This is a genomic window from Paenibacillus sp. VTT E-133280, assembly GCF_002264385.1.
In the GTDB taxonomy this organism is placed as follows: Bacteria; Bacillota; Bacilli; order Paenibacillales; family Paenibacillaceae; genus Paenibacillus_AQ; species Paenibacillus_AQ nitricinens.
Genome location: NZ_NFUX01000060.1, coordinates 1 through 46,993 on the forward strand (window position 1 = coordinate 1; position 46,993 = coordinate 46,993).

At 38.8% G+C, this 46,993-nt stretch carries 46 protein-coding genes and 5 pseudogenes; 11 read left to right on the plus strand and 40 right to left on the minus strand.

The features are described from left to right. Positions 1 to 365 precede the first annotated feature (365 nt). The 7 genes from CA600_RS22605 to CA600_RS22635 form a co-directional block, all read right to left on the minus strand. Positions 366 to 2,054, minus strand: coding sequence for a UvrD-helicase domain-containing protein (locus CA600_RS22605; protein ID WP_094873091.1), 1,689 nt, complete (start codon positions 2,052 to 2,054; stop codon positions 366 to 368). Beyond that, positions 2,039 to 4,126 (minus strand): ATP-dependent nuclease, encoded by a 2,088-nt coding sequence (locus CA600_RS22610; protein ID WP_094873092.1) that lies wholly within the window; start codon positions 4,124 to 4,126, stop codon positions 2,039 to 2,041. Before CA600_RS22610 ends, CA600_RS22605 begins: the two co-directional genes overlap by 16 nt. Positions 4,127 to 5,218: 1,092 nt before the next feature. Then, positions 5,219 to 6,370 (minus strand): tyrosine-type recombinase/integrase, encoded by a 1,152-nt coding sequence (locus tag CA600_RS22615; protein ID WP_179281707.1) that lies wholly within the window; start codon positions 6,368 to 6,370, stop codon positions 5,219 to 5,221. 342 nt (positions 6,371 to 6,712) lie between these two features. Beyond that, the gene (locus tag CA600_RS22620; protein ID WP_094873095.1) at positions 6,713 to 8,191 is read right to left on the minus strand and encodes a TniQ family protein; all 1,479 of its coding nucleotides are present in this window, start codon (positions 8,189 to 8,191) and stop codon (positions 6,713 to 6,715) included. Between the two features lie 14 nt (positions 8,192 to 8,205). Beyond that, positions 8,206 to 9,168, minus strand: coding sequence for an AAA family ATPase (locus CA600_RS22625; protein WP_094873097.1), 963 nt, complete (start codon positions 9,166 to 9,168; stop codon positions 8,206 to 8,208). Between the two features lie 34 nt (positions 9,169 to 9,202). Further along, on the minus strand, positions 9,203 to 11,182 hold the full coding sequence (locus tag CA600_RS22630; RefSeq protein WP_094873098.1) for a hypothetical protein: 1,980 nt from the start codon (positions 11,180 to 11,182) through the stop codon (positions 9,203 to 9,205). Further along, positions 11,169 to 11,843, minus strand: coding sequence for a TnsA endonuclease N-terminal domain-containing protein (locus tag CA600_RS22635; RefSeq protein WP_094873100.1), 675 nt, complete (start codon positions 11,841 to 11,843; stop codon positions 11,169 to 11,171). The genes CA600_RS22630 and CA600_RS22635 overlap by 14 nt, the downstream gene beginning before the upstream one ends. A 147-nt stretch (positions 11,844 to 11,990) precedes the next feature. Here CA600_RS22635 and CA600_RS22640 point away from each other — a divergent pair, with 147 nt between their 5' ends. Then, positions 11,991 to 12,209, plus strand: a complete 219-nt coding sequence (locus CA600_RS22640) for a helix-turn-helix domain-containing protein (protein ID WP_094873101.1) — start codon at positions 11,991 to 11,993, stop codon at positions 12,207 to 12,209. Here CA600_RS22640 and CA600_RS22645 read toward each other — a convergent pair. Then, the gene (locus tag CA600_RS22645) at positions 12,204 to 12,527 is read right to left on the minus strand and encodes a hypothetical protein (protein WP_094873103.1); all 324 of its coding nucleotides are present in this window, start codon (positions 12,525 to 12,527) and stop codon (positions 12,204 to 12,206) included. The genes CA600_RS22640 and CA600_RS22645 overlap by 6 nt on opposite strands. A gap of 215 nt (positions 12,528 to 12,742) precedes the next feature. Between CA600_RS22645 and CA600_RS22650 the strand changes: the two genes are divergently transcribed. Both CA600_RS22650 and ku read left to right on the plus strand, forming a co-directional pair. Then, a complete protein-coding gene (locus tag CA600_RS22650; protein WP_094873104.1) occupies positions 12,743 to 13,084 on the plus strand; it encodes a helix-turn-helix domain-containing protein in 342 nt (113 codons plus the stop codon). A gap of 106 nt (positions 13,085 to 13,190) precedes the next feature. Next, positions 13,191 to 14,024, plus strand: coding sequence for a non-homologous end joining protein Ku (gene ku / locus CA600_RS22655; RefSeq protein ID WP_179281708.1), 834 nt, complete (start codon positions 13,191 to 13,193; stop codon positions 14,022 to 14,024). 212 nt (positions 14,025 to 14,236) lie between these two features. On the opposite strand, the gene CA600_RS32265 is transcribed toward ku, so the two are convergent. The 3 genes and pseudogenes from CA600_RS32265 to CA600_RS32215 form a co-directional block, all read right to left on the minus strand. Beyond that, complete coding sequence (locus CA600_RS32265) at positions 14,237 to 14,539, minus strand: hypothetical protein (RefSeq protein ID WP_280788238.1); 303 nt, start codon at positions 14,537 to 14,539, stop codon at positions 14,237 to 14,239. A 236-nt stretch (positions 14,540 to 14,775) separates the two neighbouring features. Continuing rightward, a complete protein-coding gene (locus CA600_RS22665) occupies positions 14,776 to 15,228 on the minus strand; it encodes a putative iron-sulfur cluster-binding metallochaperone (protein ID WP_094873107.1) in 453 nt (150 codons plus the stop codon). Between the two features lie 226 nt (positions 15,229 to 15,454). Continuing rightward, positions 15,455 to 15,675 (minus strand): annotated as a pseudogene (locus tag CA600_RS32215) (transposase); the annotation flags it as partial. A gap of 4 nt (positions 15,676 to 15,679) precedes the next feature. Between CA600_RS32215 and CA600_RS22675 the strand changes: the two are divergent. Further along, positions 15,680 to 16,186 carry a hypothetical protein gene (locus tag CA600_RS22675; RefSeq protein ID WP_256989973.1) on the plus strand — a complete coding sequence of 169 codons (507 nt, stop codon included), beginning with the start codon at positions 15,680 to 15,682 and terminating at the stop codon, positions 16,184 to 16,186. Positions 16,187 to 16,267: 81 nt separating this feature from the next. On the opposite strand, the gene CA600_RS22680 is transcribed toward CA600_RS22675, so the two are convergent. Next, entirely contained in the window at positions 16,268 to 16,462 is a 195-nt protein-coding gene (locus CA600_RS22680) for a DUF2933 domain-containing protein (protein ID WP_094873110.1), read from the minus strand. Between the two features lie 340 nt (positions 16,463 to 16,802). Further along, positions 16,803 to 17,078: pseudogene (locus CA600_RS22685) on the minus strand (DUF2935 domain-containing protein); the annotation flags it as partial. Positions 17,079 to 17,372: 294 nt separating this feature from the next. On the opposite strand from CA600_RS22685, the pseudogene CA600_RS22690 reads away from it, so the two are divergent. Further along, positions 17,373 to 17,869 (plus strand): annotated as a pseudogene (locus tag CA600_RS22690) (acetylglutamate kinase); the annotation flags it as partial. 589 nt (positions 17,870 to 18,458) lie between these two features. On the opposite strand, the gene CA600_RS22695 reads toward CA600_RS22690, so the two are convergent. Then, positions 18,459 to 18,758: a hypothetical protein gene (locus CA600_RS22695; protein WP_094873112.1), complete on the minus strand. Its 300-nt coding sequence runs from the start codon at positions 18,756 to 18,758 to the stop codon at positions 18,459 to 18,461. A gap of 575 nt (positions 18,759 to 19,333) precedes the next feature. On the opposite strand from CA600_RS22695, the gene CA600_RS22700 reads away from it, so the two are divergent. The 3 genes from CA600_RS22700 to CA600_RS22710 are packed head-to-tail and all read left to right on the plus strand — an operon-like array spanning position 19,334 to position 22,761. Further along, a complete protein-coding gene (locus CA600_RS22700) occupies positions 19,334 to 20,431 on the plus strand; it encodes a Fe(3+) ABC transporter substrate-binding protein (protein ID WP_094873149.1) in 1,098 nt (365 codons plus the stop codon). A gap of 3 nt (positions 20,432 to 20,434) precedes the next feature. Next, a complete protein-coding gene (locus tag CA600_RS22705) occupies positions 20,435 to 22,084 on the plus strand; it encodes an ABC transporter permease (RefSeq protein WP_094873114.1) in 1,650 nt (549 codons plus the stop codon). Next, a complete protein-coding gene (locus CA600_RS22710) occupies positions 22,081 to 22,761 on the plus strand; it encodes an ABC transporter ATP-binding protein (RefSeq protein ID WP_038592528.1) in 681 nt (226 codons plus the stop codon). The genes CA600_RS22705 and CA600_RS22710 overlap by 4 nt, the downstream gene beginning before the upstream one ends. A 313-nt stretch (positions 22,762 to 23,074) precedes the next feature. On the opposite strand, the pseudogene tnpA reads toward CA600_RS22710, so the two are convergent. From tnpA to arsA (CA600_RS22730), 4 genes and pseudogenes are all read right to left on the minus strand, one after another. Next, a pseudogene (gene tnpA / locus CA600_RS22715) lies at positions 23,075 to 23,552 on the minus strand (IS200/IS605 family transposase). A 375-nt stretch (positions 23,553 to 23,927) separates the two neighbouring features. Beyond that, positions 23,928 to 24,368 (minus strand): MarR family winged helix-turn-helix transcriptional regulator, encoded by a 441-nt coding sequence (locus tag CA600_RS22720; RefSeq protein WP_094873115.1) that lies wholly within the window; start codon positions 24,366 to 24,368, stop codon positions 23,928 to 23,930. Between the two features lie 73 nt (positions 24,369 to 24,441). After that, positions 24,442 to 24,714, minus strand: coding sequence for a hypothetical protein (locus CA600_RS22725; protein WP_094873117.1), 273 nt, complete (start codon positions 24,712 to 24,714; stop codon positions 24,442 to 24,444). A 22-nt stretch (positions 24,715 to 24,736) separates the two neighbouring features. Continuing rightward, positions 24,737 to 26,503, minus strand: coding sequence for an arsenical pump-driving ATPase (gene arsA / locus CA600_RS22730; RefSeq protein ID WP_094873119.1), 1,767 nt, complete (start codon positions 26,501 to 26,503; stop codon positions 24,737 to 24,739). Between the two features lie 276 nt (positions 26,504 to 26,779). Here arsA (CA600_RS22730) and CA600_RS22735 point away from each other — a divergent pair, with 276 nt between their 5' ends. Beyond that, complete coding sequence (locus CA600_RS22735; protein WP_094873120.1) at positions 26,780 to 27,232, plus strand: putative iron-sulfur cluster-binding metallochaperone; 453 nt, start codon at positions 26,780 to 26,782, stop codon at positions 27,230 to 27,232. Here CA600_RS22735 and CA600_RS22740 read toward each other — a convergent pair. From CA600_RS22740 to CA600_RS22770, 8 genes are all read right to left on the minus strand, one after another. After that, complete coding sequence (locus CA600_RS22740) at positions 27,207 to 27,572, minus strand: arsenic metallochaperone ArsD family protein (protein ID WP_094873122.1); 366 nt, start codon at positions 27,570 to 27,572, stop codon at positions 27,207 to 27,209. The two genes, CA600_RS22735 and CA600_RS22740, sit on opposite strands and share 26 nt — an antisense overlap. 57 nt (positions 27,573 to 27,629) lie before the next feature. After that, positions 27,630 to 27,770 (minus strand): hypothetical protein, encoded by a 141-nt coding sequence (locus CA600_RS31355; protein WP_179281709.1) that lies wholly within the window; start codon positions 27,768 to 27,770, stop codon positions 27,630 to 27,632. 246 nt (positions 27,771 to 28,016) lie between these two features. Then, positions 28,017 to 29,078 (minus strand): FAD-dependent oxidoreductase, encoded by a 1,062-nt coding sequence (locus tag CA600_RS22745; RefSeq protein WP_094873123.1) that lies wholly within the window; start codon positions 29,076 to 29,078, stop codon positions 28,017 to 28,019. A 35-nt stretch (positions 29,079 to 29,113) separates the two neighbouring features. Beyond that, on the minus strand, positions 29,114 to 29,548 hold the full coding sequence (locus tag CA600_RS22750) for a MarR family winged helix-turn-helix transcriptional regulator (RefSeq protein WP_094873125.1): 435 nt from the start codon (positions 29,546 to 29,548) through the stop codon (positions 29,114 to 29,116). A gap of 30 nt (positions 29,549 to 29,578) precedes the next feature. After that, the gene (locus tag CA600_RS22755) at positions 29,579 to 30,385 is read right to left on the minus strand and encodes a class I SAM-dependent methyltransferase (protein WP_179281710.1); all 807 of its coding nucleotides are present in this window, start codon (positions 30,383 to 30,385) and stop codon (positions 29,579 to 29,581) included. 631 nt (positions 30,386 to 31,016) lie between these two features. Then, positions 31,017 to 32,288 carry an IS110 family transposase gene (locus CA600_RS22760; protein ID WP_094873128.1) on the minus strand — a complete coding sequence of 424 codons (1,272 nt, stop codon included), beginning with the start codon at positions 32,286 to 32,288 and terminating at the stop codon, positions 31,017 to 31,019. A 167-nt stretch (positions 32,289 to 32,455) separates the two neighbouring features. Beyond that, the gene (locus tag CA600_RS22765; RefSeq protein WP_094873129.1) at positions 32,456 to 34,588 is read right to left on the minus strand and encodes a heavy metal translocating P-type ATPase; all 2,133 of its coding nucleotides are present in this window, start codon (positions 34,586 to 34,588) and stop codon (positions 32,456 to 32,458) included. Further along, a complete protein-coding gene (locus tag CA600_RS22770; RefSeq protein ID WP_094873130.1) occupies positions 34,581 to 34,949 on the minus strand; it encodes an ArsR/SmtB family transcription factor in 369 nt (122 codons plus the stop codon). The genes CA600_RS22765 and CA600_RS22770 overlap by 8 nt, the downstream gene beginning before the upstream one ends. Before the next feature lie 278 nt (positions 34,950 to 35,227). On the opposite strand from CA600_RS22770, the pseudogene CA600_RS22775 reads away from it, so the two are divergent. Continuing rightward, positions 35,228 to 36,208 (plus strand): annotated as a pseudogene (locus tag CA600_RS22775) (arsenic resistance protein). A 532-nt stretch (positions 36,209 to 36,740) separates the two neighbouring features. Here CA600_RS22775 and CA600_RS22780 read toward each other — a convergent pair. The 9 genes from CA600_RS22780 to CA600_RS22820 all read right to left on the minus strand — a co-directional run bounded on the left by CA600_RS22780 (position 36,741) and on the right by CA600_RS22820 (position 42,746). Beyond that, the gene (locus CA600_RS22780) at positions 36,741 to 37,175 is read right to left on the minus strand and encodes a protein-tyrosine phosphatase family protein (RefSeq protein ID WP_094873131.1); all 435 of its coding nucleotides are present in this window, start codon (positions 37,173 to 37,175) and stop codon (positions 36,741 to 36,743) included. Positions 37,176 to 37,195: 20 nt separating this feature from the next. Next, a complete protein-coding gene (locus tag CA600_RS22785) occupies positions 37,196 to 37,477 on the minus strand; it encodes an iron-sulfur cluster biosynthesis family protein (RefSeq protein WP_094873132.1) in 282 nt (93 codons plus the stop codon). Next, positions 37,474 to 39,279, minus strand: a complete 1,806-nt coding sequence (gene arsA / locus CA600_RS22790; protein WP_094873134.1) for an arsenical pump-driving ATPase — start codon at positions 39,277 to 39,279, stop codon at positions 37,474 to 37,476. Before arsA (CA600_RS22790) ends, CA600_RS22785 begins: the two co-directional genes overlap by 4 nt. Positions 39,280 to 39,296: 17 nt before the next feature. Continuing rightward, the gene (gene arsD / locus CA600_RS22795; RefSeq protein ID WP_094873135.1) at positions 39,297 to 39,659 is read right to left on the minus strand and encodes an arsenite efflux transporter metallochaperone ArsD; all 363 of its coding nucleotides are present in this window, start codon (positions 39,657 to 39,659) and stop codon (positions 39,297 to 39,299) included. Between the two features lie 57 nt (positions 39,660 to 39,716). Further along, positions 39,717 to 40,136, minus strand: a complete 420-nt coding sequence (arsC, locus tag CA600_RS22800) for an arsenate reductase (thioredoxin) (RefSeq protein WP_094873137.1) — start codon at positions 40,134 to 40,136, stop codon at positions 39,717 to 39,719. Between the two features lie 56 nt (positions 40,137 to 40,192). Next, entirely contained in the window at positions 40,193 to 41,251 is a 1,059-nt protein-coding gene (gene arsB / locus CA600_RS22805) for an ACR3 family arsenite efflux transporter (RefSeq protein ID WP_042128004.1), read from the minus strand. Between the two features lie 53 nt (positions 41,252 to 41,304). Beyond that, positions 41,305 to 41,649, minus strand: coding sequence for an ArsR/SmtB family transcription factor (locus tag CA600_RS22810; protein WP_094873138.1), 345 nt, complete (start codon positions 41,647 to 41,649; stop codon positions 41,305 to 41,307). Positions 41,650 to 41,759: 110 nt separating this feature from the next. Then, on the minus strand, positions 41,760 to 42,083 hold the full coding sequence (locus CA600_RS22815) for an ArsR/SmtB family transcription factor (protein WP_094873140.1): 324 nt from the start codon (positions 42,081 to 42,083) through the stop codon (positions 41,760 to 41,762). A 237-nt stretch (positions 42,084 to 42,320) separates the two neighbouring features. Next, positions 42,321 to 42,746, minus strand: coding sequence for an arsenate reductase ArsC (locus CA600_RS22820; RefSeq protein ID WP_042127998.1), 426 nt, complete (start codon positions 42,744 to 42,746; stop codon positions 42,321 to 42,323). 499 nt (positions 42,747 to 43,245) lie between these two features. On the opposite strand from CA600_RS22820, the gene CA600_RS22825 reads away from it, so the two are divergent. Then, positions 43,246 to 43,740 carry an arsinothricin resistance N-acetyltransferase ArsN1 family A gene (locus CA600_RS22825; protein ID WP_042132212.1) on the plus strand — a complete coding sequence of 165 codons (495 nt, stop codon included), beginning with the start codon at positions 43,246 to 43,248 and terminating at the stop codon, positions 43,738 to 43,740. 596 nt (positions 43,741 to 44,336) lie between these two features. Here the strand turns inward: CA600_RS22825 and CA600_RS22835 are convergent. The 5 genes from CA600_RS22835 to CA600_RS22855 form a co-directional block, all read right to left on the minus strand. Further along, a complete protein-coding gene (locus CA600_RS22835) occupies positions 44,337 to 44,843 on the minus strand; it encodes a hypothetical protein (RefSeq protein ID WP_143812186.1) in 507 nt (168 codons plus the stop codon). Continuing rightward, on the minus strand, positions 44,844 to 45,497 hold the full coding sequence (locus tag CA600_RS22840) for a TniQ family protein (protein ID WP_094873144.1): 654 nt from the start codon (positions 45,495 to 45,497) through the stop codon (positions 44,844 to 44,846). Next, positions 45,475 to 46,416: a tyrosine-type recombinase/integrase gene (locus tag CA600_RS22845; protein ID WP_143812187.1), complete on the minus strand. Its 942-nt coding sequence runs from the start codon at positions 46,414 to 46,416 to the stop codon at positions 45,475 to 45,477. Before CA600_RS22845 ends, CA600_RS22840 begins: the two co-directional genes overlap by 23 nt. Further along, positions 46,367 to 46,678, minus strand: coding sequence for a hypothetical protein (locus tag CA600_RS22850; protein ID WP_094873147.1), 312 nt, complete (start codon positions 46,676 to 46,678; stop codon positions 46,367 to 46,369). The genes CA600_RS22845 and CA600_RS22850 overlap by 50 nt, the downstream gene beginning before the upstream one ends. Before the next feature lie 47 nt (positions 46,679 to 46,725). Continuing rightward, a partial coding sequence (locus CA600_RS22855; protein ID WP_256989975.1) for a dihydrofolate reductase family protein occupies positions 46,726 to 46,993 on the minus strand: 268 nt, incomplete at its 5' end.

Sequence of the window (46,993 nt, forward strand, 5' to 3'; positions counted from 1 at the left end):
TGTTCGGGATGGGTACGCGTGGAACCCCTCTGCTATGCCACCAAACATGCGTCTGTGAAACAGACCTGTCGCTAGAAATTGGGTTCATCACGGATGTTTAAATGAATTTCGGTGTGTACAGGCGTAATCACCTGAAAACTGAATCCTAAACAAATCTGTGTTTTATTTTTTGGATAAGCCATAGTGCGATTAGTATTGGTTGCTCCATGCATTGCCGCACTTCCACCTCCAAGCTATCTACCTCGTCGGTCTTCAAGGGGTCTTACCTGCTCGTAAGGAGTGACTCACGCTTAGAATGGTATGCTTATGAGGGTTAACTACGGTCCGATCGCTAGACAACAATTTGTAAATGCATTTACTAAGACTTATGTTAGAGGATGGATTTTGCAAAGTTTGCTTAGTTTTTTTGTAGCATTTAGAGACAAACTTGGTACACAAAAAAACAGATTAGACTTTGCTCTGCTTGCAGCCACATAATAAACTCGGTGGTCTTCTTTTGAAATCACATCAGGATTTAAAAGAAATCCCAATTCTCTCTTTTCTGAGTAATTTTGCTTATGCGGAAGAATATTCACTAATACATTCTCAAATTCATTTCCCTTTGCCTGATGTATGGTTCGATCTTTACCAACAATGTCTTGGCTTGATATTAATAAAGCGAGTTCTGAATACTTCTTATTTTTATAGAACTCCTCTATTTTTGTTGGAATTTCCCTTTTGGAAATAACAGGTATATTGATGCTTAGAGTCAAAATTTTCTCATATAGTTTTTGGATTGGTTGATCATTAAATTTGCTATAGTCAGTTAATAATTGCTGGATGATCTCCAATCCTTTTCTTTCATTGATTATTTGATTGGAAATCTTATTTATCTCCTGAATTGCTTTTTTAAAGTTGGAAAGGCGTGCATATTCTATTGCTTTAATAATGGGAACTATGATTTTTCTTCGTTCATTAGAGCTATCATTATTGGTGAAAATAGATTCGAGTGTTTCGGATCTGATATTGTCCGTATAATCTATCTTATCTCTTATAGAATTAGCCCTTTTATTAGAAAAAGAGAGTGTATAAAGTTCTTCTTCACTATTGAGATTGAGTGAATCTTCAATATATTTTACTGCGTTCAAGGGGTGCCCGATAAGAATAGTCGGCAAATTCCCTTGTTTATTATTAGGGCTTTTTTGAAAAATATTAGGTCGAATTGAATTTAACAAATCTATGATCTGTACTGTACTTCTATGGTTGTCTTCCATCTTGTAGTTTACATTGTTTTCTAGATTGAATTCCTCAAATTGTATAATATCAGAACCTTGAAAACTGTAAATTGATTGAGCTGAATCTCCAATAACTCCAATAATCGTTTCTTTTTCTGCAATCAGTTTTATGATTTTTGTTTGTATAGGAGATGTGTCTTGAAACTCATCAATAAAAATATATGGGAATTTAGAACGAATGACTCTTAAAACATCTGGATTTAAAATCATTATTTCCCATGATAGGGCTAGAATGTCTTCATAATGAAGGATTCCCTTTTCCCAAAACATCTGTTTGTATCTATACAGGTTTTCGTGCATGTCTGCTTTTCTGCCTTTGATGTGAAGCTTACAAACATTATCATTATCAATAAACCAAAAGGATTCCTTTGTTACTTCAACGTTAGATAGTCTGTATCTATATTCCAATCCACTTTGTTTAAAAAAACCTGATATTAAGTGTTCACTAGGTCCCTTAACTTTATGAATATTAATATTATGTTTCTTACTAACTAAAGATAAGAATGGCTTTACTACATGCAGAAATAAAAAACTATTAATAGTACATACTTCGACGTGATCATGCCCATTAGGGAGTCTTTTTAAAATAGTTTCTACGCCAGTATTAGTATAGGTAATACATGCTATTTTTTTATTTCGACCTAGTCGCTGAGATTGATGCAGTATATTCTGAATATGGTTTATTAGAAATCTTGTTTTACCAGCCCCGGGCCCTGCTACGACTTTAAAGTGAGTTTCAATTGGAATTGTAGAGTCGGCAGATATTAATTCGAAATCCATACGATCGCATCCTTTATGTATTGAGGAACTTGAAAAGGTATCTTATTAGCACTTTCTAAATTTTGATTCATATTGTATGCCAGTTCATAAGCATTCTCCCCCTTACTGACAGAGCTAAGGTATCTGGCAGCGAGAACATGTTCTTTTTTCTGAGTCCCAGTATTTTTATCAATACCATCGGTAATTCGTGCACGTAATCCTCCTCTTTTTCCTAGCCTTTCTAGAATAGACTCAAATGGTTTTTCAGTATTAAATAAATTAAATAAATCGACGAGTTCTTTATAATTTGTCATGTTTTTATTTAGAATTAAAGAACAACCAGGATTCTCAAAACATAAAGAATATTCGAAGGTTTTCCCTTGATCGATTTGCTGGGAAAAACAACGGATGTTATAAGGTTGAACTTGATATACTAACGAATTAGTACAAGAGGAGTATCTATATTTATCTGGATCTGTATACAATTCAAAAGGGAAGCATTTGGTATCATCATCCAAATTACTTTTATCCAAATCATCACTAAAACTTGTTGATATGTTTTTGAGTTCTATTCTCACAGGGTCTAAATCTGTAATACAAGCTACCTTTTTATGTAGAGTGAATTTTTGGTTTGTATCAAAAAGCTTGAGAAAGTGATCGAAATATCTTCCATTAACATTTATTACAGCTACGTGATCACCTTCTAAATCATGGCCAATATATTTAGCAAATATAGACATTGTTAATTGTTCTGCTAGTCCCTCAACAAAAATCACTGATTTTGCAAACAACATATCAGATTTAGTTGTATCCAAGAATCTTTCTATGTAAGCTTTACCTTTGGGATCGTTCTCAAAAATTCTTCCCAAATAGGCAATATTCAGTTGGTTTTTATCAGTTCGATGGAAGCACATTATTTCATCTAAAGAAACCGCTGAAGTTATGTTTGGTGAATGTGTTGTTATAATAATCTGTCTTGCTTTACTTTTACCATTTTCCCTAAGAAACTTTAAAAATTTATATTGCATTGCTGGATGTAAATGAGCTTCAGGTTCTTCAATTACTAAAATAGGAAATGTCTTAGCGTTACTTCCCAAATAATCACCGGAAGCATCTTTTTGCATCTTAGCAAGTAGCAAGGACATATAAATCAGATTATTATAACCCAAACCATTGTGAGTGGCAGGTATTGTTATTCCAGTTTCGTATTTCACAATTAATCTAAGAGCTGAATAAAGTTCAGAATCTAAAATATTCCCATCAAAATCAGGCACAGCATTACCAAAAGAAGCTCCTGTATCCTTGGCGTAACTTAACATCTCGATTTTTCCATGTTCCATTCGATCTTGTAGGGTTTTAATTAGAGCAGCTGCATTAACAGAAAAGTCTTTTTTTAATTTTTCGATTTCTTCTTGTTGTGTTTTCTTATCTTTATTTTTTTGGTCATTATTTTTTATTCCATAATCCATAAAAAAATCAATAACATCTCTTAATAGAGTGTTTTTTCCAGTAAATAAATCACGTTCAACATCACGAATTGCGTCTATGAACTGAAAATCAATTTTATTTAATGATTCTGTGTCAGCGAGTTGCTTTAGTAAAATATCCCCGCCGTATACATTAGACTTATACTTCCTTAAAAACTTATGTTTTATAAGGAGCCAGTAGTCTTCTATGTTTATCGAGCTTTCAGATTTCATCGCATTAATATATTCTTCTTCTTCTTTTTCTGGTAAATAAAAAGAGTAAGTCAACTTTGCTTGATAAGGCTCTTTTAACTCGATAAGCCAGTTCGCTACTGTGACTAAATCTTCTGAAAATTCATCTTCATTTTTGGATTCGGTAAATATCACTGAAATTGTTACTCTGGGGGAGTTTTTCTTAAGATCATCAACTGTGACTTCCTTGTTAAAATCATCCACACAGAGCCTTTTAGGTGAATTCACACTAAGAACTAGTTCTAAGGCTTTAAGTAAATTTGATTTGCCAGAATTGTTATGGCCTATAATTACATTCATACCCTCGTTAAAGTTTATAGATGTACTACTCTTAAAGTTTCGGAAGTTCTCGATAGAAATACTCGAAATATACATACTCATTCTCCTAATTATAAGATGATATTATGTTAAAAATTTATTCTATGTAGTAATGTAGGTGGAACAAAATCATTGATCCTCTATATCCAAATTCGTAAATGTAAATAATGTCCCATCTGTTAGCTTTCTATATTGCTGGTATTTCAGAATAAAACTACTTTAGATGTAGTTGATACTCCTAGATCTTTGTTTGGATCTATTAATCATTTCATGTTAGTTCCCTCTGATAGCATCTTCCATACTCAAACATTCTTCATTAAGGAAGAATATACCTCCTTTTTGTCGAACTTTAGTCCCATAAGGGAGGATCTTTATGTAGTTATAACAACAAAACATCGTCAGCAAAGTCTGACGATGTTTTTAGCGTGTCGAATTTCCACTATTTTTATCGAATGTAAATAAATGTTGTTGTAATATCAGAGTTTATAAAAATAAAGTACTAGTCTGGGGATGTCGATGGATTCAAAATTATGCAATATATAGTAGAATTACTAAAACAATAGTTGATTTAAGAGGAATCCCATTCACCTTCCCTTGGCAAGTGAGTGAAAAAAAATAACGACAGCAATAGCCAAATTAGCAATGCCGCCGTAGTTAATCACTTTTCTTTTATAGCGATACTAAGCAGTCCTTCATATATTATAAAAAATACAAATGTATTGTCTTGATTGCATTCTCGCCGGTCTACTTCGGTCCACATTATTAATCATACGTATACTCAATCATCGAAACCACTATAAAATAAATTATCAAATTACTGAAATAAAGAGTAAATCAACATCATTTAAAAGAAGTGCACTATAAAATTAGAGTTATGAATGTTCCATCTACAATAACAGAATCTTCACAAAGAGTATTTAAATCCTATTCCAAGTGAAAAACTTTATTCGCCCCTCCGATCGAGTAGGGAAATTTGTGTCATTACTCCTAACAAGTAGGTGGTTTTGTGTCATTCTCTAATCGAGTAGGGAAATTTGTGTCACAAATTTTCGACACAAAGTTCCCTACCAAATACCAAAAAAAACCGTGAAATCAAGGTTTATATGGTAGGGTAATTTGTGTCAGTCTACAGTTGAAGATCAGTCTTTCTTAGCTTTGCATTTCTTTTTGAATTTTCCTTGCATAGATCATTGGCATTTCTGAGGTGACATTTGAAATCATCTGATGAACTTGAGCCATATTTAATCCTGCTTTCATCAATTTCAAACCGAAACGATGTTTGAAGCCATTGGCTGTAAAATGAAAAACATTTCCAGACTCGTCTGTGATATTTGCTCTTTCTGCAAATCTATCTAGACTCCTTAAAAAGGATAGTTGTAGAATTTGTTTTCCAACTCCCTTATTCCCTTTATAACGTATAAATAATAATTTATTAGGGTGATCTTTTCCCAGTAATTCTTTTACTTTATTCCTATATGTTTTCATTAACTCTGCGAGATCCTTTTGAATAGGTACCATTGGAAATTCATATCTGGAGTTTTTTCTACCAGACCGTACCCAGTATTGATCATTAATTTCTATCAAACAATCTTGATTCGAGTTTAAGATGTCAATTAAACGGAATCCAGATGCTTCCATTAATAAAAGGATAGTTGCATACTGATCATCAAGAAGGTCAAGGTTTGCCAAAATCTGTTCCCAAACATAATCGGACACATGCTTATAATCCTCATCATTCTTCGGTTTAAGTTTTGGGCGATCTTCTTGATAAATCAATTTTCTGATTGGTACCCCTGGTGCTTCTACCCACTCATATCGTTGCAGATAATAAAGGAAATTCTCTAATCCACCAATCATACGCCAAATGAAATAATCAGTGGGCTTCTTTACTCTATAATTTGAGGATTTGTTTCCTTTCATTGGTGAGTTTTTGAGACTTTCAAAGTATTCACAAATATCATTTCGTGTAAGAGACTTAAGATCTACCCAGTGTGGATTTTTTAGCACAATGAATTTTATGAAGGGAACTAACGTCATAACCTCACTTCGAGCAGTAGAGAACTTTATTGAATCTTGAACAAACAAGCGATGCTGTATATATTTTTTGATAAGCTCTCTAAATGTAATATCTATTTTCTCAAAAGTCAGAAAGTATTCTGCTCTTGTCGTATTAAAAGGTATCCCAAGATTACGAACATCCCAACGATCTTTTGCTATTTCTTCGCGATATATCTCCATATTGGCTTCGTCTTTATTATGACCATATCGATTCATTGATGCCAGGATTTTATTTTTTTTCATCAGGATTCTCCTTTGTATGTAACTCACTATAATTTTAGTTTCGCCACATACTGAACCACGTATACTTGCATTTTGCCTATTAATCGTCAAAACCATCATGATTTCCACCTGTTGCCCTGACTCTCGAGATTTTTCGTCAAACGTTGGATTTCCCAAACAAATTCTAAAAATGAATGACATTCATCAATATATTCTCCAAGCTTGTCACATTTTGAATCGTAATTAATCAAACAAACTCCATAAAAGTTCGATAATATCCATGGCTATTCGGTATTTGAGATAACGATTGTTCTCATATCCGTGAACCTCCTTCAATTCTTAGAAGTCATCATTGATACCTCACTATAATTTTAGTTTCGCCACATACTGGTCCACATATATTTGCATTCTTTTCTTTGCTTCCTGGTTTTCGAATGACATCATTGAAACAGCTAAAGGAATATAAGAACGCATTCTAATCTCTCTTTTATTCAAACGATTACATTCATTTTTATCATATTCTTGGTGATCTTGTCCAATTTGACGATTGCTTCCTGGAATGAAACGAATGATGATTTGTTCCTGATAGTCTCTTTCAATAGCAAACGCAAAGTTCATACCTTCCTGAATTATTTTTTTCAAAGCTTCTCCCCTAGGAACTCGTATATTACTAGAACCCTCTTCTGCGAAGTTAAACCAATTGATAAAGAGTTGACTATACAAATATGCTGAAGCTTTATTAATAATCCATTTCAGAGGTTTGGTATCAGTTATCATCTCACGGGCGAGAGTATCCTTAGCTGCTATATATAGTTGCTTTAATTCTTCTTTATACAAGGGGGAAATTGCGTTAAAGTCATTTTTTTCTCTCCCTGTATTATTCAGTCCTTTTAAATGTCCATAAAAATAAGGTGACCCAAGAATCGATTGTCTCCAGAATATATAGGAATAAGCAGAAGGACAAATAGACGGGAAATCTGCCCCCTCTTCTTTTAAAAGTAACTGCAAACGCCTTATACAAAGTTTATGTAGGCAGAGTGATTTTTGGATTTTTTTATCAATTGCTTTAAAAATAAATCGATTCTCTATGAAAATTTCCTCGAAAAGAACTGACTCATCCATTATATTTCCAACTTGCTTCATATTACTAATTATAAATTCTTCTGCGAACTCTTTCTTTTTTAGGTTGTTTAAAACGTCGAAATCAATATGACTTGGGATATAAATTATTGGATCATTATTTATATCTCGATCAGTTTTGTTGATCCAATCGTATACACGATGATCATTAATAGTTAAGTTCTTAATCCATTGGTCCCAGTGTAGATTTGAATATTTGTGGCCGCACTTACAAGTAAAAGCTTTGTCCATAACAGTATCACTCAATAAAAAAGGTATCTTTACTTTACAAACGGGACATTCCTCAGCAAGCTTTACACTATGTATAGGACAGTTCTTAAACAAAGTAAACTGATGTAACAGGCTATGATAACCATGATTTAGGCAACTAGGGCACCATCGTAAATGTGGAGCAAACCAAGTTTGACTATTCCCTAAGTTTGGTCCAAGTGGACGAAGCAGTTCGTTCATTGTATGGTTCGTATGTGTATGTAAATTCACATTTAGGTACTTTTCTAATATCTTCTCATCAAAGCCCTTTAGCGTTAACAAATCTCTGTAATGGTTTCCAACATGCATATTCTTGATTGATTTTACTTCATCATTTCCAACAACCTTAAGAATGGTATATCTATTGATGACATTAGCATAACTAAATTTTTCGAAAATGGACCAAGCCGATTCGTATGGCCTGATCCATTCCTTCCTCCATATAGCAACCATATCGTTCCTCCCTCCTATGCCAATGCCATAAACACTTCGGATTCTATATATCCCGAATTATTTATTGCCTCTTTCCAGTGGTTAGTTGTCAACCATTCAACTTCTCTTCCTGTTGCTCCATTAAGCTTTAGTGCATTCTCTATGGAAAATATAAAATACTCCATAGGAATCTCCATTTTTTTGGATAAACCATGTTCCTTACGAATATCTTTAAAAATGTCAAAAACCTCTTTAGCACATTGTTTCAGTCGATATCCTTTACTAAATGCTTCAGGAAAAAAATAGCGAGTGTAGGTGTACCCGCTATTTTCTGGGTATTCCGATACTTCGTCGTAGCACATTAGGCAATGCTCAACTTCTTTCAAAGTGCGTATGCCAAAAAACTCATGCTCATTTGTCATAAATCGCCCAATGATTTGAGATTTTTTTGTTTCAAGGAAATATGTTCTTCGATCTATCAGCTCAGACTGACCAACACATATAACCGTCATACTGATTTTTTCACTATCCAAATCATTATAGATATCAATTAGCCAGTTATATTGAAGTTCAGTCAATCTTTGAGCTTCATCAATAACAAGCATAACCCTCCGAAGTTTTGATCTCTCTCCTTGCTCCAACATTAAATTAACAATTTGTTGTCGCATAGCGGTCGGACTTCGTTTCGCAGGGAATGAGAACTTAAAATCACTAAGGATGTCTCCAAAAAACTTTTCTTCAGTCGGTACTCGATAACTTTTGCACCTTGTTCTCAATATAGGAAAGTTCTCTCCTATCTGCGTTGGCAGATAATTTAATGCAAACTCAACAGATTTCGTTTTACCAATTCGTGGCCTTCCGTAGACAATCATTCCTGGTAAACGATTCATCACAACTCTTGTCAATCTTTCCATTAACCGTTTTACCTCCATAGTAGGAAGGATGTATCCGCCCATTTCAACTGGATGTGTACCCAGAGGCAGTTTTGGTCTTTCCATTTTTAGGCCTCCTAAAAATTGAAATGTAAGTAGGTTATTTAGAATTAATGGTCTTGTAATTTGCAAGAAACTCTTCCATCTTACCGGATTGTTGATCTTGGTTATCTCTTACGGTTTTTCTTGCTTTGTCCAGTGCTTCATTCACTTTAACTGCATGTTGTAATGCTGCATCCCGTTCTGAGACACCGTCCATAAAAGGAAAGGAATCTTTGATTACCTCTTCAAGTTGGGTTACCTTGTTGGCACTCTTCTTATTACCGCTCTTGGCTAAATTCATATTGTAACTGTAGTAAACAAAAATCGGATCATCCCACTGTGTAAGATGAATTAATCGGCGTATTACCAAGCGATTGATCGCCTTTCTAGTCTGTAAGGTGTGAGGTGAAATGGACCATTTCCCCGCTGCAGTAAGATATCCGATTTCACTACCATCAGAATGAAAAGCACGAATGGTACGAAGATCATCGACATTTACATGAAGGGAAATTTCTGAACCTATCAAGTGAGCGCTCTGTGAAAGACGATCACTTCGATATTCCACACCCTCAAATTGAATGTAAGGTCTCTTCCCTGATTTTAAGGAACCTCTTACCGTTCTTTTTATTGTGGTTTGAAGAAACAATAACCCGCTGCGGTTATTTTCATCAAGCTGTCGTGGAATCATTCCGTTCGCAAGCCGTTTACCTAATAACTCCAATGGCGATTGATGGTATATGCCACCATGAGGCGTTCCATTGTAATTAGAAATCAGTACATCGACCAGTTCTTTCAAATGTTCAAAGGTGATGTGATACTTTATCGCCATTTTCTCTGGATCGGTTCTTCTTGGATCTTTAGGATGACTTCCGCTAGTATTTGGTAGTCGATGAATCCCTGATTCCTCTAAGGTTTGAAAGAATCGTTCGATAATACCTCTTCTCATAGGTAAATCCACAGGACCTAGATTGGTTGTACATCCGAGCAATTGCCGTAATCGATCTTTTACTAAGCTAGCTAAATGAGACTTGGCATTATCAAAACAAATCACATCAAACACAGCCCATTGGGCCTCAGGGAAAATTTCAGATGGATATCCTCCATCACCATTATAGGTAAGGCCATCAATAGTGAGTTGTGGACGTACATGGGGCATAATGGCATCTCGAATGCACATCATAACATCACTCGCACTATATTCTTTATTTAAAGAAATGTATTTCCCTAGGACATTTCGTGTCGCGACATCAATTATCGTTAAAATCCAGAATCGTTCCAGGATTAATACAACAGTCTCCCCTTCAGGTGTCACTAACTCAACCGAGAAAACACCATCAATTCGATGTGCATCAAATTGAACTTGTTGATAAGGAGTACGGGTAATTGGATGATTTTGTTCCCCTCTACCACTATTTCTGGCTTTTTGTTCAGCATCATGACCATATCTCGAAGCTGCCTTACCAAAGTAATCTTGCCCCAATCGACGGAGGTAACGATATAGTGCACGGCTCCCTAGACGGTCTGTATTAAATGGATATTGACTTAATGGAATCATTTTCTCTTTGCATGCCTCTACAAATTTTTTGTGAATATGTAAGGGCTTCATAGCCGGTTCGAGTGACCTTCTTTTCCGGCCAAGGTACAAATCGTCGATCAATTCCTTAATATCAGGATATTTTTCAAGCAACAACTTAAATTCACCAGATTTTCGAGACGAATTTTGTTTTCGATCCATCATGTTTAAAGCATAGTTCTTTGTAGTTTTGTTTGGTATTAATGCTCGGAAACCCCAAGCTTCACCATTTGGGTCACGAGAGATACATCTAGTGATTATGCGACGTAAATTTCGAGGACTGACTTTCGTGATTTCATAAATCTTCATCTGGCTTGCTTCTCTTTTGAAATACAGCATTACAGCCTCTTTACGCTGTTGATAAATTAATAGATCATCTGCTTCCAAGGACGATTCATCGACTGTAGGCCAAAATTCAGGATTAATCTGATCAGTAAGAAGACCTTCCTTTTCAATCATTCGCATCGGTTTCAGCCCTCCATATCTCCGTACTCAAGCTCCAAAGTTGGTCATTAATATTCGTGAGAGTTTTACCTGTATAGGTTAACCAGTAACATGCAGCCATGACGTCGCCTAAGTTGTATTTCCCATTCATGTGCTCATGTAGAGAACCGATTGTTTGCTTAAACCTGGAGATATTTTTTAAAATATCTTCCGTTTTTTCTTTTGAATGTTGAGCTTTAACAGCTGAGAGCATCTTTAGTCGGTTTTCTAAACCTATTGGATGAACACGGATTATCTTATCAGTCATCAGTTTATGAGCTACACCTTCCTGTTCACACCATTCTTTCTGTGCCTGGATTTGTCGCATATTCCGTGTGTAATTAGGATGTGTAGGAACTAATTCATTTTCATATTTAACTTCAGTATATTCTTCCTCACCATTCGTATATTTGATCCACATATCAAAGATTGAAGTGTGTAACTTTCCATCGATTACAAAACTTATTTCTTTATGTTGTTCACAATAAATTTCTACCAGAGGATTAGTCTCCACTAGTAACCAATGATCAAACTCTAGGTCACTATAGAGAATGACTTCCCGCATCTCTACTTTAGGACCTTCAGAATTCCAATAATTATTACCGTATCTTTTGTTCCGAGGCACAGTTATAGGCACTCTCATATTTAACCCCCTTCTACGTTATTCTGAATATCCTTATTCCCTATAGTTTGGATTCCAAACCCACCACATAAATGTTTTTAGAAATATACTAATTAATTCTCTCTTTGGAAATACTATAGTTAGTAGATTAAGAGAGGAGTTAAAATAATGAATGAAGACTATTGGTACAAAATAATTGGGGGCAATATTCGTTCAAGTCGGGTGACACGTGGCATCACACAAAAAGATCTTGGTTTAAAACTTAATATTTCTAGACCATCAATTGCCAATATCGAGGCTGGGCGACAAAGAATTCAAGTCCACTTTTTATTTCAACTTGCAGAAGCATTAGACACTTCGATTCAAGACTTAATCAACATTTCATAATTTCTTTTTTGACTCTTTCAATCTCTTTTTCAAAGAATTAATCGCATCATGATATAGTTGTTTCATCTCAGGGTTAACATTCCTTGAGGGTTCAATAATGTTTGCATAGGTTATTGAATCAATGTCAAACAACATAATTTCTGTCAAGTCACAAGGGTTGAAAAAAATCGGTATTTCCCACTGACCCTCTATTTGAGCGGTTTTAAACCAATGGAATTTTAACATTGTAGCGTTGGTATAAATCTTCCCGTTAAACTCTAATCCATTCTTCGAGACAGTGGCTAGTCCCAATATAATTGTTAAATTCAATTTACTCATCACCCTCACCTCTTTTGCATTTTACCCATTGCTCTCCAAAACATCAGCTTGAAAGGAATGGTCTTCATTTTCCCTATCTAGTTGATGTACTCAATAATCACTATAACCATTTAACATAAAATAATACGTATACATATCATTTTAATATTATGATATGTATATATACGTGTATCCCATCAGCTCCATTGTTTACACTTACATATAGAGGTGTAATCATGGAAACTTCAATAATCCAGAAAATTGGACAACGAATCCGAGATATTCGAAAGCAAAAAGGATTGTCGCAAGAGCAACTTGCTGAGAAGGCTGGCTTTCACTTTTCATATATTGGTGGAGTTGAAAGAGCTGAAAAAAACATAACATTAGTAAATTTACTGAAAATCGCCGATGCTCTTGAAGTTCAGATTATTGATTTGTTCGTATATACTAAACATCAAAGGTCCGTTTTAAATGAGAAGGACGCTTTGTTAAATCAATTAATGGACACGCTAGTATCTTTGAAAAAGAGTGATCTACGGAAGGTTCATGTATTGCTAAATGAATTTTTCGAAAAATGAACGATATCAATAAAACAAATAAACCGCAATCCTATAAATGGAGAAGCGGTTTATTTGTTTAATTAATGGGAATGACTTTTTACTAGCAACTTTAGGAGGTGCTCCCATGCATACGATATGGAAAGGTGCTATCAGTTTTGGATTAGTTCACATACCGGTTAAATTATATGCTGCCACGGAGGAGAAAGAGATTGCTCTTCATCTTCTCCACAAAAGCTGCCATGGCACAATCAAAAACCAGCGTTATTGCCCCACATGTCAAAGCTCAGTTGAACCGGAAGATCTAATTAAAGGCTATCCACTTGATACAAATCAATATGTAACATTCGAAAAAAATGAGCTAGATCAAATTCAAGAAGATGCTAGCAAGCAGATACGGATTATTGATTTTGTGAAGGAAGAACAAGTGGATTTAATGTTTACTCAGAAGGTTTATTTTCTTGGACCTGATAATCACGGGAGTAATGCATACTATTTACTTCTTAAGGCCCTTGAGGCATCGAAAAGACTGGCGATCGCCAAATTCACGCTTCGTTCTAGCACAAAATTATGTATACTGAAACCTATTGATGGAACTTGTATTCAATTGGCCACCATGTACTACGCGAATGAAATTAGACCATCTGAGAATGTTCCCAACATCCCCAACAACATTTCAGTCGATCCCAATCAGTTGAAGTTAGCCTTACAGATCGTTAAGGGCATGTCAGGGACTTCAGATTTAGCTTCTTATACCAATCCGGAGCAAGAAAGATTACTGGCCGCTATCCAGTCTAAAATTGCCGGCCAAAACATTGTTTTGAAGCCCGTTCAAGAAACTAATGTTGTCGTTGATCTATTAGAAGCGCTTCAAGAAAGCGTTAAAATGAACAAAGGAAAGAAAAAGGTAGCATCAACTAAGGAAAGTGGACGCGGTACCCCTAAAGAAAAGTTAGGATAGCGACTACAAACTAAAAAATACAAATAGCTAAGAACTTGCCTAGATCGCGATGTTCTTAGCTATTTACATGTCTTCCTTGTTCCTCGGGAACATTGGAGAAAGTGAATAAATGTTGCTTCATTAATCTTCCCTTTTTGTATAAGAGGGTAGCTCTTTCACTAAGCATGAAAAGAAGGCAAATCGCTTCCTATGCGTCATTTACCTGTAATAAACTATCTCCACTTCCATCTCGTAAGCCCAAACTTCGTATTCATTCGTTGATTGATGGATTTATCTCCATCCGATGTATGGGTTAAGAAGGTGGGAAATGAGTTAGGAAAGCTGTAGCCGAAGTCTCCATTGGTCAAATCATGATCGTCAAACCAGGAGAGAAAATTCCATTGGATGGCGAAGTCGTTTCCAGGGATTCCAGTGTGAACCAAGCCCCCCATTACTGGAAAATCCTTGCCCGTGAAAAAGCGACCGAGCGGATTCCCTTCCGTTAAGGGTTCATGTTTTATCAAAAGCGATAACATGCAAAGCTCCAGCAATCTCTAGGAATGCTCCACCTTTGATTAGAATCATTGCGGGCTGCGTTGCTAATGGGCATGAGCGGTGTTCAATCGGCTCGCGTTATCTACAGCACAGCTGTCCAATGACACAATGTTGCCTACATAAATGACACAAAGTTACCTACATTGTTATCAATTACATCAGAATATCGTCTTCCTTCTCTTTTCGTAAGAATTGTTGCTGAATAGATGACAAGCGACTAACTCTTGTCAAGGCTCCGAATGAATGTAGTGACATTGCCCAAACAACAGGCTCCTTGGGGATTATTGACCTCACATCCACAACGATTAGCTTGAACTTGTTCTCGTATATGGTCAATTGGATGCTGATTTTCCTGAACAGCTTGTATTAAGCGTTCTCTTGTCCATCCAAAGCAGTAGCAAACAGGTACATCCAATGCATCGTCTTTTTGGAATACCGATACTTTGAGCATATCTTTGCCAAAGGTCTGCACATCGCTAAAATATACAACTTCACAAGATGAATTAGTGCAAAAAGAGTAAGGTAATTCAGGGTTGATGGTTTCTAATGCGGTTGGTTGAAGCATAGCCTTGAGTGTAATCAATTGAATACTTTTACCCTTTTGATGACAAGTAGGACATTGTAAAGGTGTTGTTGGCTTCTCAACGGATGTTTGACAACAGTTATCCATTTTTTATCACTCCCACTATAAATTAATATTTTCTCTTGTTTGCTCATTCGTTCTTAGATTTTCAGCCATTGACTTGTTGAGAGATGGAGAAGTCATGTAAGGATGACAATATTTTCTGGTGAAGCCGGTGGCGGGAATAGAGATTGGGGAACTTTGTCCCCAGCCCATGGATACTTCCTGTGATCGCACTTTGGATATCCACACCTTCTTTTGACGGCTTACCCTCTGACTTGCTTTTTTTCTTTCCGGAACTGTTCTCTTTGAGGTTCAGTCCGGCCAGCCGAATAATCTGCTGTCTATACTCGTAACCGCTTAGATCCCCCACTTCCGCAAGAAATCCCGCCAACGTAACTACAGCCACGCCGGCACGGTAAGCATCTCCCCAGTGCCCGGAATTTGTCACAGTAAACGCTCAACTTCAGCCAGAATCTCTTCGAGCTGTCTGGCGAGGGTGTTTGGAAACGACTTTAAAGGTTCTTCACTTGAATTTGTGATGGAAGCGATATGCAAACAAAAGCAAGTTTTCAAAGGAGCAGCTCACGCTTTTTATTGGAAACCAAAGCTTGGAATCCCCGATATTTATGAAAATGATGAACATCAACTTGCGTTTGGACATTTTTTAAAACAGATTTCTCAGACCCATGAAGAAAAAGATATCCTTGATGAGATTAACCACTTGGACAATCTAGGTATTAAAGGTTTAGGTCCCGCATCAGCTAACATCTTATATTTCCTTCACCCCACCTTGTTTCCACCCTTCAATACAGCGATTTTAAACGGCTATAACCTTCTATTTGGCCGTAACATCAAATTAGGTTCATGGTCTGCATATTTGGATATGCGGCAAGACCTAATTCAATTGAACCAAAGCTATCGCTCACTTCTCTCTATAGATCTGGGGGCTGTTGCCGGTTTAATGTTTCATATAGGATCAGACCGACATAAACTCAATTCTTAGTTAAGAAATTAATTAGATTTTGATAATCAGCAAAAGAGATAGCTCATAAGCACAAGTCGCTTAGGGCTATCTCTTTATTTGCTATTTGGTAAGGCTTAAAAGTTGTTTTTCCAGCCGTTCGTTCTCCACCGTTAACTCATTAAAATCTTGATGAAGTGTCCAATCCATCATAGATTGGTTTGACCGAGAGTCAGTACCATGGCTTCCTTTCATTCCAATCATCATATATATCATCATCAGCGGACAAATCAACAACAGCAATAAAGACCAATCCATTTGTATTCCTCCTATTTAAGTTGTTTTCTTTTTATATTTATATTCTAGTAAACTTATATGTGGATATAATGTTGAAAGAATGTGCATTCTATGTATTTATTGATAATCAAAAAAATGACCCACTCACTGTTCTTAAGGGAAGGATATGACTAATAATTATAGATTACATAAACTGATAGTTTCCTTTAGCTCGTCAACAGATTTCAGGATAGACTCGGAGGCTTTATTGATGATGTTAAGAGAATGCACTTGCGATTCCGATCAAATGAAGCTAGGAACACAAGCAGAAACTCTCCTGCAATTAGATGGACACGAGTAAACAAATAGCACGAGAAAGACTCCTAACTGCCGCTACTGGGGCGGCGGCATTGTGTACTTCTACATTAAATTCTCTGATCGTTTGAGGATCGGTGTTCATTTGGAAAGAATGAGCTCTTCTTTCGATGTCTTCAAAAATAGCTTGGTAATGATTAGCTTCATTGATCAATTGAGTATCTTCGCATCTGAAGCCTAATCGAAGGAACAAAGAGTGTTCTTTCATAATTCGCGACCAAAAACGAATTTCATCTAGTGACCGGGCCACAAAGGCGTCTGACAAATAAATCCCTCCACCCATTCTGTTAATAACTAATGTTACTTACACAACCCCTAAGATTTACTCATTTCCAAAAATATATGGCGCTTGCTTGTTCCATTATGCTCAAGATTATTTGTCTTTTTTCTTTTTTGTCTTGTATTTGTTCTCTACGAATTTTGAACATTTTGGGCGTATTAACCATAATATGGTGGGAACACATTCAAAGGAGGCTAAAGAGTATGTATCCTTATTGGGGATTTAGATATTCCACACAAGGTATACCTTATATTATTCCAAATCAAGTACCAACTTTTCTAACAAGACGGGTTGTTACTATGGGAACAACATGTTGTATGGACCAGAATGGCTATCATTAGTATTATTTTTAATTTACCTGACACCGATTTTGTTTTAACACGTCTCCTCCAAAACGCACCGATATGGGGAATTCACTCAAACCCTTCTATGGAGACAGTACAGCGAAAACATACAGTAATCTGATCAAAGAGCACTTAACAATCGCTGCGGATCTTGTAAAAGCAGCAAAGGCTGGCGATAAAAAATCCGCGGCAGATGCAGAGAAAAGATGGTACTCTAACGCAGACGAGATCGTGGAATTTCTAAGCCGCATTAATCCATATTTATCGAAAGAAGAATTCAGGAAAATGTTCTATGAACATCTGGCATTAACTAAATCAGAAGCGCTGTCGATTCTGAATCAAGATTACAAGTCTGGTATTCAGGTGTTTGACAAAATTGAGAGGGAAGCCTTAGAAATGGCGGATGCAATTACTGACGGAGTGATAAAACAATTTCCACAATTGTTTTGAAATGATAAGATACTATCCCGGCAAAAAGCCTTCAATTCTTTCTCCTCTTAGGAGAGGAAAAAATGAGGGCTTTTTTTGGGCCAATTAATGTATTAGATTACGGTAATTTTAAATCGGAATCGGCAGTGGGCTAACCTATTTGAATTTTAATTATATACCTGAGGTGTTTCTGCTGAACCATAACGCCGCGAAGCTGGCGGGATTGCCTGTACGGAAGTTGCTGAATACTGTATTCAAGCAAAGAAAAGCTACTCCATCACATCTATCCTTGCTGGCATAGAGCGTACCGGAAATCATTAGACAGGGTAATTGTAACAGAGTATGCACTACCGGGGAGAATCGGAGCCTAAATTAAGTAGCATAATTTAACGTCAAAGTTAAATTTACCAGCATTTTAATCACAGCGGGTCATCAGTCACATCATAAGGATAAGGATGATCTACCCCACCTTTACTCCAAAAGTCCAAATTCATTCATTTAAAATACTATTCTGAACACCATTTTATCTGCTCCGCTCTATTCTTCTCATGTAGGATGATTAACTGATTCAACACGAATATCCGCTGAACAATATCTTGCCGCTAAGCCATTATGCGTCGCGAGAATTAATAACACCTTTATGAAACCCTTTTTCGATTCCTGACGATACAATACTCTCCATCGCCTCACATACTACTTCACATGGCCACAATCCATTTTCCCCAACGGGAGTCTTGGAGAGTAATTGGCCAATACTCTGATCGCCACTCTCAGCACGAGCGAACTGGCGGCATAGGCGACGAACTTCAGAAATCCACTTATCAAGCGCGACAGCATCGATTTTTCCATTTTCATCAGTTCCAGGAATCTTAGTTATCTGATCGAGTAGGTGACGAGCAGCTGAAGCCATGACTGCCCGCTGTTCGGGGTTACACTAACTGCTGTTATAGCTTTTCCAATTTGGAGTGAAACCGTAGGTGTTCTTATCAGTAGTGGAAGTATGCTGGAAGAAAAGTTAGCTATGGCCCTGGCATTACTAATAGTTTCGTTCTCTATAACATTTTTAATTTCTTCAGTAAAGATAGCACTTGAATCAATTCTATTGATGCACTCAAGTGTTTGTTAATTGACACAAACCTCCTTCGAACGCACTCAAAGGAAAGTACGCTCACTCGTAGCAAATGGAACTTTCCAACCATGACTTCAAATCCTTGCTTCTTTGCCTCAGTTTCGCTATGTCAAACGGATGCAATTTCGGGAATAGTTTGTGTAAACTCATAAAATTCTTATATATGGAATTTATTCAACAAGGAAGTGGCTAAAGATGCTCGTTTTCAATTTCTTTTTGAATTTCCTTGATAATTGAGTTTTATTTTTATTGACATAAAGAGATCATAAAAGTTATCATATCCCTTAATGAGAATGAGAATGAGAATGAGAATCATTATAATTTCAGGGGGATGTTTTGGTATGATGAATATTGGTATGATGAATAGAAAGTTTTTAGTTCCATTGCTTACAGGAATCTTGACTGTCGGACTGTTGGCAGGCTGCGGCGCCAACAAGACCAATGAAACAAGCGCCGTTAACTCGGGGGAGAACCAGCCAACTGCAACTGCACAGGCTGCTGAGCAAGTAGTAAATGTTTATTCCGCTCGCAGTTATGACGTAGACGCCCTGCTGTATGAAAAATTCACTGCGGAAAGCGGAATCAAAGTAAATCTTATCGATGGCAAAGCAGAGGAATTGATTGAGCGTCTTAAGCGTGAAGGAGAAAGCACACAGGCTGACTTGTTCCTTACCGTTGACGGAGGCGTATTGAACAATGCCAAGCAGTCCGGATTGCTTCAGCCGGTAACTTCGGAAACCATCGATCAAAACGTACCTCAAGAACTTCGTGATCCCGACAATGAGTGGATCGGACTTTCCACACGCGCCCGTGTGATTGTATACGCTAAGGATCGGGTTAAACCCGAACAACTGTCCACCTACGAGGATCTGACAAACCCTGCTTGGAAAGGTAAAGTACTTGTCCGTCCTTCCTCAAGCTTGTATAACCAGTCCCTTCTGTCGTCATTCATTGAACTGAACGGAGAGGTGAACGCTGAAGAGTGGTCCAAAGGACTTGTTGCCAACTTGGCCCGTACTCCTGAAGGAAACGACCGTGACCAGGCGAAAGCTATCGTTGCCGGTGTGGGCGATGTTGCGATTATGAATACTTACTATGTAGGTCTGCTGCTGAACTCGGATGATCCTGAAGAAGTGAAGGTCGGGCAAAACATCGGTGTATTCTTCCCGAACCAGGAAACAACAGGCGCTCATGTAAATATCAGCGGCGCAGGAGTAATCAAACACAGCAAGAATACGGAAAATGCCTTGAAGCTCATTGAATTCCTGACCGGCGTAGAAGCGCAGACCATGGTTACCAATGAAAACTATGAGTTCCCGGTAAATGCAAAAACAGAGCTGCCTGAACTGCTCAAAACCTGGGGAACTTTCAAAGCGCAGCAAATCGATTTCAACAAACTGGGCGTTCACAATGCCAAGGCGATTGAGATCATGAACAAAACAGGCTGGAAATAACATATGCATCTAAACGCAGTTAAGGTAAAGTTAAAAAGACGCCTTAGCGTTTGGCGGATCGTAAGCTTAGCGGGGGCAGCAGTCATTTTGCTGCCCATTTTTTTCGTATTCCTCTCGATCTTTGATCCGCCGAACGAAAACTGGGTGCAAATCAGGCAGTATCTGGTCAAGGATTATATTTCCCAGACGGTTCAGCTGACAATGACGGTTGCCGTACTTACAGGACTGCTCGGTGTCACGCTAGCCTGGCTAGTAGCGGTGTTTGATTTTCCGGGGAAACGGTTCTTCAGGTGGGCACTGGTCCTGCCTTTGGCGATTCCTCCTTATATTGCCGCATTTACGTACAGCACGATGTTCAGCTACACCGGTGTTGTCCAGACCACTCTTCGGAACCGGCTCGGGATCGTCCCCGATCAGGAACTTATTACGTTTTCTTCAATGCGGGGCGCGGTTATTGTATTCACCTTGTTTCTGTTCCCTTACGTATACCTGATCACCAAATCGTTCCTGGAAAAACAGAGCGCTTCTTATATTGAGAACGCCCGGCTGCTTGGAAGAAATGGCTGGTCCATTTATATCCGTATCGCCCTTCCATTATCCCGGCCGGCCATTGCAGGTAGCGTCAGTCTGGTCATGTTCGAGGTGCTGAGCGATTACGGAGTCACCAGCTATTTCGGAATACAGACCGTGTCTACGGCAATTTTTCAGACCTGGTTCGGGATGTACGATGCCGATTCGGCCATGCGCCTTGCCGCCTGGCTGATGATTATTGTGCTAGGCCTGTTCTTTGTCGAAATGCTGCTTCGCAAACGGCGGGCTTACAGCTCTACAACCAGCAAATCGAGACCGCTTGTGCCAAGACGACTTACCGGATTGCCGGGAATATCGGCAGCCGTGTTTTGTATGATTGTCTGGTGTGCATCTTTCCTGTTTCCGCTTCTTCAATTGATCGAATGGGCCAGTTGGACCTTCGACACCATGTGGAATGGGGACTTTGTCCATCTTGTCTATCAGACCTTGTCCGTGGCTGCTGTTTCCACACTGATTATTATGGTGTTTGCGCTGATTGTAGCCGCTGCGAATCGTTCGCGTTCTACAGCTTCATTTTTTCTCTCCAAAGCGGTAACCGCCGGCTACTCCATTCCTGGAGCGATTATTGCCATCGGCGTGCTGGTCGTGTTCCTGCAGTTGGATAAAGGTTGGGCCGCTGTTCATCATCAGTTTGCATTAAACGGAACACCTCTGGTGCTCAGTTTAACCCTGGCCATGCTGGTTATGGGCTATGTGATCCGGTTTATGGCTACAGGATTCAATGCTGTGGAAGTCGGATTTGAGAAAACGGGACAGAAATTTACGGAAGCATCCAGGATGCTGGGGCTTGGGATGACGAAAACATTTATTAAAGTGGATCTGCCTTTGATCAAGGGGGCGGTAATGAGCGGTTGTATCTTAACCTTTGTGGAAATCTGCAAGGAACTTCCGCTTGCTTTGATACTCAGACCTTTCAATTTCGAGACCCTGGCTACAAAAGCTTACCGGTACGCGAACGACGAACAAATTTTCGAAGCATCCATCCCGTCTCTGCTTATTATCTTCATCAGCTTCATCTCGGTTTATGTAATGCATCGCTTAGACAGGAAGTGGGAAAAATGAGTATTGTAGAAATCCATAATCTTTCGTTCTCTTACGGACGGGGGATTCCCCCGGTTATCGAACGGTTCTCCTGCTCCATTGAAAAAGGGGATATTGTCGGCATTGTCGGCGCAAGCGGCAACGGAAAAAGCACGCTGCTGCGGCTGATCGCGGGCCTGGAGATTCCGGCTGGAGGGGAAATCCGGATTAACGGCGCTCCTGTGGTCAATGAAAGTACCTTTGTACAGCCGGAGCAACGGGGTGTCGGGATGGTATTCCAGGATTACGCGCTTTTTCCTCATATGAATGTCCGGAAAAATATCGAGTTCGCCCTTCACCGGCTTCCGAGAAAAGAGCGGGCCAAGCGTCTGGAGGAAATGCTTGACCTTGTCCAGCTTGGCGAATTCAAGGAACGTTATCCCCATGAGCTCAGCGGCGGGCAGCAGCAACGGGTGGCGCTCGCTCGGGCGCTGGCGCAGAAGCCGACGATTCTGCTGATGGACGAACCTTTCAGCAACCTCGATGCGGGGCTAAAGGAATCGATCCGTTCCGAGCTGCGGACGATCTTAAAGAAAGCGGAGATGACCTGCCTGTTTGTTACCCATGACCGGCAGGACGTCGAAGCAATAAGTGACCGCTCGATACATCTAAGATCAGAGCCAGATTTAACTGAGCGGAAATTAGTTTTTTATTCATAAAACATTCGCAACATTCAATGGCCTGTATTTACCCTGCATACACTACCATCGTCGCTTATTTACGACTTTTTCAAAAAAAATGTTTACGGTAATAGGAACAAGCTCTTGTCCATTCTTGGCAATGGGTACAAGTTCTTGTCCCGAGCAAAGGACAAGAACTTGTACCCATAAAATCAGGACCACCCGTCCAACGGGTGGTTTGCTCTTGGGGTATAACCCCCTGTTGCCAAACTGCGCCTAAAGACGCTAGCCTGACCACACATTTGTTCAGGCTCAGTGTAATTTATCATTTTCACTTACCCGTTAAACGGGCTTATTTCTTTTTGTTCCTTTTGTCACTGAATGGATCTTCGTATTCTTTTACACTCAATTTATCTATGGCTTGGTCATGTGCTTCTTGTTCACGAATGTATTTGGCTACGGTGGCTTCATTTAAACCCACGGTGCTTACATAGTACTCTTCCGCCCAAAATTTTCGATTCCCATACTTATAATTTAGCCCAGCATGCTTCTCAAAGATCATGAGCGAACTTTTCCCCTTCAGATATCCCATGAACGTGGACACGGCGATCTTTCGGCGGTATCGCTACCAGCATGTGTACGTGATCTGGCATCATGTGAGTGACCCTCTATGATCTCGACCCCTTGTATTTACATAAACGCTTGAAGATTTCGATCAAATCTTTCCTCACTTGATTATATATTTCTTTCCGTCTATACTTCGGGGTGAACACGATATGGTATTTGCATATCCACTTCGTGTGAGCTAGACTATAGCTCTTGATTGCCATCTATGACCATTCCTTTCCTTTGAGCCTGAACATCTCAATTCTATCGGAATGGTCTTGGTGGTCAAACCCTCGTTCCCTCCACCCGCATAGCGGGTGGTTTTTTGTTTCGTGCGTTTCACGCACTCAACTGGCTTAAGCCATAATAAAAAATCCGCGCCCTGCGCGGATTTCAAAAGGTATATGTTCTTGTCCTCTTACAACATTTGGTTATCATATCTTCGATATCTTCAGCTGCTATGTGATCGATCTAAACTGCAGGATCATTCGTCGTAAGGTATACTAACTCCTTGGCTAAATCAACAAAATTCCCTCCCTAATCGAGAGGATTAGATGTTATGAATTTGCAAAATGCAACGATACGAATGTTTCATATCCTTATGGTGAACAACACACTTTTGATTTAGCCATAGAATCATTAAGCAACTGAATAGAACGAATAACAGTTTGGCGCTCAAACTCATTCATATGCGAAAATACTTCCGTTAAATATGAATTCATTTGTTGATCAATCGTTTCAGCAATAAACTTTCCTTCAACAGTTAGGGAAAGGACATAGATACGACGATCACTAGGATCTGGTGTCTTTTGTACAAGCTTCATTTTAACTAAAGTTTGGATCTGACGGCTAAATGTTGTAATATCTGTTCCAAGTGTATCGGCTACTTGTTGTATGTTAGGATTATGCTGTTTATCTATTTCATATAGGATGTGGCTCTGTATGGGAGAGATATCAATTCCACCCGCTGTACAGCATACTTTATTCAATACTCCGAATCTCCGAGTCATAATCTGAAACATATCCCGCAAATTTTCCAAGTGACTTACCTCCTGTCCTTTCCCTTAGTTATACTTTATTTATTTGCATTATGCAAGTATTACATAATGGAATTTAACAGCAGCTAGATCCTTCATTCAGTATCACTAAATTCCCTTCATCTAAGTCTAAAATAATGTTGTTTAAAATAGTAACTCTCTCTGGCTCTATCACAACTTGAATATCATTAATGGTTTGAATATGATCCTCTATTTTCGCATCATCCAATGCAAGGTTTACATTTGGGTCACAACATCCTGAACTTGTTTGGGATATACGAAGGATCTTTCCTTCATTATCTTTCATGATGTTCTCAATGAATACTTTAGCACTATCCGAAATCTTCATATTCTCTTCCTCCAGGTCATTTTTAGTTTGTTACTAATTGTTTGAGTGCTTGATAACCAATAATCTCTTGATTATGCAATGGAATAACAACGAAATTTCCATCGGATGTGTCTTTCACGCGCTGAATCCATAGTTGTTCTCCCAATGCTCTTGTGTGAAGAATTGGATCTTGGGTATGAGTCATGATCATACTCTGGTTCACAACCCACCACTTTGGTGTAATTCCAGCACGTTGTAGATCCACAGACAGTCGTTCCGCCTCATAAACCGGTGTTGTCTCTGCAAGAGTTACAATGACAATACTTGTTTCTTGTTCATTCCGTAATCGAGGTAATAAGTTTTGAACAGATACAGGGACTTCACCTGAAGAATTTGCAATTTCTTTATGGTAAGATTTCGTAGCATCGAGTAGCAGTAGTGTATGACCTGATGGAGCTGTGTCTATCACGACAATCTCATTGTCCGCACGCTCGACAATATTAGCAAAAGCACGAAATACAGCAATTTCTTCGGTACACGGAGAATTTAGTTCTTCTTCTGCGTAAGCAACACCTTGTTCATCCATAGTTTCACGTGCTCTGTTTAAGACTTCCTCTCTGTATTTTTCAACTTCTTCTTTTTGATCAATTTTACTCATCGAGATGAGTGTCTTAATATCTTCATGCATGACATAATCAAGATGAGCAGCTGGATCCGTTGTTGTTAGATGAACCTTTTTGCCGCGTTCTGCTAATCCAACAGCAATTGCACTCGCCACAGTTGTCTTGCCAACGCCCCCTTTACCCATCGTGAAAACTACTCTTTGATTACGCTCTATAATATCATCAAGAATTGTAGTCAGATGAGGATAATTCACATCCGTTAGTTCTGAGATTTGATCTGGGATGCTTTGCGTTTCGTCGAAAAGTTTGCGCACATTTTCTACACCTGTAATATTAAATGGCACTAGTGGGACAGCCCATGTAGCAAGTGTCTTTAATGCTTCAGGAATGCGGTTTAGAGCTTCTTCTTGACGTGTAGCGAAAGCGGCTGCCGTAGCATCGGATAACATAGGATGATTCAATAACCCGTTAATGATAAGCATTTGGTTACGAATTCCCGTGTCAGCTAACTCTTTTGAAGCACGAGCTGCTTCTTGTAGTGGCGCAGTATCTGCTCTAGTGACAAGCACTAACGACGTTTGCATGGGATCAGATAATACCTTCACCGTTTGTTCGTATACGTCTTTCCGTTCGTTTAACCCAGCGAGTAATCCCATACTTGTGGTTCCTTCTGTACTATCCTCTAAGAACTCATTCCATGCATTGGGTAGTTGAAGCAATCTTAAAGTGTGTCCAGTTGGTGCTGTATCAAAAACAATATGATCGAATTCAGCCTGGATTTTCTTATCCGTTAACAGTGTAGAAAATTCATTAAACGATGCGATTTCTACCGTACATGATCCGGAAAGTTGTTCCTCCATTTGTTGAATGACCACATCAGGGAGCTTTCCACGATAGGGACCAACTACGCTTTCTCTATATTCTTGAGCCGCTTGATCAGGATCCAAATTTGCAACATAAAGATTCTGCACTTCCGGTATTTCCTTGTAATGCATATCTAATTTCGTATTAAATACATCTTGTAAATTGGACGCGGGATCTGTGCTTACCAATAGAACTTTCTTTCCTTGATCTGCTAAAGATATAGCTGTTGCACATGCTGTTGAAGTTTTACCAACTCCACCTTTACCAGTGAAAAATAAATAAGGTGTAATATCAATTTTATTAACATCAAATAATGGAATCATCTGTAGTACCTCCCAGGTTGTTTTAATTATTGGATCTTTTTTAGAAGATTGTTGCTTTTAATTGCGTATGCTACAATAGTACCGGACATTTGTTTGTACAGGGTAAAGAACAATGGGATGCGTTTTGTTATGGAGATTTTAGCGATTTTCCGAAGACGGAAGTGTTTGTATTAAACGGAATGGGAAATATCGTTATCGCCAACGATACTTGTACGTGTAAGGAAGCCAGATTTACACCTATTCGCACATTCAAAACTGTATAAGGAGTGATAAAAAATGGATAGCTGTTGTCAAACATCCACAGAAAAACCAACAATACCTTCTCAATGCCCTGGTTGTCACCAAAAAGGCAAAAGCATTCAAACGATTACGCTCAAAGCATTGCTTCAACCAACAGCGTTAGAAACTATTCACGCTGAATCGACTTACTCTTTTTGCTCTAATTCATCTTGCGAAGTTGTTTATTTTAGCTATGATCAGACCTTTGACAAAGATATGCTCAAAGTATCGGTGTTCCAAAAAGACGATGCGCTGGATGTCCCTGTTTGCTACTGCTTTGGATGGACAAGAGAACGTTTAATAAAAGCTGTTCAAGAAAATCAGTATCCAATTAAACATATACGAGAGCAAGTTCAAGCTAATCGTTGTGGATGTGAGATTAATAACCCACAAGGTGCCTGTTGTTTGGGCAATGTCACTACATTCATTCGGAATCTTGACAAGAGTTAATTTGAATATTCACCGTTTGTTTTTTTAATATCTCTTCGACGGAAATATTGAGCCATTCTGAAAGCTCTTCATTAGATGGGAAATCTTGAGTTTTTACGACTTCCCCATTAACTATTGTGATAGGTAAATTGTTCAAATCAGCATCCATTAGCGTCTTTACTTGTTCATTAGAATTAAATACTTCTGTATGGCTTAGTAAACTATATCTGTTAATGTCATAACCTTTTACAAATAAATTATTAGCAGCTGCAGAGAAACGAATGGAATTCATTTTAGCTTTAGGATCTGTAACGTTGGTTGAACAACATCCCCCTGAATCAAACACATCGATTTTTTTCATGGTAGTGGTCTCCTTTTTCGATTCAAATCAAATGATGTAACGGTAAATCCCAAATAACTAATTCTCATCTGCAGGACAACACCCCTTATCTTCGGGTTCATTACAACATGTTTCTTCATTTTCGATATTCACTTTTCGTTGAACCTTAGCATCTGGACAACAAATTTCATCTGTAAACTTAACTGAGTCATTATTCATTACCTCTCACCTCCTTACAATGGCACGGAATATTATTTGCGTTATGCAAATATATAAAATGAAAAATATACATGATTATCCTACCAATCGACTGAAATAACATAAAAATCGGGCGTTTTATTATCAACTGTTGTTTTCATTATATTATAATTATTTGCAAAATGCAAATATAAAATTAATCAACTCCATTCATCCCAATACATCCATGTATTATTCAAAACTGACTGTATTTGATTAGTTCAGGAGTTATGGTTTTCGAAGGAACCGTGTAATATGTTGTACAACATATTTAGCATCTGCTCCTACACCTCGTATCGTAGCTGACGCAAATGACCGCTGATTCGCTAATCCTACATAATACAGTCCCGGAACTTCTGTGCTCACACCGGCAACATGCTGTGGTCTGCCATCCATAGCAAGCGCACCAGTCTGATGAAGAAACGGAATATTAGGACGATAGCCCGTGGCAAATATCACACTGTCGACGGGTTCCTTATCTCCATTCGCCCAAATGACACCTTCAGGATAAAAACCTGAGAACATTTGTTTTTGATTCGGATTGCCGTTGTCTATTTTCTTACGGTATCCACCAAGGTCGAATACAGAAACGGGACTCGGAGGTTCCTTACCGATTCGATAGAATGGAAATGTATCAACTCCAGTCATTTTCAACCAGAAATGAAGATCAAGCCCTAGAAATCGTTGACGAGTAAATTTGACTGGATGTTGAACAGCTAAAGATACGGTGGCATAATCGGCCAGTTCTACTGCGATTTGAACGCCCGAGTTTCCCCGTCCCACAACGATAACACGCTGCTCGCGAAACGGTTCAGGTCGTTTATATTCGGACGAATGAAGAAGGTTTCCTTGAAAAGACTCAGTTCCAGGAAGATTAGGAATATATGGACGATGAAAAGAACCCGATGCGCTAATAGTCGATTTGGTTCGATATCTCTTGCCATTTAAAGTTATGATATCAAAGCCGCCGTTGACAGCTTCGACTCGTTCCACTTTGCTATTTAACATTAATGGAAGTTTGAACTTCTCAGCGTATACACGTAGATAGGAGATGACCTCATCACGTAACGGGTACTCGTTTGAATCTTTTGGGAAAGCGAAACCTGGTAATGACGAATATCGTGCAGGAGAAAACAACTTAAGGCTATCATAATATTGTGGCCAAGCCCCCCCCGGCTGATCACCGGCTTCCAAGATCATGAAATCCAGTCCAGCCTTTTGCAAATGATAACCGGATGCGAGACCCGCCTGCCCACCACCAATGACAATGGTATCTACAACTTTGGACATTGTTGTTCATCCTTTCTTTTTAACCGAGAATGTAGTTAACAGCAGTTATTCTTATTTAACGCATAGATCAACAGTTCTAGGCTCTCTGTAACCTGCTCCCGTTTGTTCTCCGGTATATCATTCATAATCTTTCCAAAGTATGCATTAAGAACAGCACTAATTTGCTCATTTAAAACCTGTCCCTTGGTTGAAAGCATCAGCTTCACATAACGCCTATTGTTCGGATCAATAATTCTTTCAACCCAATGATCTGCTACTAAGTTATTTACCGTTCTGCTCATGGTGCTTTTATCCAGATTAAGTACATTAGCCAGATCTATGAGTGAGATTTCACCCGCAAGCCCAATTTCCATAATAGCATGGCATTGTCCGATCGTTGCTCCGCAACACATGAGTTGTGTTTTCTCTAGAGCACCAATGTTTTTATCGAAAGCTCTCATTAAATTCCTAAGTAAATCTACATTTTCCATGGTTTCACCTCAATAATGAATAGAGAAATATTACGAACCTTTAACCCCTTTATACAGGCTATATCCTATCTTGCCATCTAGTACAGCTTTAAAAAAAATCTTCTCGTTCTCCATAACCTTAAATACACCTTTAATTCCATGCTTCTGCACAATCCGTTTCAAGGTTATCAGTCTTTCGGGTAAAGTAAGCAGCTTCGAATGATGCTTAACATCTCGATCTTTTCGAACCTTCCAGAATTTTTCCGGTTGTGACCATTCTTCATACTCCGCAATAATGTTGACGACACCCGATTTTCTCAGCATTTCATTCCATTGCTCTAATTCCAAAGGAGTCGTTCCGTACCTTTCAGCTAGTTCTTCCTTCTCATTTTCCGTCACTTGCTTTTTCCAGATGGATTCATGGATCACTACGGTACCACCAGGTTTCACAACACGCACCATTTCATTCAGAACCTGTTCTGAATCATCCGGGATTCCAACCGCACATTCATTAATTACCACATCAAAGGTATCATCACCAAAGGGTAAAGCCTGAGAATCTCCCTGACGGAAGGAGACACAGCCCGTCATACCGGCCAATCTAGCAGAGTTCGACGCGGACTCGATCATTTTTACTGAGATGTCTAATCCAGTCACCTGAACCCCATAGTTCTCTGCATAAAATATTGCTTGAGTTCCTCTTCCACTGGATACATCCAAAACCCGCATCCCCTGTTTAAGCTCTGCAATCTCTGCAGTGCGTTTAGTTAAAGCAAAGCCTCCAGGATGCAGTGTTTCTATTCCACTAATCTCAATGGCATCCTCAATGGTTGGTTGATGTATTCCTTTTCTTTTCATCTTCATCCCTCCCACTAAAATGTAACACACAACTGTTGTATTTTACAACAGTTAAATAAAAAAAGACTATGTCCGTTTGGAAATAGTCTTCACATGGTAGAATTTTATTGATTGTGAAGGGTAAATGTCAGAAGAAAATAATGTTTTAGACTGAAAATTATCAAGACCTAAACTTATGAAAATCAAATAAAATATAGAGTTCTACATATTATGCATGACTAATATGTGGAACCCTTTATGTTTAACTCCCTCGATACGATATAGTTTTCTCACTAATACTCGCTTATTCGCAGGATTTCGCCCGGTGGGTAAGGGGTGAAAGATCAGAAGGGGAACTCCGTGTTAGACTTCGGCAACATGAAGACGCACGGGAATAGTGGGGAACATATCCTGCCCCATATAATTCCATTTACTGCACGCTTTCTCCACGCCTCCCTTGGAGGTTTTCACTCCCATGTCTCAACGGGTCTGTGCCCTCTCATTCCTTCGTTACGCCTGTCCAAGGGGTGGAGGCCGGTCTTGCTATCGTTACGGGTCTGTGCCCTTTGGTTAAATATATCCGGTACTCCGTGCTTTCTTTGAAATCCTGCAAATAAGCCAATACTCGTGCTACGAAACGGTAGGTTATAGGTTAAGCTGCGAGCTGAATAGGCATTGTTTTTGGAGGGTTGTAAGCTTCGCCACTGCGGGCCATCCCTACAAGTATTCGAGCTAACTTTCCACACAGTTTCATAATAGACCTCATTTTCTTCATCTTCTTTACTTGTACATTGTAGGTATGCATGGCTTTAAACTCCGAATTACTTGCTACTAAACTCATGGTCATCATAAAGATGAAACGGCGGAGACGAGATCGTCCTCGTTTGCTAATCTTCATTTGTCCAGTCCATTTGCCTGAACTAGCTTCTGCGAGGTTTAGCCCAGCATGGCGCAGCAAGGCATTGCCGTGCACAAATCCGCTTAAATCCCCTGCCTCACCTAGAATACCGGCTAGTGAAATAACACTTATCCCTTTGACAGCAAGCATGGATTCAGCAAATGGAATACGTTTTAGAACGGCAACAATCTCTGTCTCTACCGTTTTTAGTTGCAGGCAAGCAAGGTCGTACTCATCGAGAAGTTGCTTCAAGTGAAGTTTGTAGGCATGCAATGCTTGCTTAGTGCCAACAGAACGGCTAGCAAAAGAGATAAGAGCTTTGGCCTTTGGTTCACCAGAATGCCGTTTCATAACCGATTTCCAACCTTGCAGGACGTCTTGAGGCTGAAGTTTATACAATTCTTCGGGTGTAGGAAAAAGACGAAGTGTGGCTAGTGAACCTGTACACATGATGTTTTTGAAGACTTGTCGCAGCTCAGGAAAAACAACGTCGACCCAGCGATGGATTTGGTTCTTCGCACTAACGAGTCTCGTTACGACAGAGTCGCGGTTTGAGAGAAAGACACGTAATTCTTCGAAGGCTTCTGGTGTGTTGCGAATGAACAAATAATAGCCGTTTTTGACCATATCAGCGATGACCAGAGCATCCTTTTTGTCGCTCTTGGATGGCGTATTGTCGCGGTTCTCCTTATTTTTTCTCACGAGATGTGGATTGACTAGAACGACTTCAAACTGGCGATCCGAAAGCCAGTTGGATAGGCTAAACCAATAGTGCCCGGTAGGCTCCATACCAACAATAGCCTCCGTTAAAGCGTGTGTGGATTGCAACGTTTGAATCCAACGAAGAAGGAATTGAAAACCCTCTTCATCATTAGAAAAGGATAGAGGATTACCGACCACGATTCCTCGAAAGTTAACAGCACGAGCGACATGCGTTTGCTGAGCAATGTCGATTCCTACGACTAGATGCTGGGCGGTAATTTTTTCAATGAGTTGATTTTGTCTGTCCTGCGATTTAAACTTCATAGTAGAGCGTCCTCCTGGATGATGGGATTTAAAGGGCTATGACCCGTTGCGTACTCCCATCGTACCGAGGCGCTTGTTTTTTTGCAAAGCTGATAATTAACGCTCTACAGGAATGCTATCGTGTCCAGTTAGCTTAATAGATTACTGCCTTGATTACATAATTAAATTTATTCTTTAACTTTCAATAACCTTAAACTGTTTAATGTCACAAGCAATGTTGCCCCCATATCGGCAAATATTGCTATCCATAGCGTTAACCAACCAGGCATAACTAACAGTAATGCCACTATTTTAATTGCTAAAGAGAAGGTAATATTTTGTTTGATGATGACACGAGCTTTGCGGCTTAATTTAATGGTATATGGCAATTTTCTTAAATCATCAGACATTAACGCAATGTCAGCCGTTTCTAAGGCTGTGTCAGTCCCGGCACCACCCATCGCTACACCAACAGTAGAAGCTGCAAGTGCTGGTGCATCGTTTACGCCATCCCCGACCATTGCTACACTATGATGCTTTGCTCGAAGTTCTTTAATAAAATTCAACTTATCTTCGGGTAGTAAATCAGCTTTAATATCAGAAACACCGACTTGTTTTCCAATTGCTGCTGCGGTTCTTTGGTTATCACCGGTCAGCATCACTGTCTCAATTCCCATATAATTTAATTTACTGATGACTTCTTTGGACGATTCTCTCATTTCATCTGCTACGGCAATTAACGACAGAATCTTTATTTTCGTCCCTAACACCATTACAGTTTTTCCTTCTGTTTGCATATGAATAATTTTTTCTTTAATAGAAGTTTCAATCGTTTGATGCAATTCTTCAAAAAGATATGGACTTCCAACATAATACATTTCATTATTTACTTTTGCTTTTACCCCTTTACCTGTTATAGATTGGAACTCTTCAACTGACAGGCTATTAAAATTCAATCCAATTTCTTCTGCTTTTCTCATAATGGCTGAAGCAAGTGGGTGTTGCGATCCTTTTTCTATAGCTGCAGTTACCATCATTAATTCGTTTTCGTTTCCACTATACGTCACGATGTCTGTTACTGCAGGAATACCTTTTGTTAATGTCCCAGTTTTATCAAAAGCAATCGCTTTAAGGGCTCCTGCTTCTTCTAAATGGATTCCACCTTTGATCAAAACACCATTTCTTGCAGCATTTCCTATTGCAGTGACGACGGCAACCGGAGTTGAAACAACTAATGCACACGGACAACCAACCACTAATACAGCTAAACCTTGATAAATCCATTCACTCCAATCACCGCCAAATAGTAATGGAGGAGCAACAGCGATTAACAGAGCCAAGACAACAATAGCTGGTGTATAGTATTTCGCAAATTTATCGACGAACGCTTGAGAAGGTGCTCGTTCTGCTTGAGCTTCTTCAACAAGATGAATAATTTTTGAAAGTGTAGTATCTTCAACTCGTTTTGCTACTCTAACTTCAAGCAACCCTTCTTCATTCAAAGTTCCAGCAAACACTTCATCATCAATTGTTTTTGTTACTGGAACACTTTCACCCGTAATCGCAGCCTGATTTAACGTAGAAGTACCTTTAATGACAACTCCATCCATAGCCAATTTTTGACCAGGCTTTACGATCATAATATCTCCAACTTGAATATCATCAACGTGGATCATCATTTCTTCATTTCCACGACGAATTAACGCTTCTTTTGGAGCAATATCCATCAATGATTCAATAGATTGACGAGCCTTATCCATTGAATAACGCTCTAATGCTTCACTGATAGCGAAAAAAATAACAACTGTTGCTCCTTCACCCCATTCACCAATTACCGCGGCTCCTAAAATAGCAATGGTCATTAACGTATTCATATCGAATTTTAATCTGCTTATGTTTTTTAGACCTTTAATAAATAGTGAATATCCGCCAATTAAAATGGACGCTGCATAACCAATCGTCGGAAGAAGATGATCTTCCCCATATTGCTCTCCTAAAAACCAACTAATAACAAGCAATATAGCTGAAATATACACCTTAATGTTTTCTTTTTGCTTCCAAAATGGTTCACGTTCTACTCTTTGTTCTTTTTCATCGCGAATCTTTAGATTTTCAAATGCTCCAGCTTTTTCTAATTCTGCAATTGTTGTCGTACCTTTAACATAAACTTTAGATGCTCCAAAATTCACTTTTGCATCATGTACACCTGGTAGTTCTTTAACATTATTTTCAAAGATAGCTGCACAGTTTGTACAGGTAAACCCTTGAACCCTATAGGTTTTCATTTCTTGTTCGGATAATTTCGTTTGTTGATCAGACATTTATCTCAACCTCCTTACTATGTGCTAAAGCAATAATGATTAACTGTTTAATGTGTTCATCAACTAATGAATAGAATGCCAACTTCCCTTCTTTTCGATACTTCACAACCCCTTGTTTATGAAGTGTTCGTAAGTGATGAGAAGCATTAGCCACCGTTGACCCTATTATATTTGCTATGTCACAAACACATAGCTCTTCATCCGTACACAATGCATAGGTGATTTTTGCTCTATTTTCATCAGCTATAGCTTTAAACAATTGGGAAACACTAGATATATCAATTGTTTGTAAATCCCCGCGTATTCGAATCACCTTTTCTTCATCGTAACAATAAATCTCACAAGTATCTTTTTTACCCATTTTCTCACTCCATTATCATTCAAGTGTCTGTTTGAATATACTATACTCTTTTTTCGGAAATATTCAAGTGGATACTTGAATGAAATTAAAAAAAGAATTAGGAATCCTAATTCTTTAAACAAAATTTATTGAGCTATCCTGCTTAAAATTGGTTTGTTCATAGTTATTACCAAGGGGGAAACCTAGAAAATAAAAAACAATATGTTATTAATAGGCATTAGAAGAACACTTACAAAACTGTGTGATATAATCCGGGTAAACAAGAGGAGTGTGGATAGGTGCCTCAAAGGGAGAGTTTAGAAACGAACCAAATTTCCGTATACGTAGTAGCCTTAATTGTTGGAGGGATAGTGGGATTAATAAGTCCACGAATAGGTGGCTTCCTAGAATCCTTGGTTTCCTTTGTGATTGCTGTCCTTTAATTCAGTATGTTTTGTCAAATTCCATTTCTGAAATTAAAGGAAGCATTCTCTAATGGACGCTTCATAGGAGCCTTATTGCTTGTTAACTTTATCTTAATTCCCTTGCTTGTATTCTTATTAATCAAGGTTTTTCCTCAGCCTACCCCAGTTCTAATTGGAGTTTGCTTGGTACTTCTAACTCCATGTATAGACTATGTCATAGTATTTACCCAATTGGGTAAAGGAAATGAAAAGTTAATTCTTGCTTCTACTCCAGTACTTTTTGTTGTCCAAATGATTATGCTGCCTTTTTATCTTTGGCTGTTCATTGGTAATGAGGCATCACAAATAGTTAGAATTGGTCCTTTTATTGAAGCTTTTGTTTATTTAATCATCATTCCTTTACTATTCGCTTTAGCTATTCAGTTCTCAAATAAAAAAAGCACACGAGGTATTAAAGCACTGGACTACACTGCGTGGCTCCCCGTCCCGCTTATGGCATTCGTACTCTTTTTAGTGATAGGCTCTCAAATTGATAGGGTTGTAAAGGATTTCAATGTCATTATTGCAGTGATACCAATTTATGTATTATTTCATATTGTGTCACCAGTTATTTCTCGAACGATATCATCTATTTTTCGTATCGGGCCACCAGATGGGCGTGCACTGATTTTTAGCGCAGGAACACGAAATTCCCTTGTTGTACTTCCTCTGGCCCTTACCTTACCAGAAGAGATGGCTACAATCGCAGCATCAGTAATAGTAACCCAAACAGTAATTGAATTGATCGCAGAACTGTTATATATCAATTTCGTGCCTAATTATATTTATAGAGATCTAAAGGTAAATGAAAATTGAGGCTAGAAAGTATTACACTAACGGGGAAACTATAGCCCAATCAACGGCAACTGGCCAATTTGATGTCTGCTGTTGTTATTAAATTTAGATTACGTTAAACACCCAACCCTTCTTTTGTAACAGTGGATAGACTGTATAAAGAATTTAGCGTTAAAGGTGCAGGGGTGTACGCGATGGTCGACGATATACTCGGAGATAAAAAAACTCGTCAATACGATTGGTTTTCAAAATAAAGAGGTTGAACTCAGAGGATTTATTCAGGTGGTTAAGAATATTTCAAGTAAACATAATCTTACTTTTGTTGAGATGTTCCAAGCTTATTTAAATTGGAAAGACATAGAACATTAACAAAAATAATGTTTCAACTAACGTGGAACGTTAGTTCAATGAAATAGCGACAGTCTAGGACTTTATTTTCTCGTCCTTTGCTGTCGCTGTTTCAATTTCTTGGGTCAGTTTAAACTTATTTATGGGGTCTGACGGTATGACAATTCGAAAAGCCGCGTGAAATAAAGATATTCAGTCTAATACTTTATTTTCTGCTGACATAAAACCCTCTCAACACATCACGCATTTCTTGCTTGATATTGATGTCTGGACGTTTTTCTTTGGCCAAAGCTTCCGCTTCTTCTACGGTAGAAGCCATTTCTAGTTCAAGTAAAACTCCAGTGGCTACTGTTCCTGTGCGATTACGACCCCCTGCACAATGAAAATACACCGTCTTTCCACTGTTCACTGCGTCTGTAACTGCCTGAATAGCTGCTTTCACATAAGACCCTTGGCCTGCTTCATCCTCTACGATTGGGAAGTGATGACGGGTTACTTCGGTTGGAAAGCCTTCTGCCTCCGTTCCGTTATCTCTCAAATCAAACACATCTGTAATCTCATTCTCTTTAAGGGCTTCAAGCAAAGCATTCTCTCCACCAATATATACTTTATTCTCGATAAGTGCGTGGTAATTTGCCATAATAGCTCTCTCCTGTCGGCTTAACAGCAGTTTCTGCCGCCACTCATAGTTAGTCCTGCGTCTTGCTCGTCCTGCACAAAATCAAGGACAAGTCCGCCGATTTGGTCAGCCACCCGGGAATCTGCCGCAATTTGAATATGATTTACTACGCTCACCGCATCATTTTCTTGCGGTTTCTCAAGCGACAATTGATAACTGGGTCCACAGCATCCTGCTCCGGAATATGCAAACCGCAAAGTAGAGACCCCTGCCTCCTTCATCATGTTCTCAATAAACTGCTTCGCTTCATCCGTAATCGTCATTTTTCCTCATTCACTCTCTTTCCTATCTTGAGATACTTTCCCGTCAAAGCTTTCAATTGTTCATACCCTGTAATTTCGTCCGGTTTCCAAGGAATGATTGCCACATGACCATTAGAGATTTCTTTAACCTTACTAATCCATTGTAGCTCGGCATGAGCACGCCCATTCAGAACTTTGTCATTTGTTCCTGCAGCAGCAAAGCTTTGGTTGATGGCCCACCATTTTGTTGGAATGCCGGCACGCTCCAGATCACACTCTAAACGAGAGGCTTCATAAAAAGGTGTTGCCTCCGCTAACGTGACGATTACGACACTGGTTTCCTTCGGATTACGAAGACGAGGGAGCAAATGTTGAACGGAATCTGGAATCCATCCAGAGGAACGGGCAATTTCTTTATGATACTCCTGAGTTGCATCAAGCAATAATAGGGTGTGTCCGGTCGGCGCCGTATCAATCACTACGATTTCCTCTTCTGAATGTTCAACCAAATCAGCAAAAGCCCTAAACACTGCGATTTCCTCTGTGCACGGCGATCTTAAATCCTCTTCTAGAAAAGCGAGTCCCTCTTCATCAAGCGATTCCGAATTTTGTTGAATGACTGCTGCCTGGTATCTCTCCAGTTCGATTTTGGGATCGACTCGACTGAGTGTGATGCGATCTGAATTCTCTCCAAACACATACTCTAGATGGGCGGCAGGATCAGTCGTACTGAGATGGACCCGGTGTCCACGTTCTGCAAGCCCTACAGCAATCGCAGAAGCTACCGTGGATTTTCCTACGCCTCCTTTACCAATTGTAAAGATCACTCGAATACCACTTTCCTCCAGATCATTAATCAAACCACCAAGATCCGGAATGGAACGGTCAATCTCCACAGCATTTACTTTTTCGGTAGATGCCAACGGATCCGATTGGAAAAGATTACGTAAGCTTTCAAGTCCAGTCACGTTAAATGGAGCTAATGGAATAACATAATTCGGCAGTTCCTGGAGTTCAGCAGGCAATTGTTCCAAAGCCCGCCGCTGCCTGTTATAAAACCCTTTAGATACAGGGTCCTCTTCGCTGTGAGATAACAGCAAACCATTAATGACCAGCATTTGGTTCTTGATACCTGTTCCCCGAAGTTCTGACGATGCACGTGCTGCTTCCATTAGCGGAGATTGTTCCGGACGGGTAACCAGAATTAGCGTCGTCATTTCACCATCTGATAAGGTGCGGACGGCTTCGTTATATAGTGTTTTTTTGGATTTTAAACCAGCCAGAGGCCCCAGACAAGATGCACCATGCGTACTTTCATCCAGAAATCCACTCCACGCCGATGGCAATTGTAATAAACGCAGTGTATGACCTGTAGGTGCGGTATCAAACAGAATATGATCAAATTGAGACTTTAATTGTTCATTAGTAAGCAGCGTCGTAAATTCATCAAAAGCTGCAATTTCAACGGTACATGCACCGGATAGCTGTTCTTCCATGGTGCTGATAACTGAATCAGGTAGGACTCCACGATACGGGGCAACAACTTTCATTTTATACTCTTCCGCAGCGGACTCCGGATCTAAATTTGCGACAAAAAGATTGGGCACACCTTCAATTGCGACGGGTTGATTGGACAACTCCCGGCCGAAGACATCTTGCAAATTAGAGGCCGGATCGGTACTCACGAGCAGAACCCGTTTACCGGCGTCCGCTAAGGCAACTGCTACTGCACAAGCAGTTGAAGTCTTCCCAACGCCACCTTTACCTGTAAAGAAAAAATATGGCGTTTTCAGGATGGTATGTGGATCGAACCGAATAGACATGTTGACCCTTCTTTCGTTTATTGTGACTTCACTTTTAGATCTAAACGCACTCTAGGCTTCATCGTAAGTTCAAAAGCCGGAATCCCTGTCCAGTTCTCTAACTCTTCATTAGTAGGATAACCTTGTTTCTTAACGACCTGACCATCTACCATAATTACAGGTAATACATTTGGGCCTTCATCAGTCAGTAATTGTTTAACAACTTCATTCGCAACAAAAGCAGCCGGCTCACTGGACAAGTTATAACGGGAAACATTGACGTCCCTTTTCTTCAGGTTATGCACCACTGCAGAGATCCGAATTAATTCCGGATCAACACTCGGACCACATACTCCTGTGGAACAACACATCGCTGGATCATAGATTTCAATAGAGTTCATATATTTAATCTCCTTTCTGTAGAAAAAAACCGGGATTTCTCCCGGCTGGACTATTCCTTATTCGCCGGTTTCAGCAAATTGTTTAATTCGTGCTCCGACCTGATCACGGACCTGCTGGAATACAGCCCATTTCTCTTCGTCAGTTCCTAGCGCTTTCGCAGGATCATCAAATCCCCAGTGTTCCCGTTTCACCTTTGGAGGTGTAATCGGGCACTTATCAGCAGCGTCTCCACACAAGGTAACCACCAGATCAGCGTTATTTAATAGCTCTGAATCAATAATATCGGATGTCTGAGACGTGATATCAATACCTACTTCATTCATAGCTTTCGCTGCTTTAGGGTTAAGACCATGTGCTTCGATACCTGCACTGTAAATATTCCACTCATCACTGAGGTATTTCTTTGCCCAGCCTTCAGCCATCTGGCTCCTACAAGAGTTTCCAGTACACAAAAAGTAAATTGTTTTCTTTTCCATGATAGATAATCTCCTTTATATTGAAGGTAATAGTAACTATATTTTTGATGCTTTGTTTAGGCAGCAGGTGACGGTTTATTAAAGTACTTCTTTCCGAACCATAATGAGACGTTTACAAGCCCGATAAGAACAGGCACCTCAACAAGCGGTCCGATAACAGCGGCAAATGCCGCCCCTGAATTTAATCCGAACACACCGATGGCCACTGCAATACCCAGTTCAAAATTGTTGCTGGCTGCAGTAAAAGAAAGTGAGGCTGCTACCGGATAAGAAGTTCCCGCTTTTTTGGACATCCAGAAGGACAAGAAAAACATAATGACAAAGTATATTAATAACGGTATAGCGATTCTAACGACATCCATAGGTAGCTGAATCATTAAATCTGCTTTAAGTGAAAACATCAACACGATTGTAAATAAAAGGGCAATCAAAGTAAGAGGACCAATCTTTGGCAAGAAAACCTTCTCGAACCAAGCCTCACCCTTTGTCTTCAGCGCAATCACTCGCGTCAATATTCCAGCTGCAAATGGAATACCCAAGTAAATCATTACGCTTTCCGCAATTTGCCCCATCGTAATGTCTACAACTGCTCCCTGTACGCCAAACCATCCGGGCATTACTGTGATGAACAGATATGCAAAAACGGAATAAAAAATAATTTGGAATATGGAGTTAAAAGCTACTAAACCTGCTGTATATTCCGGGTCGCCTTTTGCCAGATCACTCCATACGAGAACCATAGCAATACATCGAGCCAAACCTATCATGATCAAACCAATCATGTATTCCGGCATATCGCTCAGAAATAAGATGGCTAACAGAAACATTAATACTGGACCGATAATCCAGTTCTGCACCAAGGAGAGCAGTAGGACTTTCCAATCCTTAAATACTCTTCCCAGTTTCTCAAACTTCACTTTAGCCAGCGGTGGATACATCATCAGAATCAATCCCACGGCTATAGGAATTGAAGTCGATCCGACCTGCATCTTCGATAAACCTTCCGAAAAGCTAGGTATCAAAAAGCCGATCAAAATCCCAATTCCCATTGCCGCAAAGATCCATAAGGTTAAATAACGATCCAAGAAAGACAACTTCTTTTCTCTTTGACTCATATTGTTCAATCTCCTTTGATAAGTTTTCCTTATCACTTAGATCCTTGCACGTATTAATTACAAGAAATTCTAAGACCTTTCTTATCGAGCTCTTCCAATTCATGATCTTGTGAAGGAACAAAGTTCAGCAATTTCTGAATTAACTCATTATGAATACTATTAGAATTGATCGAATAAAAAATCCATTGACCCTTCCGATTTTCCTTTACCAGACCTGCATCCTTTAGTTTGCGTAAATGCTGACTGACAGACGGTTGACTCGTTTTGAAAACTTCGACAAGTTCGCATACACAGCATTCTTGCTTCTCCAACAGTTTCATCATGGTAAGCCTCGTTTTATCCCCCAATAGCTTTAATACCAATGATATTTCATCCAAATCATCTAGAGAAAAACTCATATTCCGTTCCTCCTTTTCCTTCATCATTATATAACCATATGCTTATATAAGCATATGGTTATATAAAAATCGGGATCTAAATGTTCCTTCATGAGACTTAAATCATTCGATTAATCACAATCAGCCTCAGTATAGTTCTCTTTTAACAAAGACAGCAACGTCTGAGTATCGGGTAGAGTATCTAGAACGGTTTGAATAAAAGGCTTATCATCCACATCAAGTGAATAGTATACCCATTGTCCACCTCTTCTTTCCTTAACCATTCCCAGCGCCTTTAATTTCCTTAAATGTTGACTGACATTGGGCTGAGTCATATCTAAAATCCCCACTAGATCACACACACACCATTCTTTATCTTTCAGTAGTCCCATTATTGTGAGTCTGGTTTTGTCACCTAATAATTTCAGTTTTCCAGCCATTTCCATATCGAACATATACACAGTCCTCTCAAGAATACGAACAAAATAATATATAATCATATATTATTGTTTGATTCCTTCAAAATCAAGAAAGGCTATTTCTGTAGATACATTAGGTTTATTTAAAATTTTGCCAGATCTTCGAACCTCATTGTACCTTTTCCACTCTTGAAGGCAATGCGGACAATGCTCATCCACATGACCACAACTGAATACTCGATGATACTACACCCGAAATCGATACAAAGATTTTTACTCATTAACTGGTATTTTCATTTCCTTCAATAGCGCAATAACTTTCTGTTGGATTTCGTCCCTTGCAGCTCTTACGTCTCCCAGAAGACCATCATGTGTTAACGGATCAATAACATTCCATTGAACATTTTTGATGGCAAAGGGAACGATTGGACATTTTTCATTGACTTGTTCACATAACTTTATAATGACTTTCGATTGCATAAACGTTTTCATGTCAATTGTTTTTGAGCTTTTGTTTGAAATATCAATTCCTATTTCCTTCATGACTTCAATGGTATATGGATGGATATCTCCGGATTCAAGTCCGGCACTTTCAGCGACCACATGATCACCACCATAATGTCTGGCAAAAGCCTCGGCTATTTGACTTCGGCAACGATTCTGGATACAAAGAAAATAAAGATGAATTGGTTGTTGCATTCTTCTCAACCCCTTTCTATTTGTATATCATTATATAATTAAATCATTATATAATAATCGCGCTTTATGTTATCGCAATGTAAAAACTTAATAAAGCCACACTAATTTTATAATATCGACCTTCCAAAATCATGATTTACCCATTTCGATTTTTAGTTGCATTTTGCAAGTTTTACGATTATAACTTATGTATGAGGTGAAAATAATGGAAAACGCACGAGAGTTATTTCAAATAATGACTCGGCGCTTAGGCTTACTGAATAACTGCGTAGCACGCGATCCTTCCCAGAAGAACGCAAAATCCTAATGATCAAAGTGTACGTACTTTATCTCACTGCAGATGTGGCACACCAGCAACAGGGTGATTCCCCTTATTTATTTCTGCATTAAATTATTAATCCTGCGATGAATATTTGATTTCTAGGTTCGAACAGAACATCGTATTTATGTGATTATTGTGATAAATAAATATATTTTATATAGGGGGAAGGTACAGATGATGACTGCGTTAATTGTTCGTAAGGCAACATCAGCGGATACAGAAAGTATCCTTCGCATTTATAATCAGGGTATTGAGGATCGGATTGCTACATTGGAAACCGAGTCCAAAGATTCGTCTTATATGGAAGCATGGTTCCAAGATCACCAGGGACGTTTTAGCGTTGTTGTAGCGGAAAGAGAAGGAGAAGTGCTTGGTTGGGCCTCTCTTAACCCCTATTCACAACGATGCGCCTATAGGGGCGTAGCTGATCTTTCTATTTATATTGATCGCAGGTTTCGTGGGCAAGGTATCGGCAGCTCTCTATTGAAGTCCTTAGAGCAGATAGCAAAAGAAAATGAATTTCATAAAATCGTTCTCTTCACCTTCCCATTCAATCAAGGGGGCCAAAGATTATATCTAAAGATGGATTATCGACAGGTTGGCATTTTTGAGAAGCAAGGTGTTATGGATGGGGAATTTATAGACGTGATGATTATGGAGAAACTGTTGTAAAAAAAAGGTTTGATGTACTTACAATTTGCCGAGTATCTCTTAGTGTAACCATTTCCTAACTATTCTCTCAATTTAACATCTTAAAAAATGAATTTATGGCATGTATTCTCGTCTTTTTTTGGAAAAGGGATTAAGTTCTTGCCCAGGGTCTAAATAATAAGTGAACCGCACTTGGACGAATTACAAAAGGTAAATACGTAGTCTGATCCGTAGTAATATGTAGAAAAGCCTTTGTTAACTTTATATTTCTTTTGAAACAAACTGTATTATTGGGATTTCAGAAATGAGTTTTACGATGATACCTTCAAATTGATTATCTAATCGTAGTGAGAATTCTCAATCCCTGTAAGTATTTTTCTGCTGCTTTCTTCTCTTCACTCATTCCTTTTGACATTGCCAACCGCATTGGGAGAAAGGAAATCTCTTCAGGATCAAATGTAGGTTTACTTTCGAAGGGACAATATGTTGTGATCATAAGCGTTTCATCATTAGTATATTTCAGCATTTTTTTCTTCTTTAGATTAAACAAGATCATTGTGTCAGTTTCTTTGTATGAGGTATCAATTAAAGGTCTAATCTGTAATTTGGCATACTGATTAGCGATTGTTAGCCATTTTATTGAAATGTTTACTAGCTACTTCCCATAATAAGTGATTTAATATCCACTTCATCATCCGATAATCACTGCGATTAAAGACCATCAATAGCTCCTTAAAGCCTTCTTCAAAAAAATGAAATGGAAGATCAAAAGGTTTTATATTTTTATGAGTATATCTCTTCCCCTCATTTATAAAAGGGTTGATATGGTAAACACTCTCTTTCCAAAACACGTAAGCATAGGCGTAGGGACAAATAGGTGGGAACTTTTCATCTCTTCTCTTGTACATACCAACAAATCTCTTTATACAATGTTGATGTTTTTTTAGGGTAGTACACAAAAGGTGTTTTTCAAATGCTTCTAGTGTTTTTGCAAGCGATAAATAAATATCTTTATAGTTCATTTCCACAGTATCTCTATTGGGTACATCAATATTCAAATCAAAAATTGATGAGTAGTGAACTTCGTCAGTATTTACTTGTACAAGGTTTATCATTTCTTCCATCTAGTTTAAATTCGACACTAAAAAAGGTCTGAAGATCACTGTTTTTTGAAGACATTCTATATTTTCTTCTGTTAGGCTTAACCATGCGATAACATTAGGATCTTTTAAGGTACGACTAGCTACTAAATGCTGTTGGACATCTTGATTATTTATGCATTCTTCACAATTGCAAATAAACCCCGATTCGTACTCATGTCGGGGTAATAAATAGGGGATGGATTTCTTACAAGATGGACATTCGCTGTCTAAGGCACACAGATGAAACGGACAAGTTTCTATAAATTTGAATTGATGCAACAAGCTATGATAATTCAGTTTCATGCATTCTTTGCAAAAATGAAGAGTGTCTCTAAACAGGGATTCTGACTTGATGTAGGTTGGAAACATCTGAGTTAATCTTTTTTTTATGCCCTCGGTATGGTCACTTAATGAATACCCTAGTGCTTGAGTAAGTTTTTGGTGATCGAATCCTTCAAAAGTCCATAAACTTAAATATTTTTTACTAATAATAGAACCGCCTGTTATTGGAAGCTCTGGTCCATATCTCTGCAACAGTTGCCGTGAGTTTACAACATTTGCTTTCTTGATCTTTTCAATGATAGACCAAGACGATTCGAATCCCTTCAAGGGACTATCCACTTGATTCATACTCATCAGACTGCTCCACCTTACTTTGAGTGTTAATTTTTTCTCTTATTTCAACGAATTTTTCTAACTTTCCCTTCAATATTTCGACTAAACGAGATCTCCCGTGCATACTTCCCTCTTCAATTTGTTGATTAATCATGGAAATCTGTTGATCGTAATAAGGAAGAAAAGAAGAATCGATGTAAAAGCTTGAGCACTTAAACATTATACAGGGCTGTTCATGAGTTTGACTCAAAAATTGACAATGGGTACGAGGGGATTTAATACAATAACCTTGTTCAAGTCTGATTTCAGTTAGATTTCTCTTTAACCAATCGATATCTACATTATTTTCATAGGCCTGATCAAGGATTTTAGTCTGGATGACCTCACCGGTTATCGGGTCTAGGCGTACAGCCCCATACTCATGAGAATGTTCCCAAATAACTTGTAAATTATGATCGTGGATCTTGGCATAAATAACAGCCATTTCTGGAGTTACATTTGACAATAGTTTTTGTACATCTAGGATACTGGCCCCATTACTGATTTTTTTTATACCAAAACGGTGGCGAAATGGTGACGCTCCAAACCGAAATATTTTACCGTTCAGGTCTATAATTTGTTGCTGCTCAGCAAAAATATTCAGTTGACGTATAAGAGAAGGTTGCAAATATGTTCTGCCACGATCTTTCATTTTTCCCTTATATCTCAGAAACAAGAAGTGTTCGGGGTTTTCTTCTTCTGAAAATTTTTCATGAATAAATATCTTTTGTGCTTTCACCATGCTATAAATATCTTCACTTATTGGAACTGATTTGATTTTATCTCGCTCTGAAACAATCCAATACCCATCGTCTCTTTTTTGCAAGCAGTCTAGTTTAAGTGTAAGAAGATCAACTAAATGAAATCCAGTCGCCTCCAATAAAATAACGATAGGCCACATATTGAGGATCTAATAAATGAATTTTGTTGGTTATTTGTTCCCAAATATTATCATTTAAATAGTTATATTCGGTGATCTTTTTTTTCTCTAATTTTGGTCTATCTTCTTGATAAATCAACGACCTTGAGGGTTTCAGAGGTGCTTCTTCCCATCCATATCGTTGCAGATAGGTTATGAAATTTTCAATATTTGCAATCATCGACCAAATACCATAATCGCTAGGGGGTTGATTATGGTATTGTGATGGGCTTTTCCCTCCCATTGGATTCCTTTTAAGAAAATCTACATACTCTATAAAGTCTTGGCGTGTCATTTCCTGTAGAGTATAGTGATTTGGAAGGTCGTTGTTGGAATGATACGGATTGGATTTTTATTCTCCTCATACCGATTAGTAAGAAAGGGATTGTCCGTTAAAATTGTATTTTTGCCAACCATAATGCCCTGCACATTCCCCCGAAATAGATGGATGAATTCCATATCCTCATTGGAAAACAAAGAAAAAAGCTCCTTACTCGAATTACCTGCTCCCATAGTGAGCTTTCCGTCGATCGAAATTTGGCTGAATATCGTTGTTTTC

Excerpts from the sequence above, each read along its gene's own strand:
- CA600_RS22605 (WP_094873091.1), bottom strand. The coding sequence starts at position 2,054 with ATGGATTTCGAATTAATATCTGCCGACTCTACAATTCCAATTGAAACT.
- CA600_RS22610 (WP_094873092.1), bottom strand. The coding sequence starts at position 4,126 with ATGTATATTTCGAGTATTTCTATCGAGAACTTCCGAAACTTTAAGAGT.
- CA600_RS22615 (WP_179281707.1), bottom strand. The coding sequence starts at position 6,370 with ATGAAAAAAAATAAAATCCTGGCATCAATGAATCGATATGGTCATAAT.
- CA600_RS22620 (WP_094873095.1), bottom strand. The coding sequence starts at position 8,191 with ATGGTTGCTATATGGAGGAAGGAATGGATCAGGCCATACGAATCGGCT.
- CA600_RS22625 (WP_094873097.1), bottom strand. The coding sequence starts at position 9,168 with ATGGAAAGACCAAAACTGCCTCTGGGTACACATCCAGTTGAAATGGGC.
- CA600_RS22630 (WP_094873098.1), bottom strand. The coding sequence starts at position 11,182 with ATGCGAATGATTGAAAAGGAAGGTCTTCTTACTGATCAGATTAATCCT.
- CA600_RS22635 (WP_094873100.1), bottom strand. The coding sequence starts at position 11,843 with ATGAGAGTGCCTATAACTGTGCCTCGGAACAAAAGATACGGTAATAAT.
- CA600_RS22640 (WP_094873101.1), top strand. The coding sequence starts at position 11,991 with ATGAATGAAGACTATTGGTACAAAATAATTGGGGGCAATATTCGTTCA.
- CA600_RS22645 (WP_094873103.1), bottom strand. The coding sequence starts at position 12,527 with ATGAGTAAATTGAATTTAACAATTATATTGGGACTAGCCACTGTCTCG.
- CA600_RS22650 (WP_094873104.1), top strand. The coding sequence starts at position 12,743 with ATGGAAACTTCAATAATCCAGAAAATTGGACAACGAATCCGAGATATT.
- ku (WP_179281708.1), top strand. The coding sequence starts at position 13,191 with ATGCATACGATATGGAAAGGTGCTATCAGTTTTGGATTAGTTCACATA.
- CA600_RS32265 (WP_280788238.1), bottom strand. The coding sequence starts at position 14,539 with ATGTTATCGCTTTTGATAAAACATGAACCCTTAACGGAAGGGAATCCG.
- CA600_RS22665 (WP_094873107.1), bottom strand. The coding sequence starts at position 15,228 with ATGGATAACTGTTGTCAAACATCCGTTGAGAAGCCAACAACACCTTTA.
- CA600_RS22680 (WP_094873110.1), bottom strand. The coding sequence starts at position 16,462 with ATGGATTGGTCTTTATTGCTGTTGTTGATTTGTCCGCTGATGATGATA.
- CA600_RS22695 (WP_094873112.1), bottom strand. The coding sequence starts at position 18,758 with ATGGCTTCAGCTGCTCGTCACCTACTCGATCAGATAACTAAGATTCCT.
- CA600_RS22700 (WP_094873149.1), top strand. The coding sequence starts at position 19,334 with ATGATGAATAGAAAGTTTTTAGTTCCATTGCTTACAGGAATCTTGACT.
- CA600_RS22705 (WP_094873114.1), top strand. The coding sequence starts at position 20,435 with ATGCATCTAAACGCAGTTAAGGTAAAGTTAAAAAGACGCCTTAGCGTT.
- CA600_RS22710 (WP_038592528.1), top strand. The coding sequence starts at position 22,081 with ATGAGTATTGTAGAAATCCATAATCTTTCGTTCTCTTACGGACGGGGG.
- CA600_RS22725 (WP_094873117.1), bottom strand. The coding sequence starts at position 24,714 with ATGAAGATTTCGGATAGTGCTAAAGTATTCATTGAGAACATCATGAAA.
- arsA (WP_094873119.1), bottom strand. The coding sequence starts at position 26,503 with ATGATTCCATTATTTGATGTTAATAAAATTGATATTACACCTTATTTA.
- CA600_RS22735 (WP_094873120.1), top strand. The coding sequence starts at position 26,780 with ATGGATAGCTGTTGTCAAACATCCACAGAAAAACCAACAATACCTTCT.
- CA600_RS22740 (WP_094873122.1), bottom strand. The coding sequence starts at position 27,572 with ATGAAAAAAATCGATGTGTTTGATTCAGGGGGATGTTGTTCAACCAAC.
- CA600_RS31355 (WP_179281709.1), bottom strand. The coding sequence starts at position 27,770 with ATGAATAATGACTCAGTTAAGTTTACAGATGAAATTTGTTGTCCAGAT.
- CA600_RS22745 (WP_094873123.1), bottom strand. The coding sequence starts at position 29,078 with ATGTCCAAAGTTGTAGATACCATTGTCATTGGTGGTGGGCAGGCGGGT.
- CA600_RS22750 (WP_094873125.1), bottom strand. The coding sequence starts at position 29,548 with ATGGAAAATGTAGATTTACTTAGGAATTTAATGAGAGCTTTCGATAAA.
- CA600_RS22755 (WP_179281710.1), bottom strand. The coding sequence starts at position 30,385 with ATGAAAAGAAAAGGAATACATCAACCAACCATTGAGGATGCCATTGAG.
- CA600_RS22760 (WP_094873128.1), bottom strand. The coding sequence starts at position 32,288 with ATGAAGTTTAAATCGCAGGACAGACAAAATCAACTCATTGAAAAAATT.
- CA600_RS22765 (WP_094873129.1), bottom strand. The coding sequence starts at position 34,588 with ATGTCTGATCAACAAACGAAATTATCCGAACAAGAAATGAAAACCTAT.
- CA600_RS22770 (WP_094873130.1), bottom strand. The coding sequence starts at position 34,949 with ATGGGTAAAAAAGATACTTGTGAGATTTATTGTTACGATGAAGAAAAG.
- CA600_RS22780 (WP_094873131.1), bottom strand. The coding sequence starts at position 37,175 with ATGGCAAATTACCACGCACTTATCGAGAATAAAGTATATATTGGTGGA.
- CA600_RS22785 (WP_094873132.1), bottom strand. The coding sequence starts at position 37,477 with ATGACGATTACGGATGAAGCGAAGCAGTTTATTGAGAACATGATGAAG.
- arsA (WP_094873134.1), bottom strand. The coding sequence starts at position 39,279 with ATGTCTATTCGGTTCGATCCACATACCATCCTGAAAACGCCATATTTT.
- arsD (WP_094873135.1), bottom strand. The coding sequence starts at position 39,659 with ATGAACTCTATTGAAATCTATGATCCAGCGATGTGTTGTTCCACAGGA.
- arsC (WP_094873137.1), bottom strand. The coding sequence starts at position 40,136 with ATGGAAAAGAAAACAATTTACTTTTTGTGTACTGGAAACTCTTGTAGG.
- arsB (WP_042128004.1), bottom strand. The coding sequence starts at position 41,251 with ATGAGTCAAAGAGAAAAGAAGTTGTCTTTCTTGGATCGTTATTTAACC.
- CA600_RS22810 (WP_094873138.1), bottom strand. The coding sequence starts at position 41,649 with ATGAGTTTTTCTCTAGATGATTTGGATGAAATATCATTGGTATTAAAG.
- CA600_RS22815 (WP_094873140.1), bottom strand. The coding sequence starts at position 42,083 with ATGTTCGATATGGAAATGGCTGGAAAACTGAAATTATTAGGTGACAAA.
- CA600_RS22820 (WP_042127998.1), bottom strand. The coding sequence starts at position 42,746 with ATGCAACAACCAATTCATCTTTATTTTCTTTGTATCCAGAATCGTTGC.
- CA600_RS22825 (WP_042132212.1), top strand. The coding sequence starts at position 43,246 with ATGACTGCGTTAATTGTTCGTAAGGCAACATCAGCGGATACAGAAAGT.
- CA600_RS22835 (WP_143812186.1), bottom strand. The coding sequence starts at position 44,843 with ATGGAAGAAATGATAAACCTTGTACAAGTAAATACTGACGAAGTTCAC.
- CA600_RS22840 (WP_094873144.1), bottom strand. The coding sequence starts at position 45,497 with ATGAGTATGAATCAAGTGGATAGTCCCTTGAAGGGATTCGAATCGTCT.
- CA600_RS22845 (WP_143812187.1), bottom strand. The coding sequence starts at position 46,416 with ATGTGGCCTATCGTTATTTTATTGGAGGCGACTGGATTTCATTTAGTT.
- CA600_RS22850 (WP_094873147.1), bottom strand. The coding sequence starts at position 46,678 with ATGGGAGGGAAAAGCCCATCACAATACCATAATCAACCCCCTAGCGAT.